Origin of the sequence: uncultured Shewanella sp., from assembly GCF_947497935.1 — a bacterium.
In the GTDB taxonomy this organism is placed as follows: Bacteria; Pseudomonadota; Gammaproteobacteria; order Enterobacterales; family Shewanellaceae; genus Shewanella.
In genome coordinates this window covers 57,672-115,342 of record NZ_CANMIO010000006.1, presented here as the reverse complement: position 1 = coordinate 115,342, position 57,671 = coordinate 57,672, and the positions used below count along the sequence as shown (strand labels likewise).

Below are 57,671 nucleotides of genomic sequence, written 5' to 3'. Positions count from 1 at the left end.
GCCTTCAGAATTCCTTATCCAGGTAAGCAGGTCTGAATAAGGAGGTCGACACTTAAGTAAAAAGTAACATCAACCCCAAATTGCTTCCCGGCGCCCCTGATTAAGTGAGCTATCACTTAGTCAGGGTTTTTCTCTTTCTTCTCTAACCAAAGCGATTAAACAAAAATTTATGAGTATTTCTACTACGTGGCTGTTACTGTTAATCCATAACTTGCCATACAAGGTAGATAGATGCTCTTCTCTTATCGTAATAATATAGCTTCTAGCCTTATCCTATTAAGCTCGGTACTCACTCTGCCAGCCATGGCCACAGAGCCGACACCATCCGATGAATACCGCATCGGCGTGATGGTAAAATCCCTCGATAATGCAATTAAGCACCCATCTAATGCATCCTTGGCCACAATTAGCGAGTACGGTACAGACAGCCGATATTATGTAATGATCCGCGGCTGGTTAGTGCAGGAACTGCAGGGGGCAGAGAGTCAGCTAGGCGCCTATCGCTCAGATAATCTAGATAAGATCCAAGCTGAGCAAAAAGCTAAGCTGCTGCAGAAAGTCGACTTTCTTAAACTCGCGATCCGCCGTATCGATCTCGAATGATCTTTCTATTAGCTTATTCATCAAGGTACCGATAAAGACACCATGAAAACTTCTGTAAAAGCAGCACTGCTATCAGCCTTTGTCTGCCCCGGCAGTGGCCATTTTTATCTAAAAAAACGCGCCATGGGTAACATCTTATTAGTGAGTACCCTTGCCGCTCTGTCTTTTCTGCTGTGGCATGCTTATGAGCGCGCACAGCAGATCTCGCAGCAGATACTCAATGGAGAGATCCCGCTGCAACTCGATGCTATCTATAGCGCTGTGACTCAGGCACCAGTGGGTAGCGAGGCGCTGCAGATCAATATTGCCACCATCGGCTTTATTCTGGCTTGGGGGATTGGCGTCATTGACGCTTATCGGCTAGGTAAAAAACTAGATGATGCAGAGGTTAGCCACCACTAGCATTAAATTACAGGCATTAAATTACAGCCATTAAATTACAGCCATAAAAAAGGGCTACTCGTCAGTAGCCCTCTTCACTCACATCTAACCGTTACATACTTGCATCGAGCAGTGCTTCTGTTTTAGAGAAATCGTGCTGGCTAGAGGGATGTGCGTGTTTCACTGGCTCAACATGTGGATTCTTAGCAAAGCTATAACCACTAGTTGCGGCTAACGTCTTTGAAAAATCGTGTCGAGTTGAGGTGCGTTCAACTTTGTTATACTGCAGGGATGCTGCGGATACATTTTTAGAAAAATCATAATCAGCACGTGCAGCTGATGTCTTCGAAAAGTCTGGTCGTTCTGCCATTGCTGAGGTAGAGATACAGCCAATCGCTAGTGTTAAGGCTACGCTGGTTAACTTCTTCATATACAACTCCAATCTTATTTGCCTACATTCACTTAACAAACAGCCTACATGATCTATTTGTTTTAGAGAATAAAAAAGACACAAATTTTGCATTTTGATACAATTTGAACCTGAAAATATCGGTTTAAAATGACTCTTTATGCAATTGGAGGGGGCGTAACAATGTGAAGTTTAACGGTTTTAACCGACCAGCTTGGCCCGTCGACTCCACCTCGGCTAATGTTCTGTTTTAGCGACAAAACACACATTGAACCCAAGCCTGGAGCGCAAGTACTGTGATTCATACAGTGGCCCGAAGCCAACATCTGGCAACTTGCTTCACAAATCGAGTTGTTAACTTGGTCGCCAATTTCTGCAATTAAGCTAAATAGGCTCGAGGCCTTATTGGTGGCACTCACATCATTTTGCGCAAGCTCGTTCTTAACAAAGTTTGCCTCAATATCGGACAGAACAATGGATTGTGGCAGGTGATCTTCAAGCTGATGTAACTGATCGGGCAACGCCATTGCTGGGGTCAGAAGAAACTGTCCCAGCAAGGAGAAGAGTAATACCCAATGAGTTAAATGTCTGGCCATTAATGAAGAAGTAAAATGAAATCTATCCAGTAGACCTAGGGGTAGGAAGATAGTTCCACTAACAGAGCAAGTTATTGAATTTTTAGTGCAAAAAGGCGCGATAAATCGCGCCTTTAAACTTATCCATTTAAATTAGCAATTAGCTTAAATCGGCGAGCCCGGCGGCAGTGCCAACGGCTTAGTAATCAGCTTGTACTTAGCATCCTTAAGCCCCTTTTCAATGCCTTGCTGTAACCATGAATAGTGCGCGGCTTCATAGGCACTCACTCGCTTAACCTTACGCTTTAGCTGCTTTACCGTATACGCTAAGCGCTCGGCTAATTGTGCCTTCACTTCAGGTCTTGTCTTAGGATTATGCAAAGCCGCTAATAAGCTATCTATGGTCACGGTATTGACTCGCATCCACACACCGAGCTCAGGTCCGGTAGGGATGTCGCTAAACACAGTACTCGCGAGCACCTTATCGGTCAGCTTAGAAACAGATAGCTGCTCCTTATCACTTAAATAGGCCTGATTGACGCGGTTAATTCGCTCCGGAGCATAGATCTGCGACAGGGTTAACCGGCTCAACACTTCCGCCATGCCTAAGGGATCGGTTATCACACCTAGGCCAGAGTCAAAGCTCTCGCGAGTTTTATAATAGTTACCCGCCTTAGGCACTAACACTTGCTCGAGTTTCTCGTCCACGGCAAGTTCATCTGGCGATAGGGTCGCTAATAAGGCCTCAAGTGCCTGCAACTGAATCGCTGGGGCAACATAGTGCCAAGTTTTGCTGTCGACTCCATCACCATAGTCATAGGTGGTGCCACCAATCATCTTGGCCGCCGCAGCAATTTGAAAGCGCGTCAGCAAGTAGATAGGCACAAACACATCTTGTAGCTCACCTTGTGGCTGCTCTGCTAGTAGTGCATCGGCAGAGAAATCTGCAATCGCCTTAGCGCGAACTTCGCCGAGTCTAACCAGTTCGGCCACGGGATCGCTGCCGTTATCCCAAAGGCTGGCATAGGCATTACTCGCCCCAGCCGAGCGCGAATCTGCCTCGCCGATATATCTGAGCCCTTGCTTAGCCACATCGTCTCTGAGATTAGCAAGCCCTTGCGCTTCTTCTTCAACAGTGCCGTATTCGCCATAACCGTAGGCTACGGTGTATTTATCCCAAGCGCCAATGCCTTCATCATAAGGCTTACTGATATCAATTTCATCGCCATTGATAGTCACCATAGGATGTGGATAATCCATTACCGAGGCGTTGCTATTACTCGATGACGAGAAGTTATGATCCAGTCCTAAAGTGTGTCCCACCTCATGGGCTGATAACTGACGAATACGCGCCAGCGCGAGATCCATGGAGGCATCATCGGCTGCGACTCTATCCTCCCAACCTGCGGTGAGGCCACGGGCGATCAGATGATCTTGACGCACGCGTTGGCTGCCAAGAGTGACATGCCCCTTAATAATTTCACCTGTGCGTGGATCTGTTACTGCAGAGCCGTAAGACCAACCTCGAGTCGCACGGTGCACCCACTGGATCATGTTGTAGCGTACATCCTGTGGATCGGCATCTTCTGGCAATAGCTCGACTTTAAATCCGTTAATAAAACCGGCATGGGTGAAAGCATCTTCCCACCAGCTTGCCCCTTCTAACAGCGCGGTTCTAATTGGCTCTGGAACGCCAGGGTCGAGGTAATAGGTAATAGGTTTAACCACTTGGCTTGGCGCCGAGCCTGGAGTCAGCTTCTCGAGTCGGTGACGCAGTAAAAAGCGCTGACGAATGTCTTCATCGACACGGGTGGCGTAATCGAGGTATTCATCCGACAAGTAACCGCTTAGAGGATGATAAGCGCGAGCTTGATAGCCCTCTTCTGGCAGTGCAATAAATGAGTAACGCAGACGCACAGAGAGATGTTTCGCATCAGGGGTTACCTGAGCAACATACTCACCCGCTTTGGCACCATCGAAGGTTAGCAGCACATCGATGTCGCTATTGCGCTCGAAGGATTTCACCCCTTCAGGCAAGATCAGCGACTTAGATTGATCTAACTGATAGCTGCCCTGCTTAGTTTGCTCTAAAACATCGCTAATACCGTGCAGATCCTTAACCACCAGATCATTAATCGCCACCAGATTACGCTTACCGGTAATCAGCTTGCCACGCCATAAAACCGACTCGGCAAAGGCTTCTTTTACCGCTCGCTGCTCGGCGGTATTATCGGTATCGGCGCGGTAGTAAGTATTAAGCTGCTTTAGAATCAGGTAGGGACCATGACGCTCAAACTGCACCATGCGAGTGCGGCCTAACTGACCTCGGTCTAGCCCGATATCATTAGAGCCGACACCATGAGGCAAGCTGGTTAGCATTAGGAAAGGTTGATCTAGCTTATTGGCTTCGAGGTAAAGTTCTCCCGAGGCTTTGTCATAAAACAGATTGATGAAACCTGTCGCTGCCTGACTTTGTTTAATGAGTGTTGCTGTATTTGTGGTGGCAGCCACAGCACTGGTCATAGGCACAACGGCGAGTGCGATTGCCAGCGCGAGCTTATAAGGTCTCATTCGATCTCCTTGATCTTTGTTGGTCGCTATCGTATTCGCTTACTTACAATAGCCTTTATTATTAATGAGTAGCTTGAAAGTGATTTGGTGTTTAGCTTAATAAATAGGCTTGCACTTTAGCAAGCCTATCTTGGTCAATTTGAGCAAGTATCACTTAGGTTTGGCTCAAGCCGCTGCTAAGTGCTCCGATTTAAGATTTCCTGCCACACTCACCGATCCAGTGGCTCAGGGTATCAAACAACTCGGTAAGCACAATGGGTTTGGTAATATGGGCGTTCATTCCGGCTGCCAAGCTCTTCTCTCTGTCACCAGACATGGCGTGAGCCGTCATTGCTATTACTGGCAGTTCATCGACAGAGTAACGCTTTCTCAGCTCCTTGGTCGCGGTAAGACCATCCATCACCGGCATCTGAATATCCATCAACACAGCGTCATACTTGGCCTTATCGAGCATATCCAGGGCAATTTGACCGTTTTCGGCAACGTCGACCGTGTAACCCGCACTCTTAAGCAGCTCGGTCGCCACCTGCTGGTTAATAAAGTTATCTTCCACCAACAGCACATAGCCTGCGTCTTGGTCGGCTTCCTCTTCATTAGCCTCTGGTAGCGGATTTAAACTCGGCTCATCGGCGAATGCCGAGATAATCTCATCGAATAGCGATGAGGCCTTAAACGGTTTCTGCAATAGGGCGAAAACGTTAGCCGCCTCTACATCTTTTTGCATCGGCTCTGCGGTGTAAGCCGTCATCATGATAATGATTGGCCGCCTTTCTAATCGGCCATCAGCCACCATTTCATCGATCTCTTTGATCACCTCGATACCGTCCATCTCTGGCATCATCCAGTCGAGCAATAGCAGATCCACAGGGCTCTTACTCAGTTTATATAAGCCTTCTGGTCCACTGGCCGCGGTATCGACATTAAAGTGGAAGTCTCGCATCACACTCGAATAGATCTGCAGCGCCGTCGGGTTATCGTCGATAACTAAGGTCTTTAAGTTGCCTAAAGTCTCAGGCACTACTAGCGGTAACACCTCACCCTCTTCGGCAATCTCGAAGCTAATGGTGAAGCTAAAGGTACTGCCCACCCCCATTTCACTCTCGACCTGCATCTGACCGCCCATCAGCGACACTAAGTGCTTACTGATAGATAAGCCAAGTCCGGTACCACCATATTTACGCGTGGTAGAACCATCGGCCTGAGCAAAGGCATCAAACAAGGTTGCTTGCTGCTCTTTACTGATCCCGATCCCGGTGTCGCGGATCCAGAATTTAAGCGTAATACGATGATCGCGCTCACCCACATCTTCACAGCCAAGCTCAATCTCACCGGACTGAGTAAACTTCACCGCATTCGACAATAAGTTAATCAGTACTTGGCCGAGACGCAGCGGATCGCCCTCTAAGATCAAGCCAGCGGTAACAGGTGCATAAAGTAGTAACTCGACGCCCTTCTCTTGCGCCTTCAGCGCGTTAAGATCCAGCGCATGATCCAGCACCTTATCCAGCGGAAATGCCACACGCTCAAGCTCTAACTTACCCGCTTCGATCTTAGAGAAATCCAAGATGTCGTTGATGATCCGCAGTAGTGAGTGCGCCGAGAAGCCCGCCTTCTCTAGGTAATCTTTCTGCTGCGCCGTGAGCGAGGTACGCTGCGCTAGCTGTAACATACCGATAATAGCGTTCATCGGCGTACGAATTTCATGACTCATGTTGGCCAAAAATTCGCTCTTATATAGATTCGCCATCTCAGCGTCCTGCTTAGCCTCGAGCATCGCCACTTCGTTGCGTTTATGGCGAGTAATATCCTTGTGAGTACCCAACATACGTTTAGGCTGGTTGTTAGGGGTATACTCCACTACACGACCACGAGAAAGTAACCAGTGATACTCACCGCTCTTGCCTAGCATTCTAAATTCGATATCGTAGGCACCTACTGGGTTAGCAAGGTACTGCTCGCGATATTCTTCTACTCTTATGCGATCGTCCGGGTGAATAAGCTCATCGATAGTCGACACTAAGGCTGGGAACTCATTAACCTTATAGCCCAGCATCGAATAGTAAGCCGGGTTACAAATGATCTGCTCTGAGTCTAAATACCAGTCCCACAGACCGTCTTCTACCGCGTCCATGGCAAGGTGATAACGCTCTTCCGACAAACGTAGCTGTTCTGCCGACTCGTATTCACGTGTCACATCGCGCCATACTGCAATCAAACCCAGTAGCTCACCACGGCGGTTATAGAATGGGATCTTCAAGGTGTCGAGCAGTACAGGCTTACCTGCAAGCTCCACCTTCTCTTGGTAACGAAGCGGCGTTCTCTCGGTCAGCACGCGCTCATCTTCGGCGCGAATACGAGCCGACTGCTCATCGGCCGTCAAGGCATCTGAGAGCTGGCCGATCATTTCACTCTCGCTAAAGCCCAGCATGCGCTCAGCTGACTTGTTACAGCCTAGGTAGCGCCCCTCTTTATCTTTAAAGACAATCGCTTCTGGGATCGAATCCAGTAAGGATCGCAGCAAGGCATATTCCTGCTCACGGCGCTCGGTGGTGTCTTTTAGCCTTTCGGTACGCTGGGCCACCAGCTTATCGAGTCGCCTATTTTGCTCCGCAAGGTGACGAGTGTACTGTTTGTTCTCTTCAAAAATCCGGCTCACCAATTGGAACCAGGGGGCCCAACCTACGGTGATCTTTTCTGGCGGCTTAATGGGCTCGGCCGAGCACTCCTCTAGATGGGTCAACAATCTGGAGGCAGGATTAACGAACGAGCGACGAGTCAGCCAGTGAACCACGGTCACTAGCACCGACAGCGCCATCACCACCAGCACGAAAGTTAGCTCCAGTTTTTCCCATGAGTCTTTAAATAGCTCATCGACATCTTGCAGATAGAGCAAACGCCACGGCGCGTTATGTAGTGCCACAGAGTGAATATAATAACCGTTACGAATGATGCCTTCGTGGGCATCGAATAGCTCAGACTCAGGAATCGAGTGTAATTCCGATGGGATCTTCTGACTGATGTGATAGACGCGATTAACATCTGAGGTATCGATATCGCTATGGGTCAGAATATTGTTGTTCTGATCCAGCAAGATCACTGTGCCGGGCATTTTAAAATAGAGGCGAATTTGCTTACGCAATGAAGCCAGGGTCATATCTAAGTTGATCGAGCCGATGAACTCATCTTCTAGATAGATGGGGATCCCGAGTGTGGTCAGTAGTCCTTTGCCCGTAGCTTCAACGTAAGCAGGGCTCCAGGCGACGCTGCGCTGAGGGTTGTTAGATGGCGTGACTAGCTGAAACTGCTTCTTATTAAGCAGCTCATCGCGAAAACGCTGTTCATCTGACGGCCACGGGAAATAAGACATGATGCGGCGCTTAGAGATGTAGTAAATCGATGAGGCTTTTGGCGCGGCTTCGTTAGCCACTGGGAACGACAGAGAAAGCTCAAACAGCATCTCAAGCTCTTGATAGAACTTGTCACTACGACCATTTAGCGAGCCAGAACCGGTAATGCGGCCCATGTTGGTAAACGGCTCACCACTCTTGGCGTAGGCAGGCTCCAAGGTAAAGAATTGGCCACTTTCATTAAACTTTTCATATTGCGGCAGTCGGTCTTTACGCACCAATTCGCCTAAACGTAAATGGTCGACGGCAACGTTACGCAGACTGGTCACGGCTTTCATACTCGACTCAAGCAGCAAGTCTACTTGTAGTACATGACGCTCAACCAACTCTTCTGTCTGCTCGATCAGCTGAGCCTTTTGCCGGTCGAATGACACCCAAGCCGTCGCCAAAGCCATGATGATTACGCCGATATAGGTGTAAAAAACCGCTCTGTTATAGTTCTTTTGAATCGTTGACTTTAGCTGAAGAGTCGGCTCAATCCGTTTCATTTACAACCCTTGGTAATACTCTTGTGAGTAATCAAAATATTTGCAAAAGCCGCTACGGGCTTAGGGAGCAATAATATCAGGAAGATAGCTTTCAATCATAGCTTAAAAATGTAACTAATAGGTGATAAAAAGGCCTCATCATTAATGAGGCCTAAATCATCTGTTAGCTTAAGCTAAGTTGAAGCTTGTCAGAACAGAGTAAGCTAGAGGTTTTCTTCTGCAAACTCGGCTAAACGTGAACGTACCACCCCATTTAGATAGATGTTTGCGCTGCCATCGAAGTCCTTAAAACGCTCGACGATATAAGTGAGTCCCGAAGTGACCGCGGTTAAATAATTTGAGTCGATCTGCGCCAGGTTACCACTACAGATAAGCTTGGTTCCCTCGCCCATTCGGGTGATCATGGTTTTAATTTGTGACGCGGTTAAGTTTTGGCACTCATCGAGGATCACCACAGAGTTTTGAATAGAACGTCCTCGCATAAAGTTAATCGATTTAAACTGGATATTGGCCTTATCCATAATGTAATTCATGCTGCCACTGGGATTCACATCGTGCTTGTGCAATACCTCAAGAGTATCGGTAATTGCCGCCAGCCAAGGTGCCATTTTCTCTTCCTCGGTGCCGGGTAGGAAACCGATGGACTCGGCAATCTCTGGCGTATTACGGGTCACAATCACCTTTTCATACTGACCACGCTCAACCACCAACTCCAATGCGGCGGCCAAGGCCAGCAAGGTTTTACCACAACCTGCGGGACCAGTTAAGATCACTAAGTCGATATTGGGATCCATCAGGGCTTGCATCGCCATGCCCTGATAGACGTTCTTAGGCCTTATTCCCCACGCTTCTAGGTTAAGCAGCCTTTCCTGACCGAGATCTAAAAACTTAAGCTCGGTAGCCGTTTTCTCGACGATGCGACCACAAAACTCACCGCTGTCGTCAAGTAGGTACTGATTGGTGTAGAACAGTTCGTCGCCGAGCTTATTGAGCGGCACGCTATGCACCGTATGGCGACCATCACTCTCGGTGGTGACATCATCGGTACGCTCCCAGAAGTTACCATCGAAACGGTGGAAACCTTTAGTCAGGAAGCGAATATCATCGATCAGCTGGTCGGTACGATAATCTTCTACCTGTTGAATACCCGCGCCTTTGGCCTTAAGACGCATATTGATGTCTTTGGTGACCAGAACCACTTTACGGGGTTGATGCAACTCTTGTAGATGCAGCGCAGTATTGATGATGCGGTTATCGTTATTATCACCAGGCATACTGCCTATGGTGAACTCTATCTGATGGTCAGGGAAAATGGAGAGGGTGCCGGAAACGTCACCGTGGTCTTCTCTTCTTGGTAGCGGAACGCCCTGCACTATCTGCTCAGGTGTCGTCTGTCCTCCCAAAATATCTTCTAATGCTCTAATCGCAACTCTCGCGTCGCGACTAACGTCTCGTTTTCTATCCTTAATCAAGTCCAGTTCTTCCAGAACTGTCATCGGCACGACTACATCATGTTCCTTAAACGAGTATATAGCTAAAGGTTCATGCAGTAATACGTTGGTATCCAGTACAAACAACTTTCTGTCGTCTTGTTCCATGGCGCCTCCAATTGTGCATTCATTTTTTGATTACGAGATCGGTTTAGCTCCCTTTTTATTGTAAAAAAATTGTTAACCCTAATCTCATATTGCCACCAATGTTGCTCGGCTTCAATGCTGCCGACTTCTTTTTGACCAACAAAGCTTGATTCATTAATATCGAGGGAATGTGACAGTCCTGTGAAACAAAAAAAACCTCCCGTGCAACTGATTATTTTGTACACTATTATCTCAGATTGGGGTGAATATTAGTGGGTTCAATTTTCAATATGCTCACGATTGGTATAACATACGCGCCCCTTGTGATTCACCCAGTATATGAGAGTTTTAAATGCCGTTTTCCTTAGGTCAACGTTGGATCAGTGACACCGAATCAGAATTAGGTTTAGGTACCGTAGTTGGAGTAGAGGGTCGCATGGTGACCGTTCTTTTCCCTGCAACTGGCGAGAACAGATTGTTCTCCCGTACAGAAGCCCCACTCACTCGTGTTATTTACAACCCAGGTGATACCGTAGAGAGCCACGAAGAGTGGAAGTTGACGGTAACCGAAGTTGAAGAAAAAGATTCACTGATTATTTACCACGGCACCCATAGCGAAACTGGTGAACAAGTTAGCCTGCGCGAAACCTTGTTGAATCACAACATCCGCTTTAATAAGCCACAGGATCGTCTGTTTGCCGGCCAAATCGACCGCTTAGATAGATTCAATGTGCGCTACCAGTGCCAACTACTACGAAATAAGTTAGCGACATCCGATCTGCTGGGACTGCAAGGGCCACGTGTTGGATTGATCCCGCATCAGCAGTGGATTGCACACGAAGTCGGTCAACGTTTTGCGCCGCGCGTATTACTTGCCGATGAAGTAGGTCTAGGTAAGACCATCGAAGCGGGTTTGATTATCCACCAGCAACTACTGACTGGCCGCGCCGAGCGTATCTTAGTGATCGTGCCTGACACACTGCGTCATCAGTGGTTAGTAGAGATGCTGCGCCGCTTTAACTTACGCTTCTCAGTGTTCGATGAAGATCGCTGCGTAGAGGCATACGCCGATCACGACAATCCTTTCTATACCGAGCAGCTAGTGATCTGCTCGCTAGATCTATTGCGTAAGAAGCGTCGTTTAGATCAAGCCCTAGATGCCGACTGGGATCTAATGGTTGTCGACGAAGCTCATCACTTAGAGTGGTCGGAAGAAGCGCCAAGCCGTGCTTACCAAATTGTTGAAGCCTTGAGTGAAGAAATTCCTGGGGTGTTATTGCTTACCGCAACACCCGATCAGCTAGGCCACCAGAGCCATTTTGCTCGTCTGCGTTTGCTGGATCCGGACCGTTTCTACGACTATGAAGCCTTCTTAAAAGAAGAAGACAGCTACAAAGACGTTGCTACCGCTGCCGACGCCTTAGCCTCTGGCGAGTCGCTATCAAGCGAGTCGATTGCCAGCTTAACTGAGCTTCTGTCTGAAAAAGACATCGTCGAGTCAATCGCGCTAATTCAAGACGAGTCAGCCGATGCTGACAACCGCTTCCAAGCTCGTGACGAACTGCTACAAGATCTGCTCGATCGTCACGGTACAGGCCGCGTGCTTTACCGTAACAGCCGTGCGTCGGTGAAAGGCTTCCCTGTGCGTAACTTGCATGTGCATCCACAAAAGATGCCTGAGCAGTATGTTACTGCTTACCGCGTGAGTTCGATGATGAACAAGCACTTAGACACTAATGCTAAAGTTCGCCAAGTATTAAGCCCTGAGAAGATCTACCAAGACTTCGACAGTGGCAGCGCGGCATGGTGGAAGTTCGATCCACGTGTGGATTGGCTAATTGACTTCCTAAAGAACAACCGCAGCAAGAAAGTGCTTATCATCGCTAGCCAAGCCGAAACGGCTTTGAGCTTAGAAGAAGCCTTGCGTACCCGTGAAGGTATTCAAGCGACAGTCTTCCACGAAGGCATGTCGATCATCGAACGCGATAAGGCTGGAGCCTACTTTGCGCAAGAGTCAGGTGGTGCACAGGCGCTTATCTGTAGTGAGATCGGTTCAGAAGGTCGTAACTTCCAGTTCGCCAGCAACTTGGTACTGTTCGATCTGCCGTTAAACCCAGATCTACTAGAACAGCGTATAGGTCGTCTCGATCGTATCGGTCAGAAGAACGATGTTGAGATCCACCTACCTTTCTTAGCCAACACGGCACAAGAAAGATTGATGCAGTGGTATCACCAGGGGCTAAATGCCTTTGAATGCACCTGCCCAAGTGGTCACATTCTATTTAACGAGTTCTCAGGCGAGCTATTAGAGAGCCTGCTTAATAACGATGAAGCGGTTCTTGAAAGCCTACTAGATAGCACAAAGGCACGTTATCAAGAGCTGAAAGTGGCAATGGAGCAAGGCCGCGATAAGCTGCTTGAGATCAACTCTCACGGCGGCGAGCGTGCCAACCAGCTAGTGAAAACTCTAGCGGACAAAGATGAAGATACCCAACTTATCGGCTCTGTGATCCGTCTTTGGGACATTATCGGTGTCGAGCAAGAAGATAGCGGCGAGAACGCCATCGTATTGCATCCAAGCGAGCACATGATGTTCCCGACCTATCCGGGTCTACCTGAAGATGGTATTACCGTGACCTTCGATCGTGAGATGGCATTGTCTCGTGATGATATCGCGCTGATCACTCAGGAGCATCCGCTAGTACAGACAGGTCTAGACTTAATCACTTCTTCAGAAACTGGTACCACTAGCGTGGCAGTATTGAAGAACAAGGCGCTGCCAGCGGGTACCGTGTTCCTTGAGCTTATCTACTTAGCCGATGCCTCTGCACCTAAGTCGAGCCAGCTTTACCGTTATTTACCACCAACACCTATCCGTGTGTTGCTGGATAAGAACGGCAACAACTTGTCTGACAATGTGACTTACGAGAGCTTTAACAAGCAACTAAGCGCGGTGAATCGTCATATCGCCAGCAAATTGGTTAATGCTTCACAGGCTATCTTGCACCCACTATTTGCTAAGGCAGAGAGCTTTGCGACGACTCAGCTTGAAACCCTTACTCAGTGCGCTCGCGAGAAGATGACCAGCCAGCTATCTGGTGAGCTTGAACGCTTGAAGGCGCTAAAAGCGGTTAACCCTAACATTCGTGATGAAGAGCTAAGTCACCTAACCGAACAGATGGGTGAGCTAAACCGTTACTTAGACAGCAGCCAGCTACAGCTCGATGCTATTAGACTGGTGTTAGTTAGCCACGCTTAAGTCGTGCTGATATTAGCATTTAGCTAACAGATATCAGTCCAATCCAAAAAGCCCTGATGATTCAGGGCTTTTTAATGCCCTGTTTTTATAAACACAGTGTAAAGGTATATACTGCAGCAGCTTTCTGATCTCAGTGGATATTATCGCAAGTATGAAGTTGTTAGCCTTTTTAGTTAAGCCCCTTTTAGTAAAACCACTGCCACTCATCAGCCAAATATGTGGTGCGCTAGTTTGCATCAGCTCATTTATGGCTTCGGCATCTAACGCTGATTACAGCTACCTTCCAGCTAGTGAGGTCAAGCAATTACAGGTCGAGGATCAGAGCGTTCCGGCTCTATTACGGCCCTGGTTAGGCCACAAGCAGCTTGGTTTAGCCATTATCGTGCCAGCCTTAGGCGAACGCGCCGATGCTCCTGGTCTCACTAGCTACCTAAGACGCGAGCTAAACGGTACGGGCTGGGCAACCTTAGCCCTGACGCCGCCAGAGTCTGCCGACACAAACACTGAAATAGACACGGGAATAGAAACCGGCAATCAGCTTACTAAGCAGCCAGAGCAAGCTAGTGATATTCCACTCACCGATGAGCAACTCGCTAAGCTCAAACAACAGCAAGATTTTATGCTCGCCTCCATGGCCCAGCTCGATGCGCTAGGTAAACATTTTTCAGGTAAAAGAATGCTAGTGACTATGGGCGATAGTGCCAATCTAATCATAGAGCTGTTAGCGAGCAAACGTCTGCCTATGCCCGATTTGATGGTAATAGTTAATCCCTATAGCGAGCTAGAGGCGGTCAACAAGTCCCTGCCAGCAAAGTTGGCAGCACTGCCTATTCCGATATTAGATCTTCAATCTAAGGATGGCACTGCGGCATCGATTGCCACTCAAGTGCAGAGAAGAATCTTGGCGCCAGCTAATGCGCCGACTCGATACAGCCAGCAAGTCTTAGCTCTGGATTTAACCCTTGAGGTAACTTGGGGCAACAGCCTTGAATTAATCGAAGGCTTTGCCAGCAGGATCAATAAAGCCTATCCAAATGGATAGGCTTTATTCAACGAAAAAAGGTGTATGCTGTTAGTCTTTACTCAGCTTTAAGGCTCCAGCAATCAAGACTACGGTAATGCCCATATAAAGTAGATCCAGCATAGAAGTAGGCTTCATATCGGTAAAGAAAGAAAACACCTTAATGATCAACATCATTAAGATAACCTTACCCAGCTTACTCTTTAATGAATCTATGCTGCTGATGATCAAAATCTTACCGCCTGCGTCACTCTTACTCGCATCATTAAGATTGCTGATAAATAGCTCATACAGACCGAATGCAAAAATCAGCAGTACGGCGCCTAATAAGAAGGTATCTAAGATCTCAACTACGACCATCACCAGATCGTTGCGCACCGCGTGGCTGCCACTGAATACATAACCAAGAATAAGCTCAATCATGTGTACAACATCTCTTAGCCCCATGGCAAAGACGACAAATGCTGCCACGATACATGACAAGACACCAAACATAACCGACAGACGGCTGCTCCAGAGAAAACGTTCAAAAAGTTCACGCATCAGTATTAAGGTTCCAATGAGTTTCAGTTGGTTTTATTAAAAACGATAGCAGAATTAATACCCTACCATCGGAATCACTAAATCGACGGGAGTGTAAAATAAGCGATGCATCACCACACTAAAAACATATTTTTTCGTGAACCAGCTCACATTTAATATTCTTTTCTAATAATTACCAGCCTGATTGCCTATTCCGGTAAGTTTTATCCGGCTTCTTAGTCTGCCTTAGCGCTGCAATCACTCGATTTTTCCCCAATAATAATCGCACCTGATACCAAGACTCACGGCCGAGTAATTGACGAATAGGAGCCGACCAGCTCTTACTAATACTGCGCTTAATTGCCGCATTTGCATCGGGAGAAGTTTGCGCTAACTTGGCCGCCAATGTCGCGGCTGCAGTCATGGGGTCCTCCTCCACAGCCGTGACCAGATTCATAGACAAAGCCTTTTCAGCAGAGATAACCTCCGCAGACATTGTTAGCATAAGCGCCTGATCTCTTGGCATTAACTCTCGCAAACCGGCTAATCCAGCCATATCAGGCACTAGCCCCCACTTAGCTTCCATTATCGACATCTTGCAGTCTGGTGCGGCGATTCTAAAATCTGCACCTAAGACTATTTGCATACCGCCGCCATAACAAATCCCCTCAAGCACCGCGATAACAGGAACGGGCAATCGTCGCCAGCCGATAGAAACCCGCTGAGCAAGATTGGCGTTACCGGGAAGCAGCTTAAACAGTAATTTAACCGCATCTAACGGCGAACTCATTACACTTTTTACGTCTAAACCTGAGCTAAAATTTCCCCCTTCACCAAAAAGCACTACAGCGGTAAGCGTTTTGTCTCGCGCTAATTTTTTTATGCAGTGATCAATTTGCAGGAAAAGTTCATAATTCAATGCGTTATACTTTTCTGGCCGATTCAGACTCACAAAAGCAATGCCATTTTCTTTGGTGATACGTACTAAATCATGAGTCATATTTGCGTCCTTACTTCTCAAGTGGTCTGTCCAGAAAGCAAAGTTAACACATTTGGAATATTTCGTTAATAGCGATAACATGCGTTGAGATTATGGCGTTCGTCATTTTTTTGTCATTAAATGTGACTTTCTATTGGTGAGTTGATATTTAATAATCGGGTCGTAGCGCATCCCCTTCTCATAAGGGATAATGTCATGGAAGCTACCCCATGTGATTTCATTTCGAAAGCATAAGCCAAGGATTTAAGACTGAAATACAATGCTTTGTATTTCGGTGGAGAGCTATTGGTTCGAAAATGTGACAAGGATTTCAAACAGTGCCAATTAAGCTAGCGGCGAGTAACTACCCAGTAAATGGATAAATAGGAAATAATAATAACAATGTCTCTCCCGATATTAATTTGTGATGATTCAGCGTTAGCCAGAAAGCAAATGGCACGCACACTTCCTAAAGACTGGGATGTCGAGATCACCTATGCGACTAATGGCTTAGAGGGCATTGAGGCGATTCGTGAAGGCAAGGGGGAAGTGGTCTTTCTCGACCTAAACATGCCGGTAATGGATGGCTACCAAGTCTTAGAGGCTATTCAGAAAGAAGATCTGCCTGCACTGGTTATTGTGGTTTCTGGGGATATTCAGATTAAGGCTCATGAACGAGTTAGAAATCTCGGTGCCCTCGACTTTATTCAGAAGCCTGTTAGTGCCGATGCGATTAGCCATATTCTGCAAGAATACGGTATTTTAGAATTAGCTCAGGGTGTTGAACACAACCAGGCCCCCATGATCCAAGTCGATCTGCGTGACGCCTGCCAAGAGGTCGCTAACGTCGCTATGGGACGCGCCGCCGATCTACTGTCTAAGTTGTTAAACGTCTTTGTAAAACTCCCTATTCCTAACGTTAATGTACTCGAAGTCAGCGAACTCACCATGACGCTGAAGGCCACTGAGGAGCAGAGTACCGTATCGGCGCTGTGCCAAGGCTTTATTGGCGCGGGTGTGGCCGGAGAAGCGCTATTACTCTTCCATGACTCTTCATTTCAAGATATGGCCAAGCTAATGAAGCTTGAAAACCCAGAAGATGAAGAAACTGAAATTGAAGTCATGATAGACACGGCGAATGTGCTGATTGGCGCCTTCCTTAATGGGATATCAGAGCAGCTACACATGAAGTTCAGCCAGAGCCACCCCGTTGTGCTTGGCAGACACTGCAGCGTTAATACTCTGATCAGCGAAAACTCTGATAAATGGAGCCGCACTCTGGCGATGGAGATTAATTACCGCATCGAAGATCATGATATTCAGTGTGATTTATTACTGCTGTTTACCGAAGACTCACTGCCAACGCTCAATTATAAGCTTGGCTACCTGCTAGATTGAAATGGATATTAGGATGGCAACAGATCAGAAAGCTGTAGACAACAGCGCGATGAACGAACTCCACTGGCTAATCGATATGGTGCAAACCATAGAGGTAGGCTTAGTCGTGCTCGATCGTGATTACAACATCCAGCTGTGGAACGGTTTTATGGAAAACCACAGCGGCGTAGCGCCTAATTCAATCAAAGGTAAAAACCTATTTGAGCAGTTTGATTATCTGCCCGCTACCTGGCTCAAGCAGAAGATGGAATCGGTTTATCTGCTTAAGAACCGAGCCTTTATCAGCTGGGAACAGAGACCCTTTGTGTTCCAGTTCAAAAACTATCGACCGATTACAGGTAGAGCGGACTTCATGTATCAGAACGTCACCCTGTTACCTCTGTCATCACTCACAGGTGAGGTGACTCATATCAGTATGATCGTCTATGACGTCACCGATGTTGCGATCAATAAGCTACAGCTAAAGTCTGCCAATGAACGTTTTGAGCATTTAAGCCAGATAGATGGACTGACTCAGTTATTTAATCGTCGTCATTGGGAAGTGTGCTTACAAAAGGAGTTTGATCGTCATGCTCGCTATGGCAGTGATACCAGCTTAGTGATGCTCGATATCGATCACTTCAAGTCGATCAATGATACCTACGGCCATCAAGCAGGCGATAGGGTGATTCAGAATGTGTCTCACACCATTAAAAAATCGCTACGAGAAACCGATTGCGCTGGCCGTTATGGCGGCGAAGAGTTTGGTGTGGTATTGGCCAATACCCCTGCGGCTAATGCTCGTTTCTTTGCCGAACGTTTGCGAAAGAAAATTGAGCAATTAGAGATCTGCTATGAAGAACACATCATTAAGATCACTGTGAGCTTAGGCATTTGCGAAATTAAGCCAGAGATCATGGATAGCGATACTTGGTTGTCATTAGCCGACCAAGCGCTTTATCAAGCGAAGGAAGCTGGCCGAAATTGCACTATCACTCACGAGTAAAACTCCCCAAAGGGTGATAGACGCTAAAAACAAAAATGCCCATCATCTAGATGGGCATTTTAGTTGGTAAGCTTATGAGCAAAAACTAGTGCAGTTCTTCGTCTTCATAATCATCTTCATCTTCGTCTCTGACTTCTTCGCCATTTTCGTCGATGAAATAGGTACCCCAACCGTCATAATCAATCTTCTGCTTAGCCGCTAAAGTGATCATTTTTTCGCAAGCTTCATCTAGAAGAGCTGTCTCTAGTTCATGGCTTGCTACTGCATCGAAGCAGTAAATCACAGAGCCATCTTCTAGCTCCATCTCTTCGGCGTCATTGACTTCATAGCCTAGTTTGAACGCGTCAACAGCCGCCTTCTCTAAACGATCGAAGTTGGTCGATGAAAAATGATGCTCGATGGTGTACTCGGCATCGGGTAATGAACCATCGGCAAGAATCGCTTCAACGATCTCGCGGTTTTCTTGTTTCTGTTCGTTTAACTGGCGTTCAATAGACATCGATGACTCCTCAAAAATTTCGCGATCGATTATACCGCTTTAGTCATTAATGCAGAAGCTTCTTGATTCAACTGTGACAATTTTTCCGACATCAAAGTGTGAATGCGCTTAGAAAGTTCTTTCACTTGTGTCTTGTCGATCCCAGTCGTTTCAATCGGGTCCATCATTTCGATGATTACCACACCATTGTTCCAACGGTTCAGCTTGATATGACACTGGTTTGAAGCCAACACAGGCACCATAGGTACACCTGCTGCGATTGCCGTATAGAATGCGCCCGCTTTAAAAGGCAGTAAGCCTTGACCACGTGAACGTGTCCCCTCAGGGAAAATCCATACGGACAAGCACTTATCTTTAATCTTACGTGCCGTTGCAGCCATGGTATCGAATGCCTTACTACGGTTTTTACGATCGATCAAAATATTACCCGATAACCAGTAGATCTGCCCAAATAACGGCATCCAAGCTAGGCTCTTTTTGCCTAGGCTCACCGTGCCTTTTGGTACGACTGCGGTATGGGTGAACATATCGAAGTTATTCTGATGGTTCGCAAGGAAAATGCACGGCTTATCACCCTGCTGTTGAGAGTTACGCACAATGACTTTGATACCCAACACAGGTGCCGCCCAAGAAAACACTTTGGCGAACATGTGTACATTATCTCGATGACGAGGACGTAAAATACAAGCTAAGCCACCGATAATAAAGGCTAACAGCAGCATGATAGACAAGATCAAACATCTAAGGATTAACAGCACTATAATCTCCCGCGATTTAATTGGCGCCAGTATATCACCAACTAAGTGCGACTCAATATAAATACGACTTCATTCAAATGAACATAAGTTTACACGTGTAGCCTGAAGATAAGCTAACGGTGATTCAAACTGCGCGACTCTAGCTGACATAGCTTAAGTGAACTTTAATTTCGCGCATTTTAACCCGAGGATTTTAGCTTAGTTACTTTCCCCATAAGGTCTGACCTGCCTGTAATGCTAATTCCTCAGCTCATTTTCCACAGCCAAATACCTTCCTTTTATATGGAGCATCAATCTAAACAGTACTGCAGTCACTGCTAAGGTTGCCACGATGGCAGCGCCGCTAGGAAGATCTAGACTCGCAGACAAGACTAAGCCTGCGACATAACCCACCAAACCGACCAAATAGGCCCAGCCCAACTTAAAACGTCCGCTGAAGTGATTCACCGCAAGCGCAGGCAAGATCAAGCTACTAAACACCAGATATACACCCACTAACTCGACAGAGAGAGTGATCACCACAGCGAACAGCAGATAAAAAGCTCGGCCTTCGAGTAGAGCGGGGCGATAAATCAAAGCTAGCAATATCGCCGAATAGATACCGGCTGGCAGGATTAACTGACTCCAGCTCACCCATAATATTTGGCCAGACATTAACTGTTTCAACATCTCTGCGCCATGGGGATCGTTCGACAGTAGTAACATGGCTGCTACGGCAGCAAGTACATAGAAACAGCCGATGATCGCTTCCAGTTCATCGGCCATCCGCTTAGACAGCCAAGCGATAAAAGCGGCTCCTGCGATAGCAAATAGCGCAGGCATCCACACATTTGAAAATGGCAAAGCTTCTATGTCGTGATTTAAATGGCCGACGATCGCACCTAGCGCGGCAACCTGAGCGATGGCCAAATCGATAAAGATAATGCCTCGCTTTAATACTTGTTGGCCTAAGACAACATGGGTGGATAACACCAAGATCCCCGCGGCGAAAGCAGGCAACAAGATAGAGAGTAGATCGAGATCAAACATAGGTAATGACTCATATCATAATTGATAAAACTAGAACGGATCCCTTAAGCACGATCCGTCCTATTGATGCCTAATCTTGACTGATTAGGCTAGATAGCATTGCAACTTACGATTACCGCTTCGCGCTCAACAACAGAGCGATAGCACTATCGTATAGCGTAAACAGATCGACGCTTTGATCGTTACCACCAACCGACATTGGCAATACTAGCACCGGCAGATCCGAACGCTCAGCTAACCACTCGGCGCCACGCTCACTCTGATATGAGGCGATAACGATCGCCAATATATCCCCCTGCTTAGCACGATTTAGCAAGCTTGCTAAATGGGAGCTACTCGGTGGGATCCCAGGCTTTGGCTCAAGATCTGCAACCTGCTCTAGCCCAAGCCAGTTAAACAAGTATTTAAAGCTAGAGTGGTAGGCAATCACTTTACTGCCCTGTAAAGCTTGCGCTTTTGCCTGCCAGTTAGGGATCGCAGCCTGCCAACGCTCGCTAAAGTTTATCAATGCCGCTTGGTAATCCGCCTTCGATTCAGGATCGAGCTGAATAAGTTTGTTGGTTAAACTTTCAGCCACCAGCAGCAAACGATTGGGATCGAAATGCAGATGCGGATTACCTTTTGCATGTACATCACCCATAGAGCGATCCACTGAGTCAAGCTGATCCAGAGTGTCGATCTGCTCGGCAGCAAAGAACAAACCTTGGTCCGTCGAGCGCACCTTAGCATTTGCCGACTTCATCTGCAGCATGGGTAGCCAACCTACCTCCAGATCTGCTCCGGCGCAGATAGCCAGATCGGCCTGACGCATCTTAGCAATCAAACTTGGGCGAGCCTGAACCTGATGCGGATCTTGCATCGCCGTCGTGGCCGAATAGATCTTCGCGTCCGGCGCCAACTCTTTGGCTAATGCGGCATATTCAGGCTCACAAGCAAAAATATTTAAGGCTGCAACAGCGTTGTTGGTCATACCGAGTGCTAAGGCCAGTGTTAGCGCTTTTGCCCCTCTAGTTAATGACTGCTTAGAATTGATGCGCACCGTGAGCCCCCAGAGTCATGACATATTGTAGAGTGATGATGTTGTCATCTTCGAAACCATCAAAATTGGTGCCTTGCTGATTGGTATACTGCAAACGCACAGTTGAGAAGTGACTGTGATGCCAAGCTAGGCTCACCTCAGTCTCTTTTAACTTTTGTGGATCGAAGTGATCACCATGCATCATTTGGGTATCGACTTGGCCGTAACGAACACCTGCAGACCAATGAGGTGAGAACTGGTAAACACTGCTTAGATACCAACCTTCTTGATAGTCTTTGCCTTCATCACCATGTTCTTCATGGTCATCGTGATCATCATGGTGCTCATCAAGCGGTTTGAAGTCGGTAACACGGAAGTATTCGCCGCTCAAGGTTAAGTGCTGATACTTGTAGTTACCGTTAGGCGCCCACTTATAAACGAAATCGGCGACATAGGTATTTTCACCTGTATACTGCGCACTATGGCTATGCTCATGATCGTGCTCATCGTTCACAACAGGCTCTTCATGTTCATCGGCAGTCATGCGGCCATTTTCATTACGTAGATAACTCAAGCCCGCTTGCCAAGAACCATTAGCGCCCACATCTCCACCGAGTTTAGTGAAGGCGGTATAGACCCCCAAGTTTTCATAGTCGCGCTCACCATGTTCATCTGCGGCGCGCATATTGTCACCTTTAAATGCTTCGACACCCATAGTCCAGTACAGATCAGTCGGTGCGACATAGCTCAAACGTACACCATCATCGAAATAATGGCTGCCTAAGAATGCGCGGTAAGCCGCAGGTCTATCTGAAAACGAATCAGTATGTACATGTTGATTGTTTAGGTAACCAATATCCGACAAGAAACGACCTGCACGGATTGAAAAGCCACCAGGCATGGCTAAGGTCTGAATGAAAGCTTCTTCTAAACCAAGCTCAGTTTCACCATCATGCATCTCGACAACCGCGGTTAACTTACCGTAAAACATATCGTCAATATTGGCGCTCATTGCCAACTCTGTATGGCCCAAGCCAAAGCCTTCGACACGTTCTGACATCGGTCGCTCGCCGCTTTGGTAATATCCATCTAGCACTGCACTAATGGCTGGATTGGTTAGGCTAGGATCGCTTGCAAGCGCTTGAGTCGAAATAAGTGCGCATGCAGCGGCTACGCCTGTTAGGCGCATAGTTGAAATAGTCATTTTATTCTCCGAAATACAGCTAAGCCTTCCCTGTGGGAATACTTTAAAAATTCTTATTAAGTGTTGTTAGTGAAGAATTACGCTGAAACGGGAGGGGCGCGGCTATTAAAGAAACTCACATGACGCGAGTTGGATTGTGGAAGGATGTACTCTTGGCTTTCAACTCCCTGAAGCTCAACATTGATATGAAATTCACAACTTGGCAGCAGGTTATTGACCTGGTGTTGGTGATAACACAGAGTACAATGGTTTTTAGCGCCATCGTCCAAATGACTCAGACTATGAGCGGACGCTGCAAATGACAGACACAGGAATACGGCAACAAGCCCCATTACCAGTTTCTGCTTTACGTTACTCATTCGAATCACAGTGTTAACCTTGTGTGTTAAAACATGACAAGTTTATGTGGATGAAAATTGAAGTCAAGCCTTGAAGTGGATGAAGGTTACAAACCGTTTGTGAAGCAGATCACCTAAACTTGAATAGCATTTAATACTGTCTTAAGCTCTAACCTCTAATATTGCTAGCGTGAAATGATATCCATAGTGATATTAAACAAGAGTTTATATTTTATTAAGGCGCAAATATCATGCTTGAAGTAATTCGTAAGAACTTAAAGTTTATCATCATGACAACGCTATTTTTTGTTGCGATACTCGGCGGTATTTACTACGTGGAAGCGGCACTTGAAGCACAAGTTCAAGTTATTGACTAAAATTTAGCTCTCAACAAAGTAGCCACCCAGCGTCTCTCTGATGGCCTAATACCATCAGAGTGTATGTCTGAGTATTCACAGTTAGCGATACTTTTTTAGATGCTCACTGTTATCAACAACCTCAACTTCAGGCGCTTGCCTTACTTTTAGGTTGTCCATGATATGACTCAGCAACATCAGTAAAATAGAAAAAATGGCGACCGGTATGCCAATACTTCTTACCTCAGTATCAAAGTAGCTCCACGCAAATAGCACTGCGCCAGTATAAAAACTGATAATTTTAATCCAAGATAAAACCACACTCTTACCCAGCCAAGCCTGACAAAATGGGCATTGAATCTCAGTGCTTAATCCCTTTCCTCTTTGGTTTTCAATTTTATCTATCGCAAATGATTTAGAACAATGGGCGCATATCACTAAAAGTATCTCTCTTAAGCTGCATATTGGCTCACTTTTCGTCCAATATTAAGGCCGCAAAGTTTAACAGATTTAGCGGTGTATTCGCTATTTTGCTTATCGCTATTTCAATAACAAATCGACAGTTCTGCAAAGGCGTAATATTATTACTAGCTTCAGGGAACTATCGGACACAGCAAATGCATAAAATGCTCCCCCCAATTTTAATGCTTATTCTAAGCTTATGCTCATTTACAGCAGCGGCTGAGAATACAGAATTAACCAACAATTTAAACAAAATACAAAGCCTTATTGATAGTGACGTTAAAGCACTACCAAGTACTAAAGGCGAAATTAAAAACTTTCTTGAGTACCGTATTGGTCGTAATGCGAGCTTGCTGCAAGAAACTCTAAAGGAACAAATGGATAAAACAAATCCAGATGTTGCTTTTTTAAAGCCATATATTGTTAAACAACTTGCCTTTACTAATGCTGTAGAAGCTTATTTTGCTAAACAAAAAGCCGAGCTAATGGGTGAAGTGGGTCCTGGCAGCGATCGTAAGATCATGCTTGGTCTAATGCAGATCCAGCGTGAACAAGATAAGTTATTCACCTCAGAACACGAACTTCTATCTTGGGCTAAAACAGCTGGGATAAATGTTGATGCTGAAGGCAAAGCCTTTGTTGCAGCACTAATATCTCGTGCTGATGATTTAAATAGCTTTGTTTACTACAACCAAGAGCGCCTGAATCAAGCTGTTGCCGATGTGCAAATTGCTGGCGCAGATGTTAGCGCAGATCAAAAGTCATTAGTTGTTGAGTTAAAAGAGCGTTTGGATCAAAGCTCAAGCAGCCTAAATTCAACGATTGAGATCTTAGATGCTTACGGTCAAAACACTGCACTTTACAAACAAACACTATTTAGTGTGTCTGGTGACATCACCCAAGACGTATTGAACTTTGACGTAGCGAGTAACTTGTTATCTGAGTGGATGACTATCGCTAAGAACCAAGCCATGGAAAATGGTGCCGGCATTCTATTTAAGCTAATTATCTTCTGCTTAATCTTATTCCTATCTAGCCTTGTAGGCAGAGTGGCTAAAAGTGTTGTTCAGAAAGCAGTAAGTAACTCTAAGCTTAAATTTAGCATGCTGCTACAAGACTTCTTTATCTCGCTATCGGGTAAAGTGGTGTTTGCACTGGGTCTACTTATCGCGTTATCACAGCTTGGTTTTGAACTTGCTCCACTGCTTGCCGGTTTCGGTATCGCGGGTGTGATCATCGGTTTTGCATTGCAAGATACGCTATCTAACTTCGCATCTGGCATGATGATTTTGGTCTACCGTCCATTCGACGTAGGTGACCTGATCAACGCAGGCGGTGTAACCGGTCGTGTAAGCCATATGAGCTTAGTTTCAACCACCATTAAGACCTTAGACAACCAAAGACTGATTGTGCCAAACAACAAGATTTGGGGCGATACTATCAACAACATCACTGTTGAGCATCAACGTCGTGTGGATATGACCTTTGGTATTGGCTATGGCGATAATATCGAGCACGCAGAAAAAGTGCTTCACGATATCGTAATGGCACATCCTTTAGTGCTAAAAGATCCAGAGCCTATGATCAAGCTACATACCTTAGGTGAGTCTTCAGTCGACTTTATCGTTCGTCCTTGGGCCAAGCCTGAAGATTATTGGGAAGTATACTGGGATATCACTCGCACGGTTAAAATGCGCTTCGATGCAGAAGGCATTAGCATTCCGTTCCCACAGCGCGATGTGCATATCTACCAAACGGCTATAGAGAAGTAACTCTTGTCGCTCTAAAGATAAAATGAAAAAAGCCCCGACAACCTAAGGTTATCGGGGCTTTTTTATATCAGTTTTTATACCAGCTAAGCTAAGCCAACAATCTCGCCATCATCATTGATATCGACATTAAGATAACCAGGCTTAATTCCCAGCCCAGGCATGGTCATCACCTGCCCCACCAGCGCCGTAACAAAGCCTGCACCGGCATTCAGTCTTAACTCGGTAATCGGCAATTCAAAGCCTGTCGGGATCCCCTTGATATTCGGATCATGGCTTATCGACATCGGCGTCTTAGCGACACAGATAGGTAGCTCGCCATAGTGATGTTTAGCCAACCAGCTAAGTTGTGATTTGGCTTTATCTGATAGAGTTACGCTCGATGCGCCATAGCCCACCTCTGCAAGCGTCATTAACTTAGACTCAAGACTGGTGTTGCTCTCATACAGCAAGTTGAAGTCTGACGGCGTCTGCGTCGCAAGATACACCATATCCGCAAGCTTAGTCGCTCCTTCGGCACCTTTGCCAAAGGCTTCACTGATCTCGCTACCAAAAGCCTTCGTTTGCTCAATAGCTTGCTTAAGCCACTCAAGCTCTTCATCGGTATCAGTTGGGAAACGATTGATTGCTACCACCACTGGCACGCCATATTGGCTGACGTTGTTGATATGCCATTCAAGATTAGCAAAGCCGACCTTTAGGCGATCCATATCTGGCTCGTTAATATCTTTGTCAGACTCAATACCACTGTTAGCTTTAAGCGCTTTTAGTGTCACTACCACGACAGATGCGCTCGGAGCATAGCCTGATTCTCTCACCTTGATGTTACTGAACTTTTCAAAGCCCATATCTGAGCCAAATCCAGCTTCTGTCACGACGACGTCGGCAAGCTTAGCCGCTATGGTATCGGCAATAATCGAAGAGTTACCATGAGCAATATTGGCAAAGGGTCCTGCGTGAATAAAACATGGATCACCAGACAGAGTCTGCATCAAGGTTGGCTCAATCGCATCAGCCATAATCACCGTCATCGCACCAGCAACGCCTAGTGTTTCGGCCGTGATAGGTTCACCCTGGGTATTAAGTGCCAATACGAGGCGACCAATCCGCTGCCTAAGATCTTTTAAGTCTTGGCTCAGAGCAAGAATCGCCATCAACTCTGACGCGGCAGTGATATCGAAACCGGATTCATGTACTGGACCGTTAACCGCACCAAATCCGACCTTAATCTGTCTTAGGCTGCGTTCGTTATGGTCGACCACTCGGCGCCAAAGGATATTTTCTGCATCGATATTCAGCGCAGTTAAACCAGACTCTTGAGTAAAGGCTTCGGCGCCTAAACGCGTTTCATGGAACAAACGCGCATCGATAGCCGCCGCCGCTAAATTATGGGCACTGCTTACCGCATGGATATCACCGGTTAAGTGTAGATTCAACTCTTCCATCGGCACGACTTGCGCATAACCGCCCCCCGCCGCGCCGCCCTTGGTACCAAATACAGGTCCCATGCTAGGCTGACGAATACAGGCGCAGGTTTTAATGCCATTGAGATTCATGGCTTGAGTCAAGCCAATAGTGGTCACGGTTTTTCCTTCGCCGAAAGGTGTTGGCGTCACCGCAGTGACAATCACCAACTTGGCATTTTCTCTGTCTGCGAGTCGTTTGGCGACCGACAGCGAAACCTTAGCCTTATTGGCACCACAAAGGGAGAATTCATCAGGCTCAAGGCCTAAGTTATTAGCGATCTTTGTGATAGGTAAACAGGTGTGTTGGCGCGAAATTTCAATATCTGAATGCATTCGGATTTTCCACGTTTTATTTTTATGTAGGGTAGTTACCGCTGCAATATAGGTGATCTCAGATAGCTAGAAAACACAAAAGCATTGTTATTTTAGCTTTTTGTAATCTACGTCAACAAACTGGTTATTTTTTTGCCGACTTTACGCTCAAACTTGCTAGATGAGGGATTTTCATGATGCAAAAAAGGCGCTTAAAGCGCCCTTTTACCGTCAACCTATTTCGGGACTAGACAAGGCTTATAAGAAAGTAATTTCACCGCTAAGATGTGGACGACGCCCTTTTTGATCTCTGAGCTCAAATACGGTTTTATCCTCAAGCTGCTCGGCGGCAAAACTAACGTTACTCGGCATAAATAGCGGCAGTTTGAAAGCCACATCGATCTGGCAGGCACGATCGCCAATACTTGGCATAAGCTGAGCGATACAACGTCCTTTCGACCACATGCCGTGAGCCAAAACACGATCGAAACCAAAGCGCTTCGACATGACAGGATGCAGGTGGATAAGATTATAGTCACCCGATGCCTTGGCGTAACGACGACCTAAATCTTCGGCTAGACTCCAGCTCACAGGCTCTTGCCAAGCCATGTCATTGGCCTTAGGTGGACGAACGCGCTTAGTCTTACCTTCAATACGGTACAGATAAGTCGACACAGACTCCCACACAAGCTCATCGCTAACGTAGGCTTTAGAAACCAAGTCAAACTCAAGACCAGAATCTGTTATACGACTACAAGTCAGCGCGCATTGAATATTATACTTTTCATCGACGCAAGCACTACGGTGTAAGGTGATGCTATTTTTAAGGTGGATCATCCCCAGCAACGGGAAGGTAATAGCGTCATGGGTAAAGATAACCGCATGTAGCCTAAACGCCATCACATATAGGTAAGTCGGTGGTAATGTCTTACCATCAAAATCGAACCCACAAACTTTGGCGTACTGAGCCACCTTGTCCTGAGACAAAGCCACATTTTCGCTAGTCACTTTGATCATAGGCAGCGGCTGCTCGTCCCAACCGGGCTTGCGTCCAAAAAATATCTTACGATAAAGAGTGAATAGCGACGGCAACGCCTTTAAATCGATACAGTATTCTTTATTCAAACCGATAAAACCTTTCAAAATGACAGGGAAACCAAAATAGGCGGCGTATTATACCTCAAAACTACCAAACTCGATAATCGCGACCTGAGTGAAGAAAACTCATCTTATAAACACTGCTGTTTCCAACAGTTTTTAGTCTTTGCCCCTAAAGGCAGTAAATAAGACTGAACACTTTTTTGACCAACTAAGTGACCCGCCCCCACGACAACAAACAGTGGCTGCGCAGTCTCAGGTGATTGCATCAATTTAATGATTTCTTGCGCCATCGTTTGGTTACGTCCCCAGAGCATTTTCTCAACCATTTCAGTTTCGCCTTCGCGGAGCATCTCCCCCTCCATCAAATCGGCTAGCTCGGTTTCATCACCACTACGCCAGACTGAAATTAACTTAAGCATATCGGAGTCAGGAGCCTCTATCGCCTCTCGCACCATGCTCCATTGAGTATCGGCATCGAATGATGACAAGAGTTCAAATTGAAACTCGGCACTTTCGAGTTCATATATAGGCTTGGCTCCTGCCTTTTCCAACAGCACGGCGTCAACCCCATAGGCCCCGCTATAGCCTAATGCGGCATAACGCCCTATGCTGACCTGCATCGACTGTAGCCAAGGTGCATAGCTTTGAATTGCAGCACAGAAACTCAGCTTATCTTGGCAATATTGGGACAGTATGGATTGCGTTTCAACATCGATAGGCAGCTGCTTTAAGCCATACTTAGCGAGTAGGGCTGGTACATTGGCATCTCTTATGTCAGCCTCAACGACTAACCCCGCAGACTCTTGATACGCCTGCTCGACCTGCTCAGGCAAAGGGAAAAAGTTGGCCTCGCCAATATGGATTGAGCCCAGAAGGTAGGCTATCTGTCCTTGATATGAGATTTGATAAAATGGCGGTTTATCACTGGGGGCAGCTTTAGTGGCCAATGACACAAACAGCATGGCTAGCCCTACTGAGGTGAATAAACGCCTAACGACACTTGTTGCTATCATCCTTGCCCCTTATAATTCAGCAAAATTTCTAATTGAGAGGCTGTTATGCCACACACACAGGTTATCGAGCAACTTAAAGCCAGTTTGCAAACCGCCTACCGCCAAGCCATCGATGCTGACGCGAGACTGGATGAGCTTAAAAAAGCGGGCCACGTAAAATTTGATGCTATCTTCAGTGCATCAGAAGGCTTTACCACCAAAAGCAACCGCTTTACCCCTTATGTGCAAGAGCTTGCAGCCGAGATGGAAGGCTTTATTCAAGATCCTGAGTCAATGACCAAGGGCCTCGAAGGCTACGTTCCTAAGCTTGGTTTATTACTGCAAACCATGCAGGCTTTTAAATCCAACGCAAAGTAATTCAAGCCAATATCAATCCGTTATTAACGGATTGATATCTGTCATCTAGCTGTCACACCGGTGTCATACACTTTGCTACCTAACACAATATTGGGTAGGAAAGGATGTCCGCAATCGATCTGCAACTAGAACTGTCAAAGATCATCGACAAGGAAAAAATCAGAGCCGTTTTTCAACCCATATGTAATATCTCTACCCATAAAGTTCATGGCTTTGAAGCATTAAGCCGCGGACCTGAGCATAGTCCACTATTTTCCCCTGTACCACTATTTAAAACTGCGGCTTACGAAGGTCGTCTATCAGAGCTTGAAACCTTATGTCGACGGATCTCCATTCAACAGTTTAAAAATATTCAGTTACCCGGCAAGCTATTCCTAAATATTTCACCCAAGGCGCTGTTAGAGCCAAATCACGCTAAAGGCCTCACCCTGAGCCTAGTTCAAGAGCTAGGGCTACATCCATCTCAGGTCGTCATTGAGTTATCGGAGCAATACCCTGCCGACGATATCGATCTACTAAAATCTTGCCTAAACCACTACCGCAGCCAAGGCTTTCTCACGGCGATCGATGACTTGGGAGCTGGGTATTCTGGTCTAAGACTCTGGTCTGAACTGGCACCAGATTATGTGAAGATTGATCGCCACTTTATCGAGTCGATAGATAGCTCATCGGTAAAGCAGGAATTTGTTCGCTCTATCATCAACCTGTGCCAAAACCTAAGCTGTAAGGTGATCGCCGAAGGAATTGAAACTCAATCGGAATTAGCAGTATTAAAACAGTTAGGAATTATCTACTGCCAAGGCTTTCTACTCGGCCGCCCAACCGACTCTCCCAATCGCTACATTCCATTTGAACCCACTTTGGAAGCGACTACACCAAAGGTACGATTTGCCGAATCAGCTGAAAGCCTTTGTAGCAGAGCCACAACCTGCCAGTTTAATAGCAAACTTAAACAGATAGGTGAGACATTTAACCAGCAACCCAACCTTCAAGCCATAGTGGTAATGCAAGGTGAATTGGTGATTGGATTAGTACTAAGAAGCCAAGTGATAGAGCTGTTTAGCACCCCCTACGGCCGTGCGCTTCACGAACACAGAGCCGTCGATGAGGTATTGACTGCTGAGCTTATTCGTATCGAAGCCAATATGCCCATATCCCAAGTCAGCCAACGCCTAACTAAGGAGTCTACCGATCTTGTGGTGCAGCAATTTATTATTCTCAAACGAGGAAAGTTGCTAGGTATTGGCCACACCAAAGATCTGTTAGCTAAAATCACCGATCAGAAAATTGCTATTGCGAGACACGCAAACCCGTTAACAGGACTCCCGGGCAATATTCCCATTCAAGAAGAGCTGCTGAGATTACGCCAACAAAACAAGCCTTTCTACCTAGCTTACTTTGACCTATCTCATTTTAAACCCTATAACGATATCTACGGATTCTGCCGAGGCGACGAAGTGATAATGGAGGTCTCTCGCCTACTCTTATGCCAGCAAACCAGTAGTAACTTTATCGGCCATGTGGGAGGGGATGACTTTGTCATTATCAGTACATGTGCGGATATTGAACGCCAAGCAATGAGAATTATTGATGATTTCGAGACAGCGAAGTCATCTTTTTATTCTAGACAACATTGGCAAGATCAACAGATGTTAGCGGAAGATAGAAATGGGCTACAGTGCTACCACGAGCTTATCTCTCTTAGCGTAGGAATACTTCCGCCCTCAATCACCATCGACTGTAATGAACATCAACTGTCACTCTATAGTGCACAGGCAAAAAAGCAGGCAAAACAAGCTGAAAGTTCAATTAGTGTATTTTCGCTAGAAACAGAGATTAGCGCATAAGCCGCAACGAGGACTTACTACGCTAATAACACTAAAAATGAGATGATAGAAAACTTAAGTTAACTACAGATTCGGCTTAATCGTTTTTTTAAGCCAAGCTGCCAGTAGCGCATTTTCATATCGATATGGTTGATTATTCATCTTATTAATTGAATACATGAAGTTCATATCCGTCAGCTTCTCATCACCAGCCATAACCACCTGATCACCATCAAGTATTTTGTAGCTAAAAGTAATGCGCGGTGGATAGATATCTTTGACCATTCTTAGATCGTTAGTCGTGGCACCAAATGTCGGTCTCACATCTCCGGCTAGGTCCAGATCGGTCACCACCATCTCCAGCTTCTGCTCGGGCTTAAGAATTTTGCTCGCCTCTTTATTTAAACTCTTGGTCATCTGATCGAAGGTACGCTGCTCGAAACGGGATTGAATATCGCCACTCGAGCGGATATCACGAAAACTATCTGGGTCTTGCCACTCAATTTTTACGATACCGTCTTCAGTCACTGGGTTTTCAACCGCTTCATCTGCCGCCCAAGCTGAGCTAGATGCGAGTATCCCCGCTACCAGTATATGTTTAACATTCATATGTGCCTCCACGGTTGAATATAAGCTAATCATTAATAACTTAACTATATAATACAAAAGCTGTATCGCAGCTTAACTAGATAATTTAGTTAATGTACTTAACATAGTCATATTAGTAGACCATATTACAAACAAACTAGTTGCATCAAATTGCATCTCAGTCTAACGGCGCAGCCAAAATGCCACTTTAGCTTTGCCTGCTTAGCCGTTAAGCTAAGATGACCTCGTCAGAATCAAAGTTAAAGTCATGCAAAAATTAACGCCTATCATCTTTGTCATCGTCTTATTTAGTGGGCTGGCCGCTGCCATTTTCAGTATCAACCACTCTGAAACAGCTTCACAGTCTGAAAGCTGGTCGGCTTTTATCTATAAAAACGGTTACAACTCCGGTCGATATGACAAGAAAGACGATTTTGACAGCTACCCAAGCTGTAAAGCCTATGCCCAGCAAGAATCCGACAAGCTTAACGGTGCCCCCTGGGAATGCGGCTTAAACTGTGGCTTTGATTCCATGCGCCAAGGCTTTCATTGTGAAACCATGACCAATGAATAAATAATAGCCAATAAAAATAGCTAGTGAATGCCTGTTGCGTTTAGCCCTCTCACTCTAATTTAACGCTAACATTTCTCAGCTTTAAACCTGTCTTATAGATCTTCGCCTTAGCTTAAGCCAAATCAGCCTGTATATATCCACCAACAAACCTGTTCACTTTTTATTCAGCTCCGGTACATGTTACATCCGCTAACATTCGTATCAAGTTAAAGCGTACCACCGAGGAAAGCTCCTAAGCTTGCCAACATTTATGCAGCTAAGAGTCAGGATTTCTGAAGCGGGTTACCCATTTTATTATTTGGAGTCAAATATGAACTACTCGAATATTACCAAAATCCCTTTTTCTGGCCGCATGGCATTTATCGCCGCACTATTAATGTCATTCAGCTTTATCGGCCAGGCTAACGCCAATGAATTTACCGCTAAAGAGAAAGCCGCCATTGCAGAACACTACGAAATTCTTGCCGAACATCAAGCAGAGTCAGACCAAGTGTTAGAGTCAAAGCTACAGGCGGAGTTCGATGAGCAGATGCATGATTCTGAGCAAGAGTTTATGGAGCTCGCTTGTGCTACTCATGGACTAGAATTCGATAGTGAATCTACAGTTTGTCACGAATAACGATGACATGAGTTCACGACGAATAGTCATAGGGGCCCAGCTCTAGAGAGGGGGTCAATAAAAAAACGAGGCCATTTGGCCTCGTTTTGCTATTTATCTCACAGCTAGCGATTCAACTTAGAAAGGAAATGCCGCGCTTAGTTGTGGGTAAGCAGCCTTAAGCTGCTTCTTCTTATGCGAGAACTTTTTCCCAGCAGGACTTGCCTGACCCGATGGCACATAAGGTAGCTCATCATCGGCACGCTCTTCATAAAGTTGGCCCGCAATCAGATCGTATTCATCGACGAAAGGATAGGCAGAGCCGTCTTTCTCTGGCCATTGTGGTAAATTGCCCAACTCATCTGGCGACTCAACCACTTTGTCGTACCACTCCTGGCCCAAAGAGATTAAGAAACAACGAAACTCAGCAAAGGCATATTCAGAATCACAGCCTGTAATAATATAAGCTGCGCCCCACACAGCCCAAGAATAAGAACGACGCATCTGCTGACCAAATATCTTATCAAAATCACGCAGTTCATCATTACTCAAGGGGCTCAATTTCTGTTTGAGGGCCTCGGCTAGTTCTGTTTGATCTTGTTGTGGTGATGTTCGGGTCACTAACGCCCAAAACTCAGATTCTGTCATCGGATTCTCTAATAGTACGGTGTAATGTTGGCTATTCTAGCGCATTCCCTGCCAGCTTAGCTAAACAATCTCACTGATGAATAAGTTGTGTTATAGACGCGACCCGCGGTTTTTTTTACACTCCAAGCAACAACTATATAAAAAATATGACGACCTTAGGTACCCAATGACAAAACCACATCCACTGTTAGCGATTTTGATGTTCATCTACACACTACTCGCAGTTGCCGCCCTCTGGCGCACCTTTACGACTCAAGCTTTCGATCTATTAACCCTTGGGGTATTTCCAGTGCTTTATGGGCTTTTTATGCGCCGATTTTGGGCTGGGGTAGTGCTAAAGATCTATCTGACTATTCAAACGGTAGCCCTACTCGCATTGGCGACGGCCGCCGTTATCGCCTACCAAATCACCCCAGAAGACGTCAAAGTCATCGTTAACGGTCAGAATATCCCTATCGGCGCGATTGTGGTTGCAGCGCTTATTGCTATGACATTTCAGTTCTGGGTAGCATTTAGCCCTAAAACTCGTCACTACTTAAAGCCAGAAGAGGTCGCCGAATAAGCATTAATGGGCAATCATTTCCATTTACGCTTCATCAGCGCCCCCCATAATAGAAATACAATTAAATCGGTACCTTAATTTATGCGCCATTTACAGCCAAGCGAACTATCAATCTTGCTGGTCGAGCCATCAGACACCCAAAGAAAAATCATCTGTCAGCGCCTCGAACAGGAAGGGGTCAAACAGATCCAAACCGCCACGAATCTTGCTCAGGCTCTGCAGATCATCAATCGTCACCAGCCGGATCTCGTTGCCAGCGCCATGCATTATGAAGACGGCACCGCATTAGAGTTGCTACAACAGATCAAGTCATCAAAACATTTTAGCGATATTCAATTTATGCTGGTCTCTAGCGAGTGTCGCCGCGAGCAGCTTGAGGACTATCGTCAATCAGGCGTTGTCGCCATACTGCCTAAACCTTTTACCGCTGAACATTTAGGTAAGGCATTAAACGCCACTATCGACCTACTCAGCCATGACGAATTAGACTTGACCCACTTCGATGTACAGGACTTACGTGTTCTGGTGGTCGATGATAGCAAGATGGCCCGTAACGTCATTAAGCGCACCATTAGCAACCTAGGTTTAAGGCTCATCACCGAGGCAGAAGATGGTCAGGAAGCCATTGAACTGATGCAACAGCAGATGTTTGACTTAGTGATCACCGACTACAATATGCCAAGTGTCGATGGTTTGGCACTGACTCAGTTTATTCGGAACGATAGCCAGCAATCCCACATACCTATCTTGATGGTGTCATCGGAGGCCAATGAGACCCATTTAAATAACGTATCTCAGGCTGGAGTAAATGCGTTGTGCGACAAGCCTTTTGAGCCAAATACCGTGAAACAGATCATTTATCAGCTGCTAGAAGAGTAAAAAACTGAGAAATCGCCCCTATTTTTGACTTTAAGGGCTATTTCATAGGGTTAAAGCACTTTTAAAATGCAAAGGCTTGTGGCATGTTACATAACGCTACTAACAAATAAATCTACGGAAAGAAGAGACTATTCAAATGAATAAGACTGAACTTGTTGCAAAAATGGCTGAATCTGCAGAACTAACTAAAGCTGAAGCCGCTCGCGCCTTAAAATCTTTTGAAGAAACAGTTGCGGAAGCAATGAAGAATGGAGATAAAATCTCTATCGTTGGTTTTGGCTCTTTCGAAACTACGCAGCGCGCAGCGCGTACAGGTCGTAACCCACAGACTGGTAAAGAGATCCAGATCCCTGCGGCTACCGTACCTAAGTTCAAAGCAGGTAAGACGCTTAAAGATAGCGTTAACTAAATCACTGTTTCCGCAGTTAATAACTAAACCTCCATTAGGAGGTTTTTTTATATCTGTAAAATATCAAAATTGCCCTCACCAGTCTGCCCTATCACAGTGCTTGTTGCCCTAGTATGAATCATTCCTGCTCCCACAAAAACAACAAACAAAACTAAGCAATTGTTTTAATTGACATTATATTTTGGCTTAGAGTTTGCTAATCCTAATACGAATCAAAAACACAATAATGTTTCGCTAAAGGGGAATAGAATGAACAAGTTACTCATGAATGGCACAATAATCCTTATTACATCGCTAGTCGGTACATCAGCGCAAGCCGCTGTTGAGGCTAATATTGGCGCAACCTCCAACTACCTATGGCGTGGTATCACCCAAACCAATGATGCTGTAGCCGTGCAAGGGGGCATCGACTATAGCCATGACTCGGGCTTCTATGCAGGCACTTGGGCCTCTAATGTCGACTTTGGCGATGATACAAGCTACGAGATTGATTTCTATACCGGCTTTGCTGGTAGCATAGGCGAAGACTTCGAGTATGACATCGGCTACCTCTATTACGCCTACCCTGATGCTGACGATAGCATTGACCTAGGTGAAGTCAGTGCGGCCATTAGTTGGAAATGGATAGCTGTCAGTTACTCTCACCTAGTAAACGCAGGCAGTGAGGTGGTAACAGAACCCCTAGATAATACCGACATGGACTATCTGCAAACGACCCTCACCTACCCCATCTCTGAAACCCTATCGATTTCAGTCCATTATGGTTACTCTAGCGGCGATGTCGTCACGGCTTGGTACGATGAAGACAGCTATGCCGATTACGCGTTAGCCCTGAGTAAAGACACAGATTTTGGTACCATCTCTTTTACTGTCAGTGATACAGATCTTAAAAATGACGATCCAAAAGTTTTGCTCGGTTATAACTACAGTTTTGAGCTATAACTCACTGTTAAAAAGGCTATTTACTCTATTATTTAGGATAAATAGCCAAAGGAGTGACCAGACACTTTTAGTTGCTTTATTTCATCAAACAACTAAAAAATAGCTATTTTTATAAATTATGAACTATAAATGTAATTTTGTTACGTAGATCGCATATTTTTAAATCACATCCTGCTAAATTCCAAAATAAGCACTCACTAATAAGGTTTAACCAAGCAAGCCAATGAGCGCTTACATTGTTTAGTTATTAACCTGATGGTATCGACAGCATTACCCTTTTCCGCTAACAAAGCGACCGGGCCAATGGATACCTAGCAAAGAGGAATTCGTGATGGCTCAGACTATTGACTTTGTGCCCAACGATGCAGAAATTGAGGCGTTAACAACGCCAAAAAATAAGCAAGCTGCTGACGAGTTAGCACATAAGAAAGAGGTGAAAAAACGCCTCGAAGCCTATCTTGAAATGGCGCAATTAAAACGCGATTTAAGTGAAGATGATTTTTGGGCATAAATAACATTTAGCCCTTATAAGAAAAGCTCCTAAGATAATATCTAGGAGCTTTTTTAGTTTATGAGGAATAATACCACCAAACTACATTGCGATTATTTGGCCTTTTGCGACTCTAAATCAGTCTGGCGCTTCTTCAGAAAATACTCTCTAGTTAACCCAAATACCACAGGGCTCAATAGTGCCAAGGCGATAAGGTTAGGAATTGCCATCATGGCATTGAGCGTATCTGCCAATAACCAGATAAACTCCAACGAACTCACGGCTCCTAGCGGCACCACAATTGTCCAAAGGATTCTGAATGGTTTAATGGCTTTAATACCAAACAAGAACTGCACGCATTTCTCACAGTAAAAGCTCCAGCCCAAAATCGTGGTAAAGGCAAAAATACTCAGAGCGATAGCCACCACATAGTTACCGAGCGGGAAGGCATGAGAAAAGGCAAACGAAGTCAATGCGGCGCCATTCTCGCCCGACGTCCAAGCACCCGATACGATAATAGCTAAACCCGTGATACTACAAACGATCAAGGTATCGATAAAGGTACCTAACATAGCCACTAAGCCTTGAGCCACAGGGTTGTTAGTCTGCGCTGCCGCATGGGCAATAGGAGCACTACCTAGACCCGCTTCGTTAGAGAACACGCCACGCGCCACACCAAATCGAATCGCGGCCCAGACCGCCGCACCAGCAAAACCGCCTTGAGCTGCAACTGGATTAAATGCACTATGCAAAATCAGCTCGATCGCAGCGGGGATCTCTGACGCATAGACGACCAAAACCGCAACACCGGCAGCGAGATAGAAAATGGTCATCATAGGCACAAGTTTGCCCGCAACATCGGCAATACGCTTAATACCGCCCATAAGTACAGCGCCAACCAGCACCATAAGTACCACACCAGTAATCCAGTTTGGTACGCCAAAATTACTACTGAGTGCATCGGCAACAGAGTTAGCCTGCACCGTATTACCGATACCAAACCCGGCAAGAGAACCAAATAGTGCAAAGGCGGTACCTAACCAAGCCCATTTAGCACCTAAGCCATTTTTGATGTAATACATTGGACCACCAACGTGGTTACCATTGTCATCCACTTCACGATACTTAACGGCAAGCACGGCTTCGGCAAACTTAGTCGCCATCCCCACCAGCGCCGTACACCACATCCAAAACAGTGCACCAGGACCACCGATGAAAATCGCGGTAGCAACGCCGGCAATATTACCCGTACCTATGGTGGCCGACAGTGAAGTCATCAAGGCATTAAAGGGGCTGATCTCCCCTTTCATATTTTTATCTTTGTCAGGGATCCGCCCCGACCATAACAGCTTAAAACCTGTGCCTAGTTTTAAGATCGGCATCAAACGCAAACCAACAGTCAAGAATAACCCGACGCCAAGAATCATAATCAACATGGGCGTCCCCCAGACCACACCATTGATCATGCTTATAAAATTCGTAATAGCTTCCATTCAAACCTCGTCGATACAGAGAATTTATCGTTATTATTTATATTTATAATTGTGTCTCTAGGGCTTTTTGATCTTCCATTTTTGATCTTGAATTAGATTAGAAAGATCAAAAGGTCCTAATAAAGCGAGTAGGCTCTCAAGAATGATTAACCGACTCAAACTTTCAAACAGAGTACAACGAATTGTTAACGTTTGGGAAGGTTGAAAAATAAACTTTAATGGTTTTACCATAGCGCCTTGCGGCACTATGGCAATACAGCAGCGCTCAACTTTTAATTTGAGTTTTAGTCCGAGGCAATTTGAACGAGATAACAAAAGTAACAAACAACATGGCAGTCGAAATAAACAAACAAGCAGCAAGCCCCGCCTCTTGATAGACCCAGCCGGAAAGCACAGTACCGAGTAAGCGCCCCATAGCATTGGCCATGTAGTAGAAGCCAATATCGAGCGATACGCCATCTTCTCCGGCGTAACTGACAATCAAATAACTATGCAATGAAGAGTTAATAGCAAAGACGGCACCGAAAATCATCAAGCCTACAATCAAGGCCAATTGTGGCGCGATCCAGCCAGTAAACATCACCACAGCCAATATTGCGGTGACCAATGTCAGTAAGCCGACCCAAAGCGTGGCAACCTTGCCATCGGGCGCACGCTTTCTTGCGGAAAAAGAAGGCGCTATAGATTGCACCATGCCATAGGCGATAACCCAAATAGCGAGAAATGCCCCGACACTGCTGTGCTCCCAGCCAAGCTGGCTGGCAAGAAATACAGGTAGTGCTATTACAAACCACACGTCTCGGGCTGCGAATAAAAACAGACGCGCCGCTGAGAGGATGTTGACACTATCACTCTTAGAAAAGATCTCGGTAAACTTGGGCTTAGACTTAGCCTTACCTAAGTCGGCTTTCAAGCTGACAAGACTGCCAAGCCACACTAGCAATAGCATCGCAGCCATTATAGCCACTGCACCAGTAAAGCCAGCAACAGACAACAACAAGCCCCCCAAGAAGAATCCAGCTCCTTTTAGCGCATTCTTAGAGCCCGTTAATATGGCAACCCAGCGATAAAGCTTATCTTCTGCATCTTTCGGTACTAAGGTTTTAATCGCACTCTTGGCGCTCATCTTATTCAGGTCCTTAGCTATCCCTGAAAGCGCTTGCGCCGCCATCACCCAAGGAACCGTCAACATAGCCGCTGGCAGCAAAAGCATCGAAAGGGCTGCAATCTGCAAACCTAGGCCAATATTCATAGTGCGATTGAGCCCTAACCTCGCCCCTAGCCAGCCACCGATGAGATTAGTCACCACGCCGAAAATTTCATAAAACAGGAATAGCATGGCAATCGCCAGCGGGGTATAACCTAAATCATAAAAGTGCAGCACCACCAGCATGCGTAGCGCACCGTCGGTGAGCGTGAATGCCCAGTAGTTACCTGTAACGATTAAGTATTGCTTAACGCTTTCAGGCAAAGAACGAAGTTTTGTTAACACAGCTTACCACCTTTAAAAAAGGAACTAGGATACGAGGACGTGGCTGCGCCACTACTAGAACGCTTCGCTGCTAGGAAAGCAAAGTCAAAAGCTATAACAGCAGACAGGCTCTGTCTTTAACCGTCTCAGCTTTCCCGACTTTAACCGTCTTAGCTTGCATCGTCTCTGCTTGATGGGCTAAAGCCCAACCTACAACCTATTTTCTATCTTTTCTTTACCGTAAGCTAAGCGTTCCGTGAGTGAGTCTGCGAACGTTCCGTAAGGCCGCAGGCCACTCGTCTCAGATTTCCCTGCTTTTCCTAGAACCTAGAAGCGAAGCGTCCTGCTTTTCCCTTTAAGCCTGATCCATCTTACCAACCATAATGGCAAGCTCTGCGGTGCGGTTTGCATAACCCCACTCATTGTCATACCAGACATAGAGTTTCACTTGGGTGCCGTTAACCACCATGGTCGATGGCGCATCTATGATGCTCGAACGCGGGTCAGTTTTATAATCTACAGATACCAGCGGACGCTCCTCATAACCAAGAATGCCTTTAAGCTCACCTTCAGCCGCGTCTTTTAGCAAGCTGTTCACCTCGGCTTCGGTGGTTTCACGGTTAAGCTCAAATACACAATCGGTAATTGAGGCATTAGCCAAAGGTACACGCACCGCATGGCCATTTAACTTGCCCTTTAACTCAGGGAAGATATGGGTAATAGCCGTTGCGCTGCCCGTTGTGGTTGGAATCAGGCTTAACCCACAGGCACGAGCGCGACGCAGATCTTTATGAGGTGCATCTAGAATGGTCTGGGTATTGGTAATGTCGTGAATGGTTGTCATCGACCCATGTTTGATACCAATTTTTTCGTGGATCACTTTAACCACAGGCGCCAAACAGTTAGTGGTACAAGATGCGGCCGTCACAATAGGGTGCAGCTCCTTGTTATAAAGATCGTGATTCACTCCCATAACGATATTGAGCACGCCCTCTTCTTTCACTGGCGCAGTGACCACCACTCTTTTCACCCCTTGAACTAAATAGGCTTGTAGCAATGCTTTCGTCTTCATCACTCCAGATGCTTCAATCACCACGTCACAGCCTGACCAATCGGTATCGGCAATCGCTTTATTGCGGGTTGTGGCAATGCGGCTTTCACCAATCACTATGTCATCGCCGTCAGCCGTCGCTTCCTCAGACCAGCGACCATGAATTGAATCGAATGTCAGCAGATGAGCCAATGTCGCTGCATCACCGGCAGGATCGTTGATCTGTACAAATTCAACATCGCCATTACTCCATGCCGATCTTAGCGCTAGACGCCCCATTCTACCGAAGCCATTAATACCAATTTTGATTGTCATAGTCGTCTCTTAATCTGTGATTAAATCGTTTAAGTTTAATTTAGAGTTAGAATTCTTTCTCGAATATATAGTGCAAGTTTATGTTCTGAGCGAGCAGCTACTGCTGAGTGACAGCGTCTTCAGCAAATAGGTGACGACTGCGATTGGCTATCGCCACTAACGATAACATCACAGGCACCTCTACCAGTACGCCAACCACAGTGGCAAGTGCCGCCCCCGAGTGTAAGCCAAACAGTGAGATTGCTACTGCCACAGCTAGCTCAAAAAAGTTTGAGGTGGCAATCATGCAAGCCGGAGCGGCTATCTTATGAGTCAGCTTCATCCGCTTGGCGATAAAGAAGGCAATGAAGAAGATGCCATAGGTTTGGATCAACAGAGGAATCGCAATCAGTGCGATATTTTGTGGCTGAGCAATAATGGTTTCAGCCTGAAAACCAAATAACAATACCACCGTGGCCAGAAGGCCCAACATAGACCAAGGTTTTAACTTAGCCACAAACCCATTCAGTCGCGTTTCATCGCCATTTTTCTGCAACAGGTGCCTCGTTAGCACGCCTGCGGCAAGAGGCAGTACCACATATAGCACCACTGAAGATAACAAGGTTGCCCAAGGCACCTGAATATCACTCACGCCGAGCAATAAGGCGGTAATCGGCGCAAATGCCACTACCATGATCAAGTCATTTACCGAGACCTGCACCAAGGTGTAATTCGGATCGCCTTTAGTGAGCTGGCTCCAGACAAACACCATCGCCGTACAAGGCGCGACGCCTAATAAAATCATACCTGCAATATATTCATTAGCTGTTTGTGGGTCGACTAAGTCGACAAAGAACACTCTAAAGAACAACCAACCTAGGGCTGCCATAGTGAAGGGCTTAACCAACCAGTTAATGACTAGAGTTAGCACTAATCCTTTAGGACTTTTCCCCACATCTTTAATGGCCGAAAAGTCTATCTGGATCATCATCGGATAGATCATCACCCAGATCAGCACAGCGATCACTAAATTCACATGGGCATACTCAAGCCCTGCAACGATAGCAAACGTATCGGGGGATAAATTACCTAAAAACACACCAGCAAGGATGGCTAAGCCTACCCACACACTTAAATACCGCTCAAAAATACCCATTACATTTCGCCTAATATGATTATAAATAGTCAAACAAAACTCTGATTAGCAGCAGTTTTTAGCTCGCTCTGGTCGAGCTCCCATCTGCAGCAGCTTATTTAAATTTACTGCGACCATCTCGCTCTGCTCTTTTGCCAGAGTCTGTAAGATCTCATTCGCCCACACAGGTAATTCAGGGTTAATACGATAAAAAACCCATTGCCCCTGACGCCTATCCACTAATAGGCCAAGCTTACGCAACTGCGCCAAATGGCGAGAGATCTTAGGTTGGATCTCATCAAGCGCGGCCATCAACTCACAAACACATAGCTCAGACTCAGCCTGGATCAACAGCAGACTACGTAACCGCGTATCATCGGCTAGCGCCTTAAAAAAAGTTAAAGGTGTCATCATCATCTCTCGATAAACTCAATATTTACTGGACACAGTATATACGAAAAATAATATATACGTTTTACCGTATATTCAAGTCGTATTTAAACGATTAGAATGGAAAAGGCAAAATATTAAACATGGAGTGAAAATACTGCTAAGTTATCTATATGATTTAAATGATATTGGCACTGCCCGCCAAGGGACGACCTCCTGATGCAGAAGCTTAAAATAATTGTCTCGATCACCTTGATGATACTCGTCAGCAGCTGCGCCAACTTTCGTCATCTAGCGAAAGAGGTCGATATGCTCAACAGTGTCTATGTCGAATATCGGGTCACAATTCAGTCACTGCATGAGGCTGAATCTTTTGTCTTCGTGCAACTGCAAAGCCTCGACGCCGAAACAATCGATGGCTATGAAGTCGTGATCGGCAATCAACAAATTACCGTGACGGGCGACACCAAGAGCCAATACCTTTTTACGTTTAACGACACCAATAACGATCTGCAATTTCAAGTCGGTGAAGCATTCTCCATTAACCTTTTACCTGAAGACACCAGTAAACCTCTGCTTCTGCACCTTAGCAAGACCCAAGACAACTATCCGCAAGCCTTAGTCGGTGCTCCCTTAAACAACTTACTCAATGTTAAGTTCAGTCCAGCGAAGATAGGCGAGCCAGCCGATTTGGATGCACCGCAATTTGATAGAGAAATAGCAGAACTCGGCATGTGGAAACCCATAACCCACCTCAAGCAAGGCAACAGCGGCTTATTCTTTATCGATGATTTCGATCCAAGTAAGATCCCCGTCCTCTTCATTCATGGCATGAACGGTACCGCACGAGATTTTGCGCCACTTATCGCTAAACTAGACAGGCAAAAATATCAGGTTTGGGTCATGAACTACCCTAGCGGTTTGTCTATCGAGCTATTGGCAAACGGACTCAATAGCCTGATAAAAATCATCGATTATCGTTATGACGTTAAAACTTTTCACTTAGTCGCACACAGCATGGGGGGCCTGGTCACTCAGGCCTATTTAGATCTGTGCCGCAATCAGCTTGGTTGTGATGATATCGCCAGCTTTACCTCTATATCGACACCATTTGCAGGTGTCGAGTCGGCACAAAGCGGTGTGGATTACGCCCCCGTAGTGATGCCTGCATGGCGTAACCTAGCACCAAACAGTGATTTTATTGCTACGCTGTTTACAGATAGATTGGCAGAGGATTTGACAGACGATAGCAACGACTTAAGCCGTCCAGCACACCAACTGATTTTCGGTTATAAAGTCAGTGGCATTATCAATAAGAAAAGCAGCGATGGGGTGATTAGCTTAGATAGCCAGCTAAGAGACAAGGCCCAGCAGCAGGCCGAACGGGTTTACGGTTTAAATGAAGATCATGTCAGTATTTTGAGTAACGACAACTTAGCTGAGGCGCTGCATCAATTTTGGCTACAGACTGAAAAGCAACACGCGGCTAAGCATGATGGCTGACAATAAAAAAACAGATAATGATAAAAGCTGCTAGCAACAAAAAAGGCCTCCAGAAGGAAGCCTTTTAAAATATTCAGCAAATGCCTTAGTTACCGGCGATCTTCATCTTATCCATTAAGATCCCGCCAGTGCGGATCGACGAACGTAGATCGCGATCTTTAGCAACACCAACGATATTCTGGTACATATCTTTCAAGTTACCCGCGATGGTGATCTCTTCTACTGGGTACAAGATCACGCCGTTTTCGACGTAGAAGCCCGCTGCGCCACGAGAGTAATCACCCGTGACCGTATTCACGCCTTGGCCCATCACTTCGGTGACAATAAGCCCAGTACCCATCTCTTTAACCAATTGGTCAAAGGTTTGTCCCGTAGTCGATAGGGTCCAGTTGTAGATCCCGCCAGCATGGCCGGTATTGGTCAAGCCAAGCTTGCGCGCCGAGTAACTGGTTAGCAGATACGTCGCTAAGCGACCATTATCGATAATATCTCGCGCTTGGGTAGCAACACCTTCACTGTCGTATGCAGAACTTGCCAATGCACCGACGAGTAATGGATCTTCATGAATACTGAACCAATCAGGGAAGACTTGAGTGTCAATAGCGTCGAGGAGGAAACTCGACTTACGGTATAAGCTACCACCGCTAATAGCGCCAACTAAGTGTCCAATTAGACCTGTGGCGATCTCAGGTGAAAACAACACAGGTAGTTGTGTCGTAGCAATTTTACGACCACCTAATCGACCAGCTGTTTTTTCTGCCGCTTTCTTACCTATGATCTCTGGCGCAGCCATTTCGCTAAACTTACGCGAAATCGTGTAGTCATAGTCGCGTTGCATACCGCCTTCATGCTCACCAATCGCCACACAACTTAAGCTATAGCGAGAGCTGCAAAAGCCATTTAGGAAACCGTAGCTATTACCATAAACCTTAACGCTTGAATGGGCGTTAGCGCTGGCGCCATCTGAAGTTTTTACACGTGGGTCGGTATCTAGCGCAGCCTCTTCGGCAAGCACCGCTAACTGAGTCAGTTCTTCTGGAGAGATCTCTTGTGGATGGTATAGGTCAAGATCTGGAAACTCAGTCGCCATCAAAGACTTATCAGCCAAGCCATTATATGGATCTGCAGAAGTAAAGCGTGCAATATCATCGGCGGCTTTTACCGCTTGCTGAATGGCGGCAGGGCTCAAGTCTGATGTCGATGAGCTGCCTTTACAACCATCTCTAAAGACCGTAATACCTAAGGCGCCATCTTTATTAAACTCAACAGTTTCAACTTCTTTCATACGAGTCGAAACAGACAGGCCTTGCTGCTTACTAATCGCAACTTCTGCACCAGAAGTGCCTAATGTTTTTGCATATTCCAGCGCCATCGAAACGGCATCTTTCAAGGAATCCAATTCAATATCAATGCTAGGTGAAGACACAGATCTACTCTTTATTTGTCGGCAATAGCGATAGCATAACAAACCCAAATACCAATCACATTAAATAATCCCTCTACGACAGGCACAATCGCGGCGCGAAGCAATAAACAAATCACCGCTTTGGCTGGTGCTACGACTAAAATAGGAAAGGAAATAAGCAAGTATAGATGTTATTATTAACTCAGAATTTGTAAGAGATTTTTAGATATGAAGATTGTCGGTGACTCAGAACACTTCCACCAGCCCTATGACAAAGATGAGAACTACGAAAGTAGAGCGGACGCTAAACGCGAAATCGCCATCTATCAAGAATATGGCAATAGATTAGTTGCACTTAGTAAGACCCAAGTACAGAAGCTAAACCTTGATGAAACGCTTTACGATAATATTTTGAAAGCTAAAACAATCAAAATTAATACCGAAGCGCACCGTCGTCACATTCAGTACATTGGTAAACTAATGCGTTATGTTGATCTCGAAGAGTTAGAGATCGCGATTAAGAACGTACTGAACCAAAACAGCAACGAAAGTGCTAAAACCAATGTGGCTGATAAGACACGTGATCAGTTATTAGCTGAAGGCGATCCAGCAGTACAAGCCTTAATTGAGCAGCACCCTGAATTTGATAGACAGAAACTTCGTCAGTACATTCGTCAGACAAAAAAAGAACTAACGAAAAACCCTGATATGGAAGCGTCAAAGACAGCTAAAGAATTAAGTAAATATTTACGTAACGAGATCAAAGATTAATCGTTACATATATAGACATCACTTCTATATAACTACACAATAGCTCCCGAAGTCTTAACACGACTTTGGGAGCTTTTTTATTGGTCTTTCCTAGGCTTAATACGCAAGCGCCCATCCTAAACATACAGTTAAACATGTAGCATTAAGGAATATGCAAATGCGCCCGCCCTCAAAACTGGCTAGCCTTCCCCTATCTTTATTCTGTCTTTCTTTACTCGGTGGCTGTAATGGCGCATCGGATGACAATGGTGATACCGACAACGGCGGTACCTACTCTCTCTCATTAAGCTATAAAACGGTCGAAAATGGTGCCTGTGCCGAGCCAACAGACTCACTCAGCTTTGCTGCCAATGGCAGTTTTTGCGCCGTCGCTCATTTAAAGCAAGACAATAGCGACCGTAGCGGCCAGCTTATCTCTTTTTCAACAACTTTTGGTGAACTTTCTGTTGCTACCAAGCTCACCAACTCAAACGGCCTAGCCGAAGTGATTGTGAGTAATTCTTCAGGAGCTGAGGGAGCGGGTACCTTAACGGCGAGCTTTGCCGAAGGGACAAACACAGCCAATGCTAACCGCAACTTCGAATTGACCTCGGCAACTGCACCATCTGAACCTAAGTTCACTTTAAATAGTGCCATCATCAACGGCACAGCCGTTGTGACTCAGTTCAAGGCGGGTGAAACAGTACAACTACAAGCTCAGTTCTTAGATGAGCAAGGCCAAGGCATAGCTGGAAAGATGGCGAGCTTCACGGCGGGTAGTGCAAACTTAAACCCTGGCTCTGCTCTGACCAAAGCAAACGGTATTGCCCAGGTCAGCTACACCCCTACTGATAGCGACCTTGGCGCGGCTAACTTCTCAGTGACCTTAGATGACAATGATAAAATCTACCAAAGCTCAGGTCTCTACGAAGTGCTAGCAAAAGATGCCGTCAGTGAAGATGGTGTTATTGTTATCGGGCATTTCTCTGCAGATGGCAGCTCTTTTACCGAGAACGAACTGGCGACAACCTTACCTTTAGAGGCTGATAAGTACACCGTCAGCGCGGGCGGTACTTTCGGTGTGACCGCCGATTTAGCCATTAAGAATGACGATGCTAGCTACACCCGCTTACAAACTCCAACTAGCGTAAACTTCAGCTCTAGCTGTGTATCAAGCAATAACGCCAGTATAGACTCACCAGTGACCACCCTATCTGGTACCGCTAGCTCAACTTTCCAAAACACTAGCTGCAGTGGCAATAGTGAGCGAAATGACCAAATCATTGCATCCGTCGTTGCAGGTAACCAAACCCTAACCGCAGAACTTGATTTTTCACTCGCAAGCCAGACCTTAGCCAACTTGAGCTTTATCTCGGCGGAACCAACATCAATTCGCATCAAAGGCGCTGGCGGCACAGGCTCAAGCGAGTCATCGCTAATCACGTTTAAAGTCGCCGATGCTAATGGTCAGCCTATCGCACAGCAAGCAGTAGACTTCTCACTCGACACCAGTGTTGGCGGCATCAAATTTACCAATGGCGACACAAATACCAGCAACACCAGCAACTCAGCAGGTCTTGTAAGTACAACCGTGCTTTCTGGCACTATGCCAACACCTGTGCGCGTATTAGCAACAGCTACAAGCAGTGATGGCGAATCTGTAACGACTCAGTCTGAGCAACTCACCATCAACACTGGTTTGCCACAGCAGTTAGGTTTTGGCTTATCGAGCAACCTGCTTAACCCTGAAGCCGGTGACTTTAATAACGTAAAAGCGACAATTACCGCTTTTGCTTCAGATAGCTTTGGTAACCCTGCCCCCGATGACACCACGATTAACTTTACCGCCGAAGGCGGCCAAATTGAGCCTAGCTGCTTAATCGTCGATGGCAGTTGCAGTGTTGAGTGGAGCTCTACTACGCCACGCCCAACCGATCACCGCATTACAGTGCTCGCTTATGCTCTAGGACATGAGACGTTTTTTGATACTAATGGCAATAATGTATTCGATGCCAAAGATGGCGGTGCGATTGCACTTGCCTGTGTCGATAGCAAGGGGTCTGCGGTAGCTTGTAAAGGTAATGGTTTTGACCGAGAAACCTATCATGAGAGTGGCTTTAGCGACCTTGGCGATGCGTTTAGAGATAATAATGAAAATGGCGTACATGACTCAGGTGAGCCCTATTTCAATACCAAGCCAGATCAACCATATAGTGCAGCAGATGGCTTCTTTAACGGCCCTCAATGTGAAAGTCTTTGCAACTCACAAGCAACTAAGACCTATATCCGTAAAGCCCTAGTAATGACAATGTCGGGCTCTGATGCTTATTTTGAAATAACTCAAAATGATGTGGTGATTTTCACTGAGTTGAATCCAGATGGCACGGTTAATACCAATAAACCACGCAATAACATTACCGCTAGCCCCATTGCAGCAGGTGACACAGCCACATTTGAAATACGTTTCTTTGATAAGAAAAATCAAATCATGCCAGCGCAAACCACACTAGCCACAACAGCAAGCGAAGGTGAGCTTGATGCATCACCCTTTACTGTGCCTAATCGTAATGGCAGAGACGGCTCAGTAACCAGCTTTACCCTAACCAATGATATTGATCCGGCAAGTGTTGGCGAGCCAGCTAAAAGCAGCTCGGTATCGATTGATGTTAAAACCCCAAAGTCAGTCGAATCAGGCATTGGCTTTATGGTTGAGCTAAGCGGCACCTAAACCAGTTACTTATCTCAACATGAATTAAAAAGCCCGCAGTAACTTAAGTTACTGCGGGCTTTTTAGTTATCACTGGTTCATCTGATTCTATCGCCTAATTCGATGAATCTTACAGTCCAATGAAGATCAGCTTGGTATTGAGGGAGCAAGTATCTGCAGCATGGATGCTGCGGTTAAGCCCTCATGGATGAGTTCACCGCGTCTTGCTGAGTCAAATCAAATCAAGATGAGCCGTTAATTAAGCTGTCGGCATTAATCTCTTTGATACGCCCCAATAGGCTAAGCCAAAGTAAACAGCCACCATCGCCCATAATTGTAGCCACTGGGGCATAATGCTCTGCCATGAGGCGCCCATCTGGTTTAATTCCAGCATCGCCATAATGCCTGGCACTGCAGGCACGATTTGCGAGATGGCGACCACTGCATCGGGAATAAGCGCCGTCGGCCACACAAAGCCAGACACAAACAGAATTGGCATAGAGATCAGCAGCAAAACCTGGGTGGGCAGATCGCGGCGGGTAAACAAGCTACTAAAGGCAATACCAGCAGCACTGGTTGCAAGCAAAAATGGCAACATTAGCAACCAAACCTGACCTAAACTGGCTTGCAGGCTAACGTCATACCAATAGTAACAATAACCCACGTAATAACTGCTAAGCAGACTGTAGATAAACATAAAGGCTGCCATACGCCCGCATATGAGCTTAAGCGGACTCACGCTACGCCAATAGCCTTGCTCTCGCCATTGGCTAGCCCCGAGTATACCGGTGCCGATAAGCAAGGTTTGATGCAAAATCAGCAGGAATAGTCCCGGTACCACATAAGGCGTATAACCTAAGCTTGGATTGAAGGCCGGAATGCTATTGAGCTTAACCACATTAAGGCTTTGCTTAACTGCCGTGGCGTTTTCTCCCTTAGCCAATAAGCCTATACGCTGGATGTCCTTGCCGATATCTAAACCCGCTGAGATAAGTCCCTCAACAACCGCTGAGTAAATCAAGAAGTAGCTGGCATCGCCGCCATAGCTTAGGGTCACTCCCGAGCCTAGTAATAGATCCCGCCTAAAGTTTGCAGGTATCACCAGTAAACCGTGAGCACGGCCAGTCTCAATCCAATGCTTGGCTTCATCCATAGAGCCAAGCTGTGCAATCACCTTAATTTTGGGGCTGGCATCTGCATCGCGGATAAGCTTTCGGCTGAGTGAAGAGTGGTCATGATCAATCACCACTAACTGTTGCTCTGTGGGGACTTGATTGAGATAAGGCAACGGGTAAAGAATCGAATAAAAAAGGACACCACCAAACACGGTAATAACGATAGTCTTATCCGCCAATACGGCTTTGATTTCAGCCCAGAACAACTGTAGTAAGCTCATCTTATTGCTCCTTTACCAGCGTACAGAGCTCGCTCTCTTCAGTCACGGGAAAGTCTTTTTTAGCCAAAACAGCGATTGGAATTAACAGCAATAAAAATCCCCAGTAGCCCGTCATTTGGCTAAGGCTAGCAAGCAGTCCTTGGCCATAGCTGACAACCGCTATATGGGTTTCAATATAATGACTGGTCGGCATAATGACTCGCCACCACTGGGCAAGGATAGGCATCTCATGCACAGGAAAAGTCACCCCCATAAACGCAAACGCCGGGGCAAACATAGCGGTACAGAAGCTTATCACTCTCGCGCTATCTTTTAAGGCAAAGAAGATGGTGAGTACCATCAACCAAACGGCCAATAACATCACGGTTTGCGCCAACAAGATCACAGCTATGCTACCTGCGATAGGAAGCTCAAGAAACAGATAAATAAGCGCTAAAATAAAGCTACCATGGAGCAATACCAGCGGAGTATAAAATAACACCTTAGCCGCAATCACTTTCCACAAGCCAAGCTCATACCACTGCTTAGTCGTATTCCAGCGCAGTTCCCGATTAAGGCTATTAGCAAACACCATCATGGCCAAAAGCTGCAGTAGCGCAATCAACACTGGGGGCACTAAAAAGCCCACATAGTTAGTATTACGATTAAATAGCGCCGTTGTTTGACTACTGACAGGGCTGAGGTTAACTGCAACTCGTTCAGGCGAGACCCCAGCAGCCAGCAGTTTCAGCTCACCCAAAGGTTTCAACCCATCAGCCATAGTGGCTAATAGCTGGCTTGATAATAACTTACCCACTAGCAGGAATTGACTGTTATAACGGATATCAATGATTGGCGTTTTAGCGGTAAGTAGATCGCGGTTAAGGCCATAGGGCAAAACCAGCAAGGCATAAACCTCTCCTTGCTTCATTGCCGCTTCTGCACTTGAAAGCTCGCTATAACTTACAGGTTTAGTCACTGGGTTAGCTTGTAATTGACGTGCCAAAGATCGACTCACTTGGCTGTTATCCAGATCAACCACAGCAACAGGAAGCTGTCTTGGCAGACCTGCACTAAATAATAGCCATAGCCCGATGATGCTCAGCAGTGGAATATAACTAATTAACGCCAACTGCCACGGGTCGTCCAACAGGGCGGAGAACTCTCTCTTAAGCGCCTTTATCACAGCCTTAACCTCATAGTAGCCCTCACCACTTAAAGCGTGAACAGAACCGACATACCCACTCTTAAATCTGCAATAGCTTCATTCGGGCGCAACTCCACCTCAAAAGTCCGCATATCGAAGTCATGGCCACTTTCAGTTGCACGCCAAGTAGCAAAGTCCCCCATAACGCTAATATGACTCACTGTGAATTCCACTTCTCGAGCCAGTGCAGGGATAGTTAATTTAAGCACATCACCTTGCTTAAACTGCTTTAACAGATCTTCACGCACTTGGAACACAGCCCAGGCATCATTCATGTCGATTAAACTGACCACAGGGAAGCCACTTGGGGCCAACTCTCCCGCCTGCAGCAGTACTTCACTTATCTCACCGGTTTTAGGTGAACGCATTTGGCTATCAGCAAGAATGGCTGAGACTTCGTTAACTGCGCCTTCGGCCATACGCGCATTACCTGCAGCTGCGGCCTTGGTTTCAACTCGAGCGCCTTCATCTGTCATCTGGTACATGGCCAGTGCAGCTTGCTCGGTATAATTAGCCGCTTGCCACTGAGTAAAGGCTTCATCACGCTTCTGCCTTGCGAGTACACCTTCGTTAAATAGCACTTCGACGCGATCGAAGGTGGTGCGGGCCAACTTAGCCGCTGCTTGTGCTTTTAGCCACTGCTCTTTAGAAGCGGCGACTTGCTGCTTACGCGCCCCATTGTCCGCTTCTTGCTGCATGGCCAGCGCGGCATCACGGCCACCTTCAGCCTGCATCAACTTAGCTTTTAGCTCTGGGCTGTAGATCGCATATAACAGATCGCCCTCAGTAACCTTGTCACCGCGACGAACCAATACTTCTTCGACTCGACCAGGCACTTTTGAGGAGATGTTATATTCACGCGCCTCAATCTGCCCTTGTAGCATTTGTGGCTTAGGTGAATAAGCCAAGATTAATCCATATACCAGAGCGCCAATTAAAACGATGAATGCCACTGCGGCCAAGATGCGATTAGTACGCATTGGTGTCCCCTTGCTTAATACTTCTACCTATAAATTCATCAACCTGACCGCTTATCGCCATCAGTCTTGCGTATGCTTGTACATATCGATATTGTGCCCCAAGCTGCTGGGTGGCGACCGCGTTAAGCTTTAGCTCCGCATCCACCTTTTCGATTGAGGTCGACAGGCCCTGCTTAAAGGCGATATCTCGAAGCCTTTTATTCTCTTGCGCTAGGCTCATGGAAGTGTTTAACGACACCACCTCTTCTTGCGCCTGCAATAACTGACGATAGCTCTGATCCAACAATAAGCTCAGATCTTGCTGGGTCTGCGCCTTGGTGTACCTAGCTTGTAATAATGCGCTCTTAGCCGCCTCGACCTTTCCACCACGCCCATCACGGCTCAGTAGTGGCACGGTAACCCCAACACCTAGCATCCAATCGGGTTCGATCTGGGCAAATAGGCTGTCATCTTCGTAGAGAGTGTAATTACCATAGAGAAAAACTGTCGGTAAATAGCTGCCTTTCTCAACATCAACCAAGCCTTGGGCCTGCTCTTCTTTAGCTTCGAGTAACCTCAATGCCGGATGTTGATTAAGAGTGAGCTGCGTCAATTGCGGTAATGAGGGTGCACTGTGCAACATAAATAATGGCGAGGTGGTATCGACAGCTCGCTCATGCAGCATTCTAGACAAGGCGATCATCGCCATTTCAGACTGACGTTTTGCACTGCCATAACTGACGCGAGCATTTTCCAATGCGACTTGCGCATTGAGTCGCTCCACCTTGGCTATTTGCCCTTGCTCTTCCAGCTTTTCAGCTTGAGATGCGTGTAGCGTGAGTGAGTCCACCAGCTCAGATTGTGTTTGTGCTAGCGCCTCAGTCACGGCCACCGCATAGTACCTATCGACCAACTGCACAAATAGATCGCGAGTTGTCAGCTTCAGTTGCTGCTCTTTCTCGGCAACATGGGCTTCGTGGATCCCTTGAGCCGCAGTAATTTTTCCGCCCGTGTAGATAGGCCACATAGCCTGTAGGCTTGAGCGAAAGATATCTTGTTCGGTAAAGGGAGTGACAAACATTGAACCCGGGATCCCAGCGAGAGCGCCACCAAGAGCTGGCGGTAAGCTTGCGGGATCGAGGGAAGCAAGCGGATTTAGATCCCGTAGATCTAACTCTATCGGTTTTTCTAAGCGCGTATAGCTACCAGTGAGGTTAATCGACGGCAGGTTCATATCTTCACCCGCATCTCGTTCGGCCGCTGCACGATTGACCTCTTGAGCCCCCGCTTGCAGTTTATCACTGACGGTAATCAGCTGCTGCCATGCCTGGTCGAAGGCCATGGTTTTGGCCTGAGCGGTTAACGGCAAGACTAGCAAAAGAGCACACAACGAACGTTTCATCGACACCTCTAGAGTATTTACTCTAATTAATTAGTAGATACTAGCATTGCTAAGTTTTGCTCGCTAGGACTTAGTCGATTATTTGTTCGCTAAATCCTAGCTTTTCTGCCGTTGACTAAGCTGTACCACCAACGGTCAATTTATCCAGTTTTAATCTTGGCTGGCCGACGCCAATGAATATTACACTTTGGGCTTACGCCGTACCGCCAACGGTCAACTTGTCTAGCTTCAATGTAGGTTGACCCACACCAATGAATATTACACTTTGGGCTTACGCCGTACCGCCAACGGTCAACTTGTCTAGCATCAATGTAGGTTGACCCACACCAATGAATATTACACTTTGAGCTTACGCCGTACCGCCAACGGTCAACGGTCAACGGTCAACGGTCAACTTATCCAGTTTTAATCTTGGCTGGCCGACGCCAATGAATATTACACTTTGGGCTTACGCCGTACCGCCAACGGTCAACTTGTCTAGCTTCAATGTAGGTTGACCCACACCGACAGGAACACTTTGACCATCTTTACCACAGACACCCACGCCCTTATCTAAGGCCAAGTCGTTACCTACCATAGAGATCTGGCTCATCGACTCTGGCCCGTTGCCAATCAGAGTTGCACCTTTAATCGGTTGAGTGATCTCGCCATTTTCAATCAAGTAAGCTTCTGACGCAGAGAATACAAACTTACCCGAAGTGATATCGACCTGACCGCCGCCAAAGTTAGGCGCGTACACACCTTTCTTAACCGATTTGATGATCTCAGCAGGATCTGATTCGCCCGCTTCCATATAGGTATTGGTCATACGTGGCATCGGCAGATGAGCATAAGACTCACGACGGCCGTTACCCGTAGACAGCTCGCCCATCAAGCGTGCGTTAAGCTTGTCTTGCATGTAGCCTTTTAAGATCCCGTTTTCGATCAGTACTGTCTTCTGAGTAGGTACACCTTCATCGTCGATAGTTAATGATCCGCGTCGATTAGCTAGGGTGCCATCGTCAACCACTGTCACTAAATCAGACGCCACCTGCAGGCCGACCTTACCACTAAAGGCGCTGCTGCCTTTACGGTTAAAGTCGCCTTCTAGGCCGTGACCTACGGCTTCGTGCAGTAGCACACCAGGCCAGCCTGCACCGAGTACAACAGGCATTTCGCCTGCTGGAGCATCGATGGCTTGTAAATTCACTTGCGCTTGACGCACGGCTTCACGGGCAAAACCGAAACAGTATGGTAAGCCGTCAGCATCATCTTCAAGCAACACACTGTAATCGTGACGTCCACCGCCACCAGATGCGCCGCGTTCACGCTTGCCGTCTTCTTCTAAGATCACGCTACAGTTAAAGCGCACTAACGGACGAATATCTGCCGCTAAAGTACCGTCACTCGCCGCCACTAAGATCTCTTCATGGACACCAGACAAACTCACCACAACCTGAATAATGCGGCTGTCTAGGCTGCGAATATACGCATCAGCCTGCTTAAGCAGCTCAATCTTCTTCACTTCTTCCATCGCGGCGATAGGATCTGAGCTAATGTAAAGCGCCTTGCTCTGCTGCTGCTTCCAAGCGTTGACCTTACCTTCACCACCAGCGATAGCGATACCACGCGCCGCCGTAGCAGCGGCCTCTAGTGCCGCTGGGGTAATTTCATCGGCGTAAGCAAAACCGGTTTTCTCGCCAGTAATAGCTCGAACACCCACGCCACGTTCAATATGAAAGCTACCGTCTTTTACGATGCCATCTTCTAGTACCCAAGATTCATGACGGCTGCCTTGAAAATAAAGGTCTGAGAAGTCAATTTGATGCTTATGGATACGCTTTAAATAGCTTTGTAGATCATCTATTGCTAGCCCATCTTGCAATAAGCTCTGTCCAACTTGAGTTAAAAATGGCATCTCTTCTCTCTTCATATTGATTCGATAAAACATTTTGGCAAGTTGAGCCTCACATCGTGAACCTCAACTTGCCTTAAATTCATAGTTCGACTTGCTCTTAGTACTTGGTCTTAGTCGTTCGACTTCAGCACTGGCTCTGCAAATCGATTATGGGTCATCACAGGCATTTTAGCGCGGATCTCGTGCAAACTGTGCAGATCCACTTTCGCTTGTAGCCATCCGGTTTGTTGCGGTTTTTGCGCAATAACCTCTCCCCACGGGCTGACTATCATACTTTGCCCCCAGGTCTCTCGGCTACCCTGATTATGTTGCCCCCATTGGGCTGCGCCTAAAATAAAGCATTGAGTTTCGATGGCTCGGGCCTGTAGTAGTACCTGCCAATGGGCTTGCCCCGTCACCTTAGTGAATGCGGCTGGAACAGCAATAAGCTCGGCTCCCGCTTCTCGCAGAGCTCTAAAAAGGTCGGGAAAACGTATGTCATAACAGATTGCCAGCCCCAATTTACCCATAGGTGTATCAACGACAACTATCTGCTCGCCTGGGCAGAACGCATCGCTCTCGCGATACTGTTTAGTGCCATCTGTTACCTCGACATCGAACAGGTGTAGCTTATCGTACTGGCCCAAAATGCTACCGTCTGTATCGAATACATAACAGCGATTATAGACCCTACCATCTTCGGCTAAAATGGGAATGCTCCCCGCTACCATCAGCACTCGATAGCGCTTCGCTAACTCGGACAGTGCCTGCTTTAGCGGACTTTGCTCGGCATCGGTTGCATATTGCAGTTGCTGGCTTTCATGCCCGCCGAATAGCAGACAACATTCTGGCAAAACCACCAGTTGTGGTTCATCGCTATGACGCGGTAATTGCTTAAGCTGCGACTCGATAAACGCTAGATTGTCCAATACGCTGCGGCTGCTTTGACATTGCAGTAGGCTGACTTGCATCTACATCTCCCTCTAGTTTCCCGTCCGATGTCTCGTTCAATAACGATTCGCTCAATGGCGACTCGCCCTGTGATGACTCACGAATTGACGATTCGGACTCGGTCTTACTCTGCTCTACCTGCTCGCTTGGTTGACTCTCAACCACAGTTAGCTTTGCAGGCTCCTTGCGACTTTCAACAAAATCAGTGTTCGCTGGCGAAACAGCCTTCGGTTCCACTCCTGATGCAGACACACCTTGATCGGCTATAACCTTTGGCTCAGCTGTCACCTCTGCGCCAGCCTTAAGCTCAGGTTGGACGCTCACACCTG

General features: G+C 46.4%; 54 protein-coding genes (2 of these 54 cut by a window edge). 21 read left to right on the top strand and 33 right to left on the bottom strand.

What is annotated here, in order from left to right; all coding sequences use genetic code 11:
- The 3 genes from Q1A86_RS08965 to Q1A86_RS08955 form a co-directional block, all read left to right on the top strand.
- On the top strand, positions 1-36 hold the 3' portion of the coding sequence (locus tag Q1A86_RS08965; RefSeq protein WP_299805592.1) for an efflux RND transporter permease subunit. Its footprint begins 3,042 nt before the window's first position; 36 of the gene's 3,078 nt are visible here — the last part of the coding sequence; its start codon lies beyond the left edge, outside the window; the stop codon is at positions 34-36.
- Positions 37-231: 195 nt separating this feature from the next.
- Complete coding sequence (locus Q1A86_RS08960; RefSeq protein WP_299805590.1) at positions 232-603, top strand: hypothetical protein; 372 nt, start codon at positions 232-234, stop codon at positions 601-603.
- 42 nt (positions 604-645) lie between these two features.
- Complete coding sequence (locus tag Q1A86_RS08955; protein WP_299805585.1) at positions 646-1,005, top strand: DUF6677 family protein; 360 nt, start codon at positions 646-648, stop codon at positions 1,003-1,005.
- Positions 1,006-1,096: 91 nt separating this feature from the next.
- On the opposite strand, the gene Q1A86_RS08950 is transcribed toward Q1A86_RS08955, so the two are convergent.
- The 5 genes from Q1A86_RS08950 to Q1A86_RS08930 form a co-directional block, all read right to left on the bottom strand.
- Positions 1,097-1,414, bottom strand: coding sequence for a hypothetical protein (locus tag Q1A86_RS08950; protein WP_299805584.1), 318 nt, complete (start codon positions 1,412-1,414; stop codon positions 1,097-1,099).
- A 137-nt stretch (positions 1,415-1,551) separates the two neighbouring features.
- Positions 1,552-1,989 (bottom strand): hypothetical protein, encoded by a 438-nt coding sequence (locus Q1A86_RS08945; RefSeq protein WP_299805582.1) that lies wholly within the window; start codon positions 1,987-1,989, stop codon positions 1,552-1,554.
- A 144-nt stretch (positions 1,990-2,133) separates the two neighbouring features.
- Complete coding sequence (locus Q1A86_RS08940) at positions 2,134-4,539, bottom strand: zinc-dependent metalloprotease (RefSeq protein ID WP_299805581.1); 2,406 nt, start codon at positions 4,537-4,539, stop codon at positions 2,134-2,136.
- A gap of 190 nt (positions 4,540-4,729) precedes the next feature.
- A complete protein-coding gene (locus Q1A86_RS08935; RefSeq protein WP_299805579.1) occupies positions 4,730-8,434 on the bottom strand; it encodes a response regulator in 3,705 nt (1,234 codons plus the stop codon).
- Positions 8,435-8,637: 203 nt separating this feature from the next.
- Entirely contained in the window at positions 8,638-10,032 is a 1,395-nt protein-coding gene (locus Q1A86_RS08930; RefSeq protein WP_299805577.1) for a PhoH family protein, read from the bottom strand.
- Positions 10,033-10,363: 331 nt separating this feature from the next.
- On the opposite strand from Q1A86_RS08930, the gene rapA reads away from it, so the two are divergent.
- A complete protein-coding gene (gene rapA, locus Q1A86_RS08925) occupies positions 10,364-13,270 on the top strand; it encodes an RNA polymerase-associated protein RapA (protein WP_299805575.1) in 2,907 nt (968 codons plus the stop codon).
- A gap of 151 nt (positions 13,271-13,421) precedes the next feature.
- Positions 13,422-14,312: a DUF3530 family protein gene (locus tag Q1A86_RS08920; protein WP_299805573.1), complete on the top strand. Its 891-nt coding sequence runs from the start codon at positions 13,422-13,424 to the stop codon at positions 14,310-14,312.
- 30 nt (positions 14,313-14,342) lie between these two features.
- Here the strand turns inward: Q1A86_RS08920 and Q1A86_RS08915 are convergent, their stop codons facing one another.
- Together Q1A86_RS08915 and Q1A86_RS08910 are read right to left on the bottom strand one after the other, a co-directional pair.
- A complete protein-coding gene (locus Q1A86_RS08915) occupies positions 14,343-14,834 on the bottom strand; it encodes a YqhA family protein (RefSeq protein ID WP_299805571.1) in 492 nt (163 codons plus the stop codon).
- 172 nt (positions 14,835-15,006) lie between these two features.
- Positions 15,007-15,813 (bottom strand): crotonase/enoyl-CoA hydratase family protein, encoded by an 807-nt coding sequence (locus Q1A86_RS08910; RefSeq protein ID WP_299805569.1) that lies wholly within the window; start codon positions 15,811-15,813, stop codon positions 15,007-15,009.
- A 381-nt stretch (positions 15,814-16,194) separates the two neighbouring features.
- On the opposite strand from Q1A86_RS08910, the gene Q1A86_RS08905 reads away from it, so the two are divergent.
- Both Q1A86_RS08905 and Q1A86_RS08900 read left to right on the top strand, forming a co-directional pair.
- Positions 16,195-17,190: a response regulator gene (locus Q1A86_RS08905; protein ID WP_299805567.1), complete on the top strand. Its 996-nt coding sequence runs from the start codon at positions 16,195-16,197 to the stop codon at positions 17,188-17,190.
- Between the two features lie 13 nt (positions 17,191-17,203).
- Entirely contained in the window at positions 17,204-18,175 is a 972-nt protein-coding gene (locus Q1A86_RS08900) for a sensor domain-containing diguanylate cyclase (RefSeq protein ID WP_299805565.1), read from the top strand.
- A gap of 85 nt (positions 18,176-18,260) precedes the next feature.
- Here the strand turns inward: Q1A86_RS08900 and rraB are convergent, their stop codons facing one another.
- From rraB to Q1A86_RS08870, 6 genes are all read right to left on the bottom strand, one after another.
- On the bottom strand, positions 18,261-18,674 hold the full coding sequence (rraB, locus tag Q1A86_RS08895; protein ID WP_299805563.1) for a ribonuclease E inhibitor RraB: 414 nt from the start codon (positions 18,672-18,674) through the stop codon (positions 18,261-18,263).
- A 29-nt stretch (positions 18,675-18,703) separates the two neighbouring features.
- Positions 18,704-19,432: a 1-acylglycerol-3-phosphate O-acyltransferase gene (locus tag Q1A86_RS08890; RefSeq protein WP_299805561.1), complete on the bottom strand. Its 729-nt coding sequence runs from the start codon at positions 19,430-19,432 to the stop codon at positions 18,704-18,706.
- 237 nt (positions 19,433-19,669) lie between these two features.
- The gene (locus tag Q1A86_RS08885) at positions 19,670-20,461 is read right to left on the bottom strand and encodes a metal ABC transporter permease (RefSeq protein ID WP_299805559.1); all 792 of its coding nucleotides are present in this window, start codon (positions 20,459-20,461) and stop codon (positions 19,670-19,672) included.
- A gap of 112 nt (positions 20,462-20,573) precedes the next feature.
- Positions 20,574-21,431: a zinc ABC transporter substrate-binding protein gene (locus tag Q1A86_RS08880; protein WP_299805943.1), complete on the bottom strand. Its 858-nt coding sequence runs from the start codon at positions 21,429-21,431 to the stop codon at positions 20,574-20,576.
- Between the two features lie 52 nt (positions 21,432-21,483).
- Positions 21,484-22,683: a hypothetical protein gene (locus tag Q1A86_RS08875; protein WP_299805557.1), complete on the bottom strand. Its 1,200-nt coding sequence runs from the start codon at positions 22,681-22,683 to the stop codon at positions 21,484-21,486.
- A gap of 77 nt (positions 22,684-22,760) precedes the next feature.
- Positions 22,761-23,042 carry an ABC-type zinc uptake system zinc chaperone gene (locus tag Q1A86_RS08870; protein ID WP_299805555.1) on the bottom strand — a complete coding sequence of 94 codons (282 nt, stop codon included), beginning with the start codon at positions 23,040-23,042 and terminating at the stop codon, positions 22,761-22,763.
- 230 nt (positions 23,043-23,272) lie between these two features.
- On the opposite strand from Q1A86_RS08870, the gene Q1A86_RS08865 reads away from it, so the two are divergent.
- Entirely contained in the window at positions 23,273-23,398 is a 126-nt protein-coding gene (locus Q1A86_RS08865) for a hypothetical protein (RefSeq protein ID WP_259650767.1), read from the top strand.
- 81 nt (positions 23,399-23,479) lie between these two features.
- On the opposite strand, the gene Q1A86_RS08860 is transcribed toward Q1A86_RS08865, so the two are convergent.
- Entirely contained in the window at positions 23,480-23,815 is a 336-nt protein-coding gene (locus tag Q1A86_RS08860; protein WP_299805551.1) for a hypothetical protein, read from the bottom strand.
- A gap of 179 nt (positions 23,816-23,994) precedes the next feature.
- Between Q1A86_RS08860 and Q1A86_RS08855 the strand changes: the two genes are divergently transcribed.
- Entirely contained in the window at positions 23,995-25,611 is a 1,617-nt protein-coding gene (locus Q1A86_RS08855) for a mechanosensitive ion channel family protein (protein WP_299805548.1), read from the top strand.
- A gap of 83 nt (positions 25,612-25,694) precedes the next feature.
- On the opposite strand, the gene Q1A86_RS08850 is transcribed toward Q1A86_RS08855, so the two are convergent.
- From Q1A86_RS08850 to Q1A86_RS08840, 3 genes are all read right to left on the bottom strand, one after another.
- The gene (locus tag Q1A86_RS08850) at positions 25,695-27,407 is read right to left on the bottom strand and encodes a formate--tetrahydrofolate ligase (protein WP_299805546.1); all 1,713 of its coding nucleotides are present in this window, start codon (positions 27,405-27,407) and stop codon (positions 25,695-25,697) included.
- Between the two features lie 237 nt (positions 27,408-27,644).
- A complete protein-coding gene (locus Q1A86_RS08845; RefSeq protein WP_299805543.1) occupies positions 27,645-28,511 on the bottom strand; it encodes a MaoC/PaaZ C-terminal domain-containing protein in 867 nt (288 codons plus the stop codon).
- A 104-nt stretch (positions 28,512-28,615) separates the two neighbouring features.
- Positions 28,616-29,500: a TraB/GumN family protein gene (locus Q1A86_RS08840; protein WP_299805540.1), complete on the bottom strand. Its 885-nt coding sequence runs from the start codon at positions 29,498-29,500 to the stop codon at positions 28,616-28,618.
- Between the two features lie 45 nt (positions 29,501-29,545).
- Here Q1A86_RS08840 and Q1A86_RS08835 point away from each other — a divergent pair, with 45 nt between their 5' ends.
- On the top strand, positions 29,546-29,857 hold the full coding sequence (locus Q1A86_RS08835) for a prephenate dehydrogenase (protein WP_299805537.1): 312 nt from the start codon (positions 29,546-29,548) through the stop codon (positions 29,855-29,857).
- A gap of 104 nt (positions 29,858-29,961) precedes the next feature.
- Positions 29,962-31,704 carry a bifunctional diguanylate cyclase/phosphodiesterase gene (locus Q1A86_RS08830; protein ID WP_299805535.1) on the top strand — a complete coding sequence of 581 codons (1,743 nt, stop codon included), beginning with the start codon at positions 29,962-29,964 and terminating at the stop codon, positions 31,702-31,704.
- 63 nt (positions 31,705-31,767) lie between these two features.
- Here Q1A86_RS08830 and Q1A86_RS08825 read toward each other — a convergent pair whose 3' ends face one another.
- Positions 31,768-32,292 carry a DUF3016 domain-containing protein gene (locus tag Q1A86_RS08825; protein WP_299805533.1) on the bottom strand — a complete coding sequence of 175 codons (525 nt, stop codon included), beginning with the start codon at positions 32,290-32,292 and terminating at the stop codon, positions 31,768-31,770.
- A gap of 247 nt (positions 32,293-32,539) precedes the next feature.
- Here Q1A86_RS08825 and Q1A86_RS08820 point away from each other — a divergent pair, with 247 nt between their 5' ends.
- Both Q1A86_RS08820 and Q1A86_RS08815 read left to right on the top strand, forming a co-directional pair.
- On the top strand, positions 32,540-32,845 hold the full coding sequence (locus Q1A86_RS08820; protein WP_299805531.1) for a hypothetical protein: 306 nt from the start codon (positions 32,540-32,542) through the stop codon (positions 32,843-32,845).
- A 310-nt stretch (positions 32,846-33,155) separates the two neighbouring features.
- Positions 33,156-33,464 (top strand): hypothetical protein, encoded by a 309-nt coding sequence (locus Q1A86_RS08815; protein ID WP_299805529.1) that lies wholly within the window; start codon positions 33,156-33,158, stop codon positions 33,462-33,464.
- Between the two features lie 117 nt (positions 33,465-33,581).
- Here Q1A86_RS08815 and Q1A86_RS08810 read toward each other — a convergent pair whose 3' ends face one another.
- A complete protein-coding gene (locus tag Q1A86_RS08810) occupies positions 33,582-34,091 on the bottom strand; it encodes a DUF4240 domain-containing protein (RefSeq protein ID WP_299805526.1) in 510 nt (169 codons plus the stop codon).
- A gap of 166 nt (positions 34,092-34,257) precedes the next feature.
- On the opposite strand from Q1A86_RS08810, the gene Q1A86_RS08805 reads away from it, so the two are divergent.
- From Q1A86_RS08805 to Q1A86_RS08785, 5 genes are all read left to right on the top strand, one after another.
- On the top strand, positions 34,258-34,653 hold the full coding sequence (locus tag Q1A86_RS08805; RefSeq protein WP_299805523.1) for a hypothetical protein: 396 nt from the start codon (positions 34,258-34,260) through the stop codon (positions 34,651-34,653).
- 81 nt (positions 34,654-34,734) lie between these two features.
- A complete protein-coding gene (locus Q1A86_RS08800; RefSeq protein ID WP_299805520.1) occupies positions 34,735-35,532 on the top strand; it encodes a response regulator in 798 nt (265 codons plus the stop codon).
- Between the two features lie 136 nt (positions 35,533-35,668).
- Complete coding sequence (locus tag Q1A86_RS08795; protein ID WP_012156924.1) at positions 35,669-35,941, top strand: HU family DNA-binding protein; 273 nt, start codon at positions 35,669-35,671, stop codon at positions 35,939-35,941.
- A gap of 249 nt (positions 35,942-36,190) precedes the next feature.
- A complete protein-coding gene (locus tag Q1A86_RS08790) occupies positions 36,191-36,883 on the top strand; it encodes a TorF family putative porin (RefSeq protein WP_299805516.1) in 693 nt (230 codons plus the stop codon).
- A 331-nt stretch (positions 36,884-37,214) separates the two neighbouring features.
- Positions 37,215-37,394, top strand: coding sequence for a PA3496 family putative envelope integrity protein (locus Q1A86_RS08785; protein ID WP_299805513.1), 180 nt, complete (start codon positions 37,215-37,217; stop codon positions 37,392-37,394).
- A gap of 92 nt (positions 37,395-37,486) precedes the next feature.
- Here the strand turns inward: Q1A86_RS08785 and Q1A86_RS08780 are convergent, their stop codons facing one another.
- The 5 genes from Q1A86_RS08780 to Q1A86_RS08760 form a co-directional block, all read right to left on the bottom strand.
- Positions 37,487-38,866: a sodium:alanine symporter family protein gene (locus Q1A86_RS08780; RefSeq protein WP_299805510.1), complete on the bottom strand. Its 1,380-nt coding sequence runs from the start codon at positions 38,864-38,866 to the stop codon at positions 37,487-37,489.
- Between the two features lie 265 nt (positions 38,867-39,131).
- Entirely contained in the window at positions 39,132-40,358 is a 1,227-nt protein-coding gene (gene arsJ / locus Q1A86_RS08775; RefSeq protein WP_299805507.1) for an organoarsenical effux MFS transporter ArsJ, read from the bottom strand.
- 334 nt (positions 40,359-40,692) lie between these two features.
- Entirely contained in the window at positions 40,693-41,703 is a 1,011-nt protein-coding gene (locus Q1A86_RS08770; protein ID WP_299805504.1) for an ArsJ-associated glyceraldehyde-3-phosphate dehydrogenase, read from the bottom strand.
- Between the two features lie 97 nt (positions 41,704-41,800).
- A complete protein-coding gene (gene arsB / locus Q1A86_RS08765) occupies positions 41,801-42,838 on the bottom strand; it encodes an ACR3 family arsenite efflux transporter (protein ID WP_299805502.1) in 1,038 nt (345 codons plus the stop codon).
- Between the two features lie 45 nt (positions 42,839-42,883).
- Positions 42,884-43,228 (bottom strand): metalloregulator ArsR/SmtB family transcription factor, encoded by a 345-nt coding sequence (locus Q1A86_RS08760; protein ID WP_299805499.1) that lies wholly within the window; start codon positions 43,226-43,228, stop codon positions 42,884-42,886.
- A gap of 198 nt (positions 43,229-43,426) precedes the next feature.
- Between Q1A86_RS08760 and Q1A86_RS08755 the strand changes: the two genes are divergently transcribed.
- Positions 43,427-44,710 (top strand): alpha/beta fold hydrolase, encoded by a 1,284-nt coding sequence (locus Q1A86_RS08755; RefSeq protein ID WP_299805497.1) that lies wholly within the window; start codon positions 43,427-43,429, stop codon positions 44,708-44,710.
- 85 nt (positions 44,711-44,795) lie between these two features.
- Here the strand turns inward: Q1A86_RS08755 and pmbA are convergent, their stop codons facing one another.
- Positions 44,796-46,136 (bottom strand): metalloprotease PmbA, encoded by a 1,341-nt coding sequence (gene pmbA / locus Q1A86_RS08750; RefSeq protein WP_299805495.1) that lies wholly within the window; start codon positions 46,134-46,136, stop codon positions 44,796-44,798.
- Positions 46,137-46,147: 11 nt separating this feature from the next.
- Complete coding sequence (locus tag Q1A86_RS08745) at positions 46,148-46,297, bottom strand: hypothetical protein (RefSeq protein WP_299805493.1); 150 nt, start codon at positions 46,295-46,297, stop codon at positions 46,148-46,150.
- Positions 46,298-46,343: 46 nt separating this feature from the next.
- Between Q1A86_RS08745 and yjgA the strand changes: the two genes are divergently transcribed.
- Together yjgA and Q1A86_RS08735 are read left to right on the top strand one after the other, a co-directional pair.
- Positions 46,344-46,886: a ribosome biogenesis factor YjgA gene (yjgA, locus tag Q1A86_RS08740; protein WP_299805491.1), complete on the top strand. Its 543-nt coding sequence runs from the start codon at positions 46,344-46,346 to the stop codon at positions 46,884-46,886.
- 157 nt (positions 46,887-47,043) lie between these two features.
- On the top strand, positions 47,044-49,593 hold the full coding sequence (locus Q1A86_RS08735) for an Ig-like domain-containing protein (RefSeq protein WP_299805489.1): 2,550 nt from the start codon (positions 47,044-47,046) through the stop codon (positions 49,591-49,593).
- Positions 49,594-49,831: 238 nt separating this feature from the next.
- On the opposite strand, the gene Q1A86_RS08730 is transcribed toward Q1A86_RS08735, so the two are convergent.
- From Q1A86_RS08730 to Q1A86_RS08700, 7 genes are all read right to left on the bottom strand, one after another.
- A complete protein-coding gene (locus Q1A86_RS08730) occupies positions 49,832-50,968 on the bottom strand; it encodes an ABC transporter permease (RefSeq protein WP_299805486.1) in 1,137 nt (378 codons plus the stop codon).
- Position 50,969: 1 nt separating this feature from the next.
- Positions 50,970-52,133 carry an ABC transporter permease gene (locus tag Q1A86_RS08725; protein ID WP_299805483.1) on the bottom strand — a complete coding sequence of 388 codons (1,164 nt, stop codon included), beginning with the start codon at positions 52,131-52,133 and terminating at the stop codon, positions 50,970-50,972.
- Positions 52,134-52,162: 29 nt separating this feature from the next.
- The gene (locus Q1A86_RS08720) at positions 52,163-53,134 is read right to left on the bottom strand and encodes an efflux RND transporter periplasmic adaptor subunit (RefSeq protein WP_299805481.1); all 972 of its coding nucleotides are present in this window, start codon (positions 53,132-53,134) and stop codon (positions 52,163-52,165) included.
- The gene (locus Q1A86_RS08715) at positions 53,124-54,515 is read right to left on the bottom strand and encodes a TolC family protein (RefSeq protein WP_299805478.1); all 1,392 of its coding nucleotides are present in this window, start codon (positions 54,513-54,515) and stop codon (positions 53,124-53,126) included. The genes Q1A86_RS08720 and Q1A86_RS08715 overlap by 11 nt, the downstream gene beginning before the upstream one ends.
- Positions 54,516-54,963: 448 nt before the next feature.
- Complete coding sequence (tldD, locus tag Q1A86_RS08710; RefSeq protein WP_299805474.1) at positions 54,964-56,412, bottom strand: metalloprotease TldD; 1,449 nt, start codon at positions 56,410-56,412, stop codon at positions 54,964-54,966.
- A 110-nt stretch (positions 56,413-56,522) separates the two neighbouring features.
- Entirely contained in the window at positions 56,523-57,362 is an 840-nt protein-coding gene (locus Q1A86_RS08705) for a carbon-nitrogen hydrolase family protein (RefSeq protein ID WP_299805472.1), read from the bottom strand.
- On the bottom strand, positions 57,286-57,671 hold the 3' end of the coding sequence (locus Q1A86_RS08700; RefSeq protein ID WP_299805470.1) for a YhdP family protein. 3,940 nt of this gene lie beyond the right edge of the window; the window shows 386 of its 4,326 coding nt (coding positions 3,941-4,326); its start codon lies off the right edge, out of view — the gene reads right to left on this strand; its stop codon occupies positions 57,286-57,288. Before Q1A86_RS08700 ends, Q1A86_RS08705 begins: the two co-directional genes overlap by 77 nt.

What these genes read in the sequence shown, in the direction of transcription:
- Q1A86_RS08955 (WP_299805585.1), top strand. Translation starts at nt 646, where the DNA reads ATGAAAACTTCTGTAAAAGCAGCACTGCTATCAGCCTTTGTCTGCCCC.
- Q1A86_RS08900 (WP_299805565.1), top strand. Translation starts at nt 17,204, where the DNA reads ATGGCAACAGATCAGAAAGCTGTAGACAACAGCGCGATGAACGAACTC.
- yjgA (WP_299805491.1), top strand. Translation starts at nt 46,344, where the DNA reads ATGAAGATTGTCGGTGACTCAGAACACTTCCACCAGCCCTATGACAAA.
- Q1A86_RS08850 (WP_299805546.1), bottom strand. Translation starts at nt 27,407, where the DNA reads ATGCATTCAGATATTGAAATTTCGCGCCAACACACCTGTTTACCTATC.
- Q1A86_RS08715 (WP_299805478.1), bottom strand. Translation starts at nt 54,515, where the DNA reads ATGAAACGTTCGTTGTGTGCTCTTTTGCTAGTCTTGCCGTTAACCGCT.
- Q1A86_RS08880 (WP_299805943.1), bottom strand. Translation starts at nt 21,431, where the DNA reads ATGACCAACAACGCTGTTGCAGCCTTAAATATTTTTGCTTGTGAGCCT.
- Q1A86_RS08770 (WP_299805504.1), bottom strand. Translation starts at nt 41,703, where the DNA reads ATGACAATCAAAATTGGTATTAATGGCTTCGGTAGAATGGGGCGTCTA.
- Q1A86_RS08855 (WP_299805548.1), top strand. Translation starts at nt 23,995, where the DNA reads ATGCATAAAATGCTCCCCCCAATTTTAATGCTTATTCTAAGCTTATGC.
- rraB (WP_299805563.1), bottom strand. Translation starts at nt 18,674, where the DNA reads ATGTCTATTGAACGCCAGTTAAACGAACAGAAACAAGAAAACCGCGAG.
- Q1A86_RS08865 (WP_259650767.1), top strand. Translation starts at nt 23,273, where the DNA reads ATGCTTGAAGTAATTCGTAAGAACTTAAAGTTTATCATCATGACAACG.
- Q1A86_RS08800 (WP_299805520.1), top strand. Translation starts at nt 34,735, where the DNA reads ATGCGCCATTTACAGCCAAGCGAACTATCAATCTTGCTGGTCGAGCCA.
- Q1A86_RS08720 (WP_299805481.1), bottom strand. Translation starts at nt 53,134, where the DNA reads ATGCGTACTAATCGCATCTTGGCCGCAGTGGCATTCATCGTTTTAATT.
- Q1A86_RS08945 (WP_299805582.1), bottom strand. Translation starts at nt 1,989, where the DNA reads ATGGCCAGACATTTAACTCATTGGGTATTACTCTTCTCCTTGCTGGGA.
- Q1A86_RS08905 (WP_299805567.1), top strand. Translation starts at nt 16,195, where the DNA reads ATGTCTCTCCCGATATTAATTTGTGATGATTCAGCGTTAGCCAGAAAG.
- Q1A86_RS08805 (WP_299805523.1), top strand. Translation starts at nt 34,258, where the DNA reads ATGACAAAACCACATCCACTGTTAGCGATTTTGATGTTCATCTACACA.
- arsB (WP_299805502.1), bottom strand. Translation starts at nt 42,838, where the DNA reads ATGGGTATTTTTGAGCGGTATTTAAGTGTGTGGGTAGGCTTAGCCATC.
- Q1A86_RS08840 (WP_299805540.1), bottom strand. Translation starts at nt 29,500, where the DNA reads ATGATAGCAACAAGTGTCGTTAGGCGTTTATTCACCTCAGTAGGGCTA.
- Q1A86_RS08885 (WP_299805559.1), bottom strand. Translation starts at nt 20,461, where the DNA reads ATGTTTGATCTCGATCTACTCTCTATCTTGTTGCCTGCTTTCGCCGCG.
- Q1A86_RS08915 (WP_299805571.1), bottom strand. Translation starts at nt 14,834, where the DNA reads ATGCGTGAACTTTTTGAACGTTTTCTCTGGAGCAGCCGTCTGTCGGTT.
- Q1A86_RS08820 (WP_299805531.1), top strand. Translation starts at nt 32,540, where the DNA reads ATGCAAAAATTAACGCCTATCATCTTTGTCATCGTCTTATTTAGTGGG.
- Q1A86_RS08755 (WP_299805497.1), top strand. Translation starts at nt 43,427, where the DNA reads ATGCAGAAGCTTAAAATAATTGTCTCGATCACCTTGATGATACTCGTC.
- Q1A86_RS08815 (WP_299805529.1), top strand. Translation starts at nt 33,156, where the DNA reads ATGAACTACTCGAATATTACCAAAATCCCTTTTTCTGGCCGCATGGCA.
- Q1A86_RS08835 (WP_299805537.1), top strand. Translation starts at nt 29,546, where the DNA reads ATGCCACACACACAGGTTATCGAGCAACTTAAAGCCAGTTTGCAAACC.
- Q1A86_RS08910 (WP_299805569.1), bottom strand. Translation starts at nt 15,813, where the DNA reads ATGACTCATGATTTAGTACGTATCACCAAAGAAAATGGCATTGCTTTT.
- Q1A86_RS08780 (WP_299805510.1), bottom strand. Translation starts at nt 38,866, where the DNA reads ATGGAAGCTATTACGAATTTTATAAGCATGATCAATGGTGTGGTCTGG.
- Q1A86_RS08760 (WP_299805499.1), bottom strand. Translation starts at nt 43,228, where the DNA reads ATGACACCTTTAACTTTTTTTAAGGCGCTAGCCGATGATACGCGGTTA.
- Q1A86_RS08930 (WP_299805577.1), bottom strand. Translation starts at nt 10,032, where the DNA reads ATGGAACAAGACGACAGAAAGTTGTTTGTACTGGATACCAACGTATTA.
- Q1A86_RS08920 (WP_299805573.1), top strand. Translation starts at nt 13,422, where the DNA reads ATGAAGTTGTTAGCCTTTTTAGTTAAGCCCCTTTTAGTAAAACCACTG.
- Q1A86_RS08705 (WP_299805472.1), bottom strand. Translation starts at nt 57,362, where the DNA reads ATGCAAGTCAGCCTACTGCAATGTCAAAGCAGCCGCAGCGTATTGGAC.
- Q1A86_RS08790 (WP_299805516.1), top strand. Translation starts at nt 36,191, where the DNA reads ATGAACAAGTTACTCATGAATGGCACAATAATCCTTATTACATCGCTA.
- rapA (WP_299805575.1), top strand. Translation starts at nt 10,364, where the DNA reads ATGCCGTTTTCCTTAGGTCAACGTTGGATCAGTGACACCGAATCAGAA.
- Q1A86_RS08940 (WP_299805581.1), bottom strand. Translation starts at nt 4,539, where the DNA reads ATGAGACCTTATAAGCTCGCGCTGGCAATCGCACTCGCCGTTGTGCCT.
- Q1A86_RS08870 (WP_299805555.1), bottom strand. Translation starts at nt 23,042, where the DNA reads ATGAGTAACGTAAAGCAGAAACTGGTAATGGGGCTTGTTGCCGTATTC.
- tldD (WP_299805474.1), bottom strand. Translation starts at nt 56,412, where the DNA reads ATGCCATTTTTAACTCAAGTTGGACAGAGCTTATTGCAAGATGGGCTA.
- Q1A86_RS08730 (WP_299805486.1), bottom strand. Translation starts at nt 50,968, where the DNA reads ATGAGCTTACTACAGTTGTTCTGGGCTGAAATCAAAGCCGTATTGGCG.
- Q1A86_RS08795 (WP_012156924.1), top strand. Translation starts at nt 35,669, where the DNA reads ATGAATAAGACTGAACTTGTTGCAAAAATGGCTGAATCTGCAGAACTA.
- Q1A86_RS08810 (WP_299805526.1), bottom strand. Translation starts at nt 34,091, where the DNA reads ATGACAGAATCTGAGTTTTGGGCGTTAGTGACCCGAACATCACCACAA.
- Q1A86_RS08950 (WP_299805584.1), bottom strand. Translation starts at nt 1,414, where the DNA reads ATGAAGAAGTTAACCAGCGTAGCCTTAACACTAGCGATTGGCTGTATC.
- Q1A86_RS08935 (WP_299805579.1), bottom strand. Translation starts at nt 8,434, where the DNA reads ATGAAACGGATTGAGCCGACTCTTCAGCTAAAGTCAACGATTCAAAAG.
- Q1A86_RS08785 (WP_299805513.1), top strand. Translation starts at nt 37,215, where the DNA reads ATGGCTCAGACTATTGACTTTGTGCCCAACGATGCAGAAATTGAGGCG.
- Q1A86_RS08960 (WP_299805590.1), top strand. Translation starts at nt 232, where the DNA reads ATGCTCTTCTCTTATCGTAATAATATAGCTTCTAGCCTTATCCTATTA.
- Q1A86_RS08825 (WP_299805533.1), bottom strand. Translation starts at nt 32,292, where the DNA reads ATGAATGTTAAACATATACTGGTAGCGGGGATACTCGCATCTAGCTCA.
- Q1A86_RS08875 (WP_299805557.1), bottom strand. Translation starts at nt 22,683, where the DNA reads ATGACTATTTCAACTATGCGCCTAACAGGCGTAGCCGCTGCATGCGCA.
- Q1A86_RS08735 (WP_299805489.1), top strand. Translation starts at nt 47,044, where the DNA reads ATGCGCCCGCCCTCAAAACTGGCTAGCCTTCCCCTATCTTTATTCTGT.
- Q1A86_RS08830 (WP_299805535.1), top strand. Translation starts at nt 29,962, where the DNA reads ATGTCCGCAATCGATCTGCAACTAGAACTGTCAAAGATCATCGACAAG.